The 57,671-nt window shown below is 33.3% G+C and carries 49 protein-coding genes and 1 pseudogene (1 of these 50 running past the window's edge); 9 read left to right on the top strand and 41 right to left on the bottom strand.

Going from position 1 to position 57,671, the window contains the following annotated elements:
- The 4 genes and pseudogenes from FLACHUCJ7_RS19450 to FLACHUCJ7_RS25460 form a co-directional block, all read right to left on the bottom strand.
- Positions 1-1,892, bottom strand: partial view of a TonB-dependent receptor gene (locus tag FLACHUCJ7_RS19450; RefSeq protein WP_180910117.1) — the 5' portion only. The gene continues 1,510 nt to the left of window position 1, outside the view; only the first 1,892 of its 3,402 coding nucleotides appear in the window; it begins with the start codon at positions 1,890-1,892; the stop codon falls past the left edge of the window.
- A gap of 172 nt (positions 1,893-2,064) precedes the next feature.
- Positions 2,065-3,108: a FecR family protein gene (locus FLACHUCJ7_RS19445; protein ID WP_180910116.1), complete on the bottom strand. Its 1,044-nt coding sequence runs from the start codon at positions 3,106-3,108 to the stop codon at positions 2,065-2,067.
- A gap of 227 nt (positions 3,109-3,335) precedes the next feature.
- Positions 3,336-3,926: an RNA polymerase sigma factor gene (locus tag FLACHUCJ7_RS19440; protein WP_078226482.1), complete on the bottom strand. Its 591-nt coding sequence runs from the start codon at positions 3,924-3,926 to the stop codon at positions 3,336-3,338.
- A gap of 239 nt (positions 3,927-4,165) precedes the next feature.
- Positions 4,166-4,341: pseudogene (locus FLACHUCJ7_RS25460) on the bottom strand (SDR family NAD(P)-dependent oxidoreductase); the annotation flags it as partial.
- 460 nt (positions 4,342-4,801) lie between these two features.
- On the opposite strand from FLACHUCJ7_RS25460, the gene FLACHUCJ7_RS19435 reads away from it, so the two are divergent.
- The 7 genes from FLACHUCJ7_RS19435 (at position 4,802) to FLACHUCJ7_RS19405 (ending at position 19,272) form a co-directional block, all read left to right on the top strand.
- The gene (locus FLACHUCJ7_RS19435; RefSeq protein WP_180910115.1) at positions 4,802-5,344 is read left to right on the top strand and encodes an RNA polymerase sigma factor; all 543 of its coding nucleotides are present in this window, start codon (positions 4,802-4,804) and stop codon (positions 5,342-5,344) included.
- Positions 5,345-5,430: 86 nt separating this feature from the next.
- Positions 5,431-6,483 (top strand): FecR family protein, encoded by a 1,053-nt coding sequence (locus FLACHUCJ7_RS19430; protein ID WP_180910114.1) that lies wholly within the window; start codon positions 5,431-5,433, stop codon positions 6,481-6,483.
- Positions 6,484-6,642: 159 nt separating this feature from the next.
- Positions 6,643-10,212 carry a SusC/RagA family TonB-linked outer membrane protein gene (locus FLACHUCJ7_RS19425; RefSeq protein ID WP_180910113.1) on the top strand — a complete coding sequence of 1,190 codons (3,570 nt, stop codon included), beginning with the start codon at positions 6,643-6,645 and terminating at the stop codon, positions 10,210-10,212.
- A gap of 17 nt (positions 10,213-10,229) precedes the next feature.
- Positions 10,230-11,588, top strand: a complete 1,359-nt coding sequence (locus FLACHUCJ7_RS19420; protein WP_180910112.1) for a RagB/SusD family nutrient uptake outer membrane protein — start codon at positions 10,230-10,232, stop codon at positions 11,586-11,588.
- 12 nt (positions 11,589-11,600) lie between these two features.
- Complete coding sequence (locus FLACHUCJ7_RS19415; protein ID WP_180910111.1) at positions 11,601-13,580, top strand: TlpA family protein disulfide reductase; 1,980 nt, start codon at positions 11,601-11,603, stop codon at positions 13,578-13,580.
- 21 nt (positions 13,581-13,601) lie between these two features.
- Entirely contained in the window at positions 13,602-16,196 is a 2,595-nt protein-coding gene (locus tag FLACHUCJ7_RS19410) for an alpha/beta hydrolase family protein (protein WP_180910110.1), read from the top strand.
- 259 nt (positions 16,197-16,455) lie between these two features.
- On the top strand, positions 16,456-19,272 hold the full coding sequence (locus tag FLACHUCJ7_RS19405; RefSeq protein ID WP_180910109.1) for a M16 family metallopeptidase: 2,817 nt from the start codon (positions 16,456-16,458) through the stop codon (positions 19,270-19,272).
- Positions 19,273-19,465: 193 nt separating this feature from the next.
- Here FLACHUCJ7_RS19405 and FLACHUCJ7_RS19400 read toward each other — a convergent pair whose 3' ends face one another.
- From FLACHUCJ7_RS19400 to FLACHUCJ7_RS19310, 19 genes are all read right to left on the bottom strand, one after another.
- Positions 19,466-20,086, bottom strand: coding sequence for a hypothetical protein (locus FLACHUCJ7_RS19400; protein WP_180910108.1), 621 nt, complete (start codon positions 20,084-20,086; stop codon positions 19,466-19,468).
- Positions 20,087-20,330: 244 nt separating this feature from the next.
- Positions 20,331-21,656 carry a serine hydrolase gene (locus tag FLACHUCJ7_RS19395; protein WP_230408878.1) on the bottom strand — a complete coding sequence of 442 codons (1,326 nt, stop codon included), beginning with the start codon at positions 21,654-21,656 and terminating at the stop codon, positions 20,331-20,333.
- Position 21,657: 1 nt separating this feature from the next.
- A complete protein-coding gene (locus FLACHUCJ7_RS19390) occupies positions 21,658-22,095 on the bottom strand; it encodes a MarR family winged helix-turn-helix transcriptional regulator (RefSeq protein ID WP_078226472.1) in 438 nt (145 codons plus the stop codon).
- Positions 22,096-22,427: 332 nt separating this feature from the next.
- Positions 22,428-22,748, bottom strand: coding sequence for a thioredoxin domain-containing protein (locus FLACHUCJ7_RS19385; protein ID WP_078226471.1), 321 nt, complete (start codon positions 22,746-22,748; stop codon positions 22,428-22,430).
- Between the two features lie 116 nt (positions 22,749-22,864).
- Positions 22,865-23,497 carry a response regulator gene (locus FLACHUCJ7_RS19380; protein WP_078226470.1) on the bottom strand — a complete coding sequence of 211 codons (633 nt, stop codon included), beginning with the start codon at positions 23,495-23,497 and terminating at the stop codon, positions 22,865-22,867.
- On the bottom strand, positions 23,494-25,149 hold the full coding sequence (locus FLACHUCJ7_RS19375) for a sensor histidine kinase (RefSeq protein ID WP_078226469.1): 1,656 nt from the start codon (positions 25,147-25,149) through the stop codon (positions 23,494-23,496). The genes FLACHUCJ7_RS19380 and FLACHUCJ7_RS19375 overlap by 4 nt, the downstream gene beginning before the upstream one ends.
- A 191-nt stretch (positions 25,150-25,340) precedes the next feature.
- On the bottom strand, positions 25,341-25,805 hold the full coding sequence (locus tag FLACHUCJ7_RS19370; RefSeq protein ID WP_180910107.1) for a hypothetical protein: 465 nt from the start codon (positions 25,803-25,805) through the stop codon (positions 25,341-25,343).
- Between the two features lie 90 nt (positions 25,806-25,895).
- The gene (locus FLACHUCJ7_RS19365) at positions 25,896-27,188 is read right to left on the bottom strand and encodes a PH domain-containing protein (protein WP_180910106.1); all 1,293 of its coding nucleotides are present in this window, start codon (positions 27,186-27,188) and stop codon (positions 25,896-25,898) included.
- Between the two features lie 386 nt (positions 27,189-27,574).
- On the bottom strand, positions 27,575-28,474 hold the full coding sequence (locus FLACHUCJ7_RS19360; RefSeq protein WP_180910105.1) for a hypothetical protein: 900 nt from the start codon (positions 28,472-28,474) through the stop codon (positions 27,575-27,577).
- Positions 28,475-28,851: 377 nt separating this feature from the next.
- Positions 28,852-29,445, bottom strand: a complete 594-nt coding sequence (locus FLACHUCJ7_RS19355; RefSeq protein WP_031457540.1) for a hypothetical protein — start codon at positions 29,443-29,445, stop codon at positions 28,852-28,854.
- Between the two features lie 700 nt (positions 29,446-30,145).
- Positions 30,146-30,709, bottom strand: a complete 564-nt coding sequence (locus FLACHUCJ7_RS19350; RefSeq protein WP_180910104.1) for a hypothetical protein — start codon at positions 30,707-30,709, stop codon at positions 30,146-30,148.
- A 160-nt stretch (positions 30,710-30,869) separates the two neighbouring features.
- The gene (locus FLACHUCJ7_RS19345) at positions 30,870-31,298 is read right to left on the bottom strand and encodes a hypothetical protein (RefSeq protein ID WP_180910103.1); all 429 of its coding nucleotides are present in this window, start codon (positions 31,296-31,298) and stop codon (positions 30,870-30,872) included.
- 126 nt (positions 31,299-31,424) lie between these two features.
- Positions 31,425-32,033, bottom strand: coding sequence for a hypothetical protein (locus FLACHUCJ7_RS19340; protein WP_180910102.1), 609 nt, complete (start codon positions 32,031-32,033; stop codon positions 31,425-31,427).
- 188 nt (positions 32,034-32,221) lie between these two features.
- Positions 32,222-32,698, bottom strand: a complete 477-nt coding sequence (locus tag FLACHUCJ7_RS19335; RefSeq protein WP_180910101.1) for a hypothetical protein — start codon at positions 32,696-32,698, stop codon at positions 32,222-32,224.
- 137 nt (positions 32,699-32,835) lie between these two features.
- Complete coding sequence (locus FLACHUCJ7_RS19330) at positions 32,836-33,594, bottom strand: hypothetical protein (RefSeq protein WP_180910100.1); 759 nt, start codon at positions 33,592-33,594, stop codon at positions 32,836-32,838.
- Positions 33,595-33,846: 252 nt separating this feature from the next.
- The gene (locus FLACHUCJ7_RS19325; RefSeq protein WP_180910099.1) at positions 33,847-35,619 is read right to left on the bottom strand and encodes a RagB/SusD family nutrient uptake outer membrane protein; all 1,773 of its coding nucleotides are present in this window, start codon (positions 35,617-35,619) and stop codon (positions 33,847-33,849) included.
- 5 nt (positions 35,620-35,624) lie between these two features.
- Positions 35,625-38,906 carry a SusC/RagA family TonB-linked outer membrane protein gene (locus FLACHUCJ7_RS19320; RefSeq protein WP_180910098.1) on the bottom strand — a complete coding sequence of 1,094 codons (3,282 nt, stop codon included), beginning with the start codon at positions 38,904-38,906 and terminating at the stop codon, positions 35,625-35,627.
- Between the two features lie 69 nt (positions 38,907-38,975).
- Positions 38,976-39,896: a FecR family protein gene (locus FLACHUCJ7_RS19315; RefSeq protein WP_180910097.1), complete on the bottom strand. Its 921-nt coding sequence runs from the start codon at positions 39,894-39,896 to the stop codon at positions 38,976-38,978.
- Positions 39,897-39,988: 92 nt separating this feature from the next.
- Positions 39,989-40,504, bottom strand: a complete 516-nt coding sequence (locus FLACHUCJ7_RS19310) for an RNA polymerase sigma-70 factor (protein ID WP_180910096.1) — start codon at positions 40,502-40,504, stop codon at positions 39,989-39,991.
- Positions 40,505-40,884: 380 nt separating this feature from the next.
- Between FLACHUCJ7_RS19310 and FLACHUCJ7_RS19305 the strand changes: the two genes are divergently transcribed.
- Positions 40,885-41,940 carry a phosphatidylinositol-specific phospholipase C1-like protein gene (locus tag FLACHUCJ7_RS19305; RefSeq protein ID WP_180910095.1) on the top strand — a complete coding sequence of 352 codons (1,056 nt, stop codon included), beginning with the start codon at positions 40,885-40,887 and terminating at the stop codon, positions 41,938-41,940.
- Between the two features lie 265 nt (positions 41,941-42,205).
- Here FLACHUCJ7_RS19305 and FLACHUCJ7_RS19300 read toward each other — a convergent pair whose 3' ends face one another.
- On the bottom strand, positions 42,206-44,152 hold the full coding sequence (locus FLACHUCJ7_RS19300) for a metallophosphoesterase family protein (protein ID WP_180910094.1): 1,947 nt from the start codon (positions 44,150-44,152) through the stop codon (positions 42,206-42,208).
- 318 nt (positions 44,153-44,470) lie between these two features.
- Here FLACHUCJ7_RS19300 and FLACHUCJ7_RS19295 point away from each other — a divergent pair, with 318 nt between their 5' ends.
- Positions 44,471-45,214, top strand: coding sequence for a carbonic anhydrase family protein (locus FLACHUCJ7_RS19295; protein ID WP_180910093.1), 744 nt, complete (start codon positions 44,471-44,473; stop codon positions 45,212-45,214).
- A gap of 468 nt (positions 45,215-45,682) precedes the next feature.
- On the opposite strand, the gene FLACHUCJ7_RS19290 is transcribed toward FLACHUCJ7_RS19295, so the two are convergent.
- The 17 genes from FLACHUCJ7_RS19290 to FLACHUCJ7_RS19210 form a co-directional block, all read right to left on the bottom strand.
- Complete coding sequence (locus FLACHUCJ7_RS19290; RefSeq protein WP_180910092.1) at positions 45,683-47,314, bottom strand: leucine-rich repeat domain-containing protein; 1,632 nt, start codon at positions 47,312-47,314, stop codon at positions 45,683-45,685.
- Entirely contained in the window at positions 47,295-47,522 is a 228-nt protein-coding gene (locus FLACHUCJ7_RS19285) for a hypothetical protein (protein ID WP_031457109.1), read from the bottom strand. The genes FLACHUCJ7_RS19290 and FLACHUCJ7_RS19285 overlap by 20 nt, the downstream gene beginning before the upstream one ends.
- A 2-nt stretch (positions 47,523-47,524) precedes the next feature.
- Positions 47,525-47,935 (bottom strand): hypothetical protein, encoded by a 411-nt coding sequence (locus tag FLACHUCJ7_RS19280; RefSeq protein ID WP_031457108.1) that lies wholly within the window; start codon positions 47,933-47,935, stop codon positions 47,525-47,527.
- 100 nt (positions 47,936-48,035) lie between these two features.
- Positions 48,036-48,227, bottom strand: coding sequence for a hypothetical protein (locus FLACHUCJ7_RS19275; RefSeq protein WP_031457107.1), 192 nt, complete (start codon positions 48,225-48,227; stop codon positions 48,036-48,038).
- 20 nt (positions 48,228-48,247) lie between these two features.
- Positions 48,248-49,924: a hypothetical protein gene (locus FLACHUCJ7_RS19270; protein WP_180910091.1), complete on the bottom strand. Its 1,677-nt coding sequence runs from the start codon at positions 49,922-49,924 to the stop codon at positions 48,248-48,250.
- 387 nt (positions 49,925-50,311) lie between these two features.
- Positions 50,312-50,503, bottom strand: coding sequence for a hypothetical protein (locus FLACHUCJ7_RS19265; RefSeq protein ID WP_180910090.1), 192 nt, complete (start codon positions 50,501-50,503; stop codon positions 50,312-50,314).
- 33 nt (positions 50,504-50,536) lie between these two features.
- Positions 50,537-51,877: a hypothetical protein gene (locus FLACHUCJ7_RS19260; protein WP_180910089.1), complete on the bottom strand. Its 1,341-nt coding sequence runs from the start codon at positions 51,875-51,877 to the stop codon at positions 50,537-50,539.
- Positions 51,878-51,926: 49 nt separating this feature from the next.
- Entirely contained in the window at positions 51,927-52,358 is a 432-nt protein-coding gene (locus tag FLACHUCJ7_RS19255) for a hypothetical protein (RefSeq protein WP_180910088.1), read from the bottom strand.
- Between the two features lie 3 nt (positions 52,359-52,361).
- Positions 52,362-53,138: a hypothetical protein gene (locus tag FLACHUCJ7_RS19250; protein ID WP_180910087.1), complete on the bottom strand. Its 777-nt coding sequence runs from the start codon at positions 53,136-53,138 to the stop codon at positions 52,362-52,364.
- Positions 53,135-53,596 carry a hypothetical protein gene (locus tag FLACHUCJ7_RS19245; protein ID WP_180910086.1) on the bottom strand — a complete coding sequence of 154 codons (462 nt, stop codon included), beginning with the start codon at positions 53,594-53,596 and terminating at the stop codon, positions 53,135-53,137. The genes FLACHUCJ7_RS19250 and FLACHUCJ7_RS19245 overlap by 4 nt, the downstream gene beginning before the upstream one ends.
- Complete coding sequence (locus tag FLACHUCJ7_RS19240) at positions 53,586-54,443, bottom strand: nucleotidyltransferase (RefSeq protein ID WP_180910085.1); 858 nt, start codon at positions 54,441-54,443, stop codon at positions 53,586-53,588. The genes FLACHUCJ7_RS19245 and FLACHUCJ7_RS19240 overlap by 11 nt, the downstream gene beginning before the upstream one ends.
- Position 54,444: 1 nt before the next feature.
- Positions 54,445-54,744 carry a hypothetical protein gene (locus tag FLACHUCJ7_RS19235; protein WP_180910084.1) on the bottom strand — a complete coding sequence of 100 codons (300 nt, stop codon included), beginning with the start codon at positions 54,742-54,744 and terminating at the stop codon, positions 54,445-54,447.
- On the bottom strand, positions 54,722-55,090 hold the full coding sequence (locus tag FLACHUCJ7_RS19230; protein ID WP_078226449.1) for a hypothetical protein: 369 nt from the start codon (positions 55,088-55,090) through the stop codon (positions 54,722-54,724). Before FLACHUCJ7_RS19230 ends, FLACHUCJ7_RS19235 begins: the two co-directional genes overlap by 23 nt.
- A complete protein-coding gene (locus FLACHUCJ7_RS19225) occupies positions 55,090-55,593 on the bottom strand; it encodes a hypothetical protein (RefSeq protein ID WP_180910083.1) in 504 nt (167 codons plus the stop codon). Before FLACHUCJ7_RS19225 ends, FLACHUCJ7_RS19230 begins: the two co-directional genes overlap by 1 nt.
- Complete coding sequence (locus FLACHUCJ7_RS19220; protein WP_180910082.1) at positions 55,593-56,558, bottom strand: late control protein; 966 nt, start codon at positions 56,556-56,558, stop codon at positions 55,593-55,595. The genes FLACHUCJ7_RS19225 and FLACHUCJ7_RS19220 overlap by 1 nt, the downstream gene beginning before the upstream one ends.
- A 17-nt stretch (positions 56,559-56,575) precedes the next feature.
- Complete coding sequence (locus FLACHUCJ7_RS19215) at positions 56,576-57,166, bottom strand: DUF6046 domain-containing protein (RefSeq protein WP_031457094.1); 591 nt, start codon at positions 57,164-57,166, stop codon at positions 56,576-56,578.
- Entirely contained in the window at positions 57,166-57,588 is a 423-nt protein-coding gene (locus tag FLACHUCJ7_RS19210) for a hypothetical protein (RefSeq protein WP_180910081.1), read from the bottom strand. The genes FLACHUCJ7_RS19215 and FLACHUCJ7_RS19210 overlap by 1 nt, the downstream gene beginning before the upstream one ends.
- Positions 57,589-57,671: the final 83 nt, after the last annotated feature.

Here is a 57,671-nt window from a genome sequence, read left to right as displayed (position 1 = left end):
TATCCATTTGCTTCATCATATGCGTGGTTACTGGCAGATGCAGGCATAAACTGCTTTGTAAGCATTTGAGCTCTTCCGTATCCCAAATCTGTTTTAAAAGAAAGCCCTTTAGCAATTTCATATTGAAGGGTTAAACTGGTGATTAAGTTAATTCCTTTATCATCAACTCTTTTCCCTAGAGCTGCAAGAGGGTTAATGTCACTAAAATAATCCGGAGACCAGTAATAACTGCCATCTGCATTATAAGTTGGGCGGTTTGGAGCAGTACCAACTGCATAAGTTGTAATATCAAAAAATGGAAGCTGATTATGATCTGTAGCGAAAAGGACAGATGCTCCTATTTTTAATTTCTTATTTAGTGTACTGTGATTTACATTAAAATTAGTAGAGAATTTATCGTAGGTGAAATCTCCGGGTACAACAGTAGTTTCTTTATGGTAAGCGGCACTTAAAAGAAAGTTTGTTTCATCATTTCCACCTCTTAGGGAACCTGAATAGTTATTGAAGTTTGCTGTACCGCCTATCAGTTTTTCCTGCCAGTTGGTGTATGCATTAGGATCCCAGTCTGTAATAGCAATACCGTTACTGTCTACATCTGCAACATCACCATTATTATCTAAGGCAGTTTGTAACATATTGAGGTAAGCAGGGGTATCTAATGTTTTTACCATGTGGGCTACTTCAGAAACCCCGGAGTTTGTCGTTATAGTAAATTCTGTTTTTCCTGCCTTTCCTTTTTTGGTTGTAATAAGTACAACACCATTCGCTCCTCTTGAACCGTAAATGGCCGTAGCATCAGCGTCTTTAAGAATTTCAATACTTTCTATATCATTTGGATTAAGAATGTTTAGTGGACTTGTTCTTTTTTGTGCTCCTCTGACCACTTGCATATTTGCCTCACTTCCATCTTTTTGTGCCTGCTCCTTTATATCATCGCCTATATAAGGAACTCCGTCTATAATATAAAAAGGAAGGTTGTCTCCATCAATAAAATTTCGACCACGTATACTAATATTCATATCGCTTCCTGCATATCCAGAAGTCTGCGTTACAAAAACCCCGGCAGTTCGTCCCTGTAATGATTGCAGGATGTTTGTTATGGGTTGTTTTTCTATATCTTCAGCCGTAATTTTAACTACAGATCCCGTGGTAGTTCTTTTTGTTGTTGTACCGTATCCAATAATAACAACTTCATCTAATTTGGCTAAATCAGGCTGTAATTTTATCACTATTGAATTTTGATCTTCAACAGTAATTTCTTGTGTTTTGTAGCCTAGATAAGTAACTTTAAGCGTGTGCTTTCCAGGTGGTAAATCAACATAAAATTGCCCATCAAAATCAGTTACACCGTGTTTATTACTTCCTACAAGTAAAACAGAAACACCAGGTAGTGGAAATCCCTTTTCATCCAAAACTTTTCCCGTAAGCGTACGGTCTTTTTCTGGCACATTATTTTTTCCGGATGAACCAATTTCTGTTTTAACCGTTTCTTTTTTATAAATGACCACATTTTTATCTACTTGCCTGTATCCTAGATTACTCCCTTCAAGCACACGATCCAAAATTTCACTTACTGCACGTTTTCCTCGGGATGTTGAAATCTTCGGAAAATTGGCAATCATCTGCGGCTGGTAGGCAAACAGTAATCCTGTTTTATTTTCAATAGTTTTAAATAAAGTTTTAATATCCTGATTATGAAGTTCAATATCAATAGATATGGTTTCTAAACTTTGACCACTCATTTCATTTGCAAATACCATAGGAGTACCGCAGGTGAGTAAAAAAATGTGAAATAAACTGATTCGCATGATCATAATGGTTTTTTTTGAAAGCCCGAACAAAGAGTTGTTCTTTTCCCTTTCAAACATGGTTGTTTTAAAGCGTAATTTCATAAATTTGCTTGTTTTTAATGGTTACTGGTTTAATTATTAAGAATCTGGGCCATCTGGTGTAGGAGCTGGATGGCTTTTTTATTTTATCTTATAGGGTTTGGTTTTAAGGTTACTATTTATTTTATTTAGCTTTCTAAAGTAGGAGGTTTAGTCAGCCTTTTTAAGTTTTTAATTATTCACAGCCTTTTCCGTCCAGAATGATAGTTCCGGATTTATTGTATCGGTACTCTGTTTCAATAACACTACTGATTACTTTTAAGACATGATCCAGATCTTCATCATTTAAGAAACTGGCTGTTATTCTGCAATTTTTAATCTTTTCATTTGCCAGTGAAATCTGTACTTTGTATTTATGAGAAATTAAAGTAATTGCTTCTTCCATATTAACATCATCCAGAATCAGGTAATTACTTTTCCACTCCGTCACGACAGCGGCACTAATATTATTTTGCTCAAAGCTCAGTGTATTTTTATTGACTTTAATCTGCTGGTTTGGAGTGATTATGCCATAAATTTTCTCATCATCTCCAACCTGAACCTTACCTCTTGCAACGGTAACCTCAATATTATCAGACGAATTATGTGTATTAATATTAAATGCCGTACCTAAAACTTTGGTCTGTACCTTTCCTGTATGCACGATAAAAGGCTTTTTTTCGTTTCGTTTAATATCAAAAAAGGCTTCTCCGGTAAGTGTAACTTCGCGGGTTTTGGTATTAAAAGAATCCTGTTTGTATTTTAAGGTACCGTTATCGTTCAGAAGTACGGTACTTCCGTCAGGCAAACGAATTAACTGTTTCCCGCTAAAATCTATTGAAGTATTTGCTGCAATTGCAGGCTGTCCTGTAACAGGGGTTGTTATTGCGGATTGGGGTTTAAAAAATAAGGTGTTACCAAGTGCTATTAAAGCTATAATACCGGCTGCTGCAAATAGGATGCGAACAGCTCTTTTTCTGGTTCTCTTTTGCGGTTCTAATCTAATTACTTCTCTGTTGCTATTTGGCTCAGACAAAATACATCTTAAAATATAAGCACTCTGCTCATCGCCCATAACTTCAGACCCGGTCTTTTCTTTAAGCATGATATGAATTTTTTCTTTAATGAAATCATCATATTTACCATGTCGAATAAGTTCCATCAGTTTTTGTTCTTCAGCTTCTGAGAGGTTCCTTTGCAAATAATTTTCAAATAATTCTTCAAATATTTTTTTCTGCATTCGATTTGTAATTAAATAAGTTAATAATAGGTCGTAAATGGTAAACCTGGGACAGTTTAAAATTTATTCAAAAGATCAATCTTTTGGGGGGGCAATTACCAATTAAATAATGATCTTTATTATAAAGACGATTCAAAAATGAGGAGGGAGTAGTCGAAAGTTAAAAAAATGTAAAAAAAATGCAAAAAAAAATCCGGGATGACTCAAAAAGAAATGCTTTTTAAGATTTAAGCCTTAAAAAACACAATGAATGTCATGAAGATATTAATGTAAGGAGAAATTTTGAGACGTACAAATTTTAAGGCCTGCGCCATGTGCTTTTTTACCGTTTCTGTAGAAATCCCCAGATCTTCACCAATTTTTTGATGGCTTAAACCTTCCAATTTAGCCATTTTATAGATTTTTTGCTGTTGAGGAGGAAGCTGTTCTACGATCTGATTCAGGATAATATTGTACTGATCGTCTTTTATAGCAGTATCTGTATCTTCTGAAGTTGTATTTTTATAATTAAGTTCAACCGGCAAAGAGGTTTCCCGTGCTATTTTTTTGATCATATCAAAAATATGATTGCGGGAAATAATAAAAAGATAATTTTCAAAATTGACTATATCAGCTAAATTATCCTGATTTTGCCAGATTTTTAAAAACACTTCCTGAACTACTTCTTCAGCCTGAATTGGTGATTTGGTGATTTTTAAAGCAGTACCGTAAACAATATGTTTATACTGGTTATATAGTTGTGTAAATGCCAGTTCACTTCCCTGAGATAACTCAAGAAGAAGTCTCTTTTGATCCAAACTGGAATTTGGTGACATCATTTATAATTTGTTTTGAATGGCAATATTATTAATTTTTTAAATAATTGTATCTTTTGAGTAAAAAAAAAGTAAAAAAATATCATTTTGCTATTTTTTTATAGGAATATTTTCGTGTTTTCTATAAAAACAGCAAGCGATTTATCAATGTATAAAATGTAATACTATAAATATTAAAAGATATGAATTTTAGTAGTTAGACGGTACAAGTATCAAAAAACAATTACTGTAACATTAATTTATTCAAAATCAGTAACGTCAAGCAAAATTACTGTTACGTTATTCAATAAAGTTAATTGTGTCTCTTTTTCAGGATTTCGCATTGTGGCAATTACCTGCCCTCTTTACTCTGAAATAATTTTGCTGCTGATTTTCCTAAACCAGATGAAGCTCCTGTAATAAAAATTATCTTTTGCATTTTTTTAATTGTTTAAAATTATAATACAAAGATGGGTTGAAACAAGAAGCTGCTTTTAGCCGTTTTGAACAATTAATTAGCTAAAATAAACATTTTACAGAAAAGTGTAAACTAACTGTATTAAGGATTAAAATAGCAGGATTTTATATTAAAATTCAGTCTGGTTTAGACAAAAAAGGATTTTTTAAATTTTATCGATAATCTCTTTGTAGTATTAAGATTATATGATAGAAAAACACCTCATTTTCTTTTTTTCTTTTTTTGTAAGTTTAATGGTTGTAGTATTTGATAAAAGAAAATTATTGAAGCCTATATTTATTAAAAAATCAAAACAATTATATTTTTTTCAGGTTTTGATAATTTTTTATCCTGATTGAAATAATTATGAAAAATTAATTGGAAATTTTTGAAATTCTTTAGTTTTGTACACAAAACAACTCTTAAAGCGTGAAAATCTTCAATGGGTAATGAAAAGAGAGATATTGATCTTTGGAGCCAAATTAAAAAAGGAGATGTTAACGCTTATCATGAATTATATGATCGGTACATCAATATGCTTTTTTCATTTGGAATGCAATACACTAATGATGATGCATTAGTGCAGGATTCCATACATGATATTTTTGTTGATCTTCATCGTTACCGAAATACTATTGCAGCAGACGTTGCAATTAAATCCTATTTGTTTAAATCTCTTCAAAATGATATTTTCAAAAAGCTAAAATCACAGACCAAAATCGTAAGGCTTGATATTGTGGCTGAAGGTGCTTATAAAACAGAATCTACAGAAGATGAACTTATCTTTAATGAAACTACTTTAAACAAACACGCTACTCTGGCAGTTGCTTTATCTTCACTTACCAAAAAACAGCGATATGCATTGCATCTTCGGTTTAGCGAAGATTTGTCTTATGAGGAAATTTCCTCTAGTTTAGAAATCACCCTTGAATCTTGTAGAACATTAATATACAGATCTTTAACAAAACTTCGGAGTAAACTTTAAAAAAACTTTAAAAAAACTTTATTTTTTTTGTCTATGTTTTTCCCTTTTGATTCTTATAGCTGTATAGAATTTAAAAGAAAAATATTTTGTACCCAAATTTCAAAATTTTACCAAAAGAAGATCAGGCAAATTTAAAAGCAAGAATTGCAGAAAGCATTGCTTTTGAAAAACAACGCATCAAAAGAAAAAGACTTCGTACGCTGTCCTGGAGTGTAGCGGCGGTATTTTGTATATGCCTTGGAATTACAGTTGTTTTTAAACAGCAACAAAAAGTAATGAGTCCGATAGAGCAATTTGCAAATACCACAGAAATAAATAGTTCTTTTGAGAAAAGCAATGAGGTCAAATTGATATTATCAAATCAGGAAGCTGTTAGTGTTGGTGATAGTACCACAATTGCTTATGATGCATCGGGAAATAAAATTAAGGTAAATAATAAGCAGATTAATCAAAAAAAAACACTGGAACCACAGTATAACACGGTAATGGTTCCGTACGGAAAACGAGCACAACTAAGTCTGGCAGACGGAACACAGGTTTGGCTTAATTCCGGTTCTAAATTAATTTACCCAACAGCTTTTGATGCTGCAAACAGAGAAGTTTTTCTGGAAGGAGAAGGAATTTTTGATGTAGCACATAATGCGGCAAAACCGTTTTTTGTAAGGGCAGCCAATAATTACAGCGTTCGCGTATTGGGAACCTTATTTAATGTAAGCTGTTACACTAAAGATTCAAAAGTTTCGACAGCTTTATTGCGCGGAAAAGTTCAGGTTGCTTATGCTAAAAAAGGGCTCTTAAGCAACGATACACTTCAGGCGGTTCTTAATCCGGGAATGATTGCTGCTTTGGATAAAAAAAGCCAGACAATCAAAACAAAAGTACAATATGTTGAGCAGTTGTTTTCATGGAGAAAAGGATACTATGAGTTCTCTAAAGAAAAACTGCCTGCGGTGCTTGATAAATTAACACGCTATTACAACGTAGATTTTGTGATGAATAAAGAGATAAGCCCGAAAGAAACCTATTCAGGTGCTTTTAAACTTAATGATGATTTAGATAAAGTGGTAAAAACATTAGAAGCTACCACAGGTTTTGATTTCGTATATGATGCCAAAACCAGAGAGATAACTATTAACTAAATACTAATGACTATAAATTATTGATGCCTATGATGTAAAATAAAACTCAAGAATAAAAGGAATATAACCAGTCAAAAAAAAACCAAAAGATGCTGGAACATCTCTTGGCTATGTCAACTTTAATTGCAAATGCAATTATTAAATAACTAAAACAAAATTATGAATAATAATCATGATATAGGCTTTCTATTGCCTAAAAAAATCATCAACCTTACTTTTATTTTATTTATGAGAGTATCCATTTTAGTTCTGTATTTAGGATTAACCACTATTTATGCCAATGGTGTCAAAGCACAAAATGAAATCTCTGTGAAAGTACAAGGTGCTTCATTGCAAACGCTTTTTACCACTATTCAGCAAAAGAGCGATTTTGTGTTTTTTTACAATGATGATTTAATGTCTTCAACTAAAAAGGTAAATATAAATCAATACGGTACAGTAGAGCAAATCTTAAACACTGCTTTATCGAATACAGGATTAACATACAGTATCATTGACAAACAGATAGTTATAAAAAAAAGTAAGCCCAAAACTTCGTTAGTTGAACTGGAGCCTTATGAACTCAAAGGAACGGTAACCGATAAAAAAGGAAATAAATTAATAGGTGTAAATGTTTCATTGGTAGGTACACAAATTTGGGATATTACCCGGGAAAAAGGAGACTATAGAATTGAAGTAATTGCTACAGATTCACTTAAATTTTCTTACTTAGGTTATAAGACCAAAACAATTGCTGTAAATAATAAAAAAGAGATAAATGTAGTTTTAGAACTTCAGGTCGAATTATTAAAAGATATAGTGGTTGTTGCATCAAACGGATATACTGATATCCCTAAAGAAAGAGTAACGGGTTCATTTGAAGTTATGAGTGCAAAAGAACTTGCCGATGTTCCTACTGTAGATCTTAACCAAAGAATCGAGGGAAAAATGGCAGGCGTAAAAGTTGATCCAAGAACAGGTACTATTTCGGTAAGAGGGACAAACAGTTATCTCGGTAGTGGCAAACCCTTAATTGTTATTGATGGTTTTCCGCAGTCTCAGGATGATTTTAGCTTTAGCAGAAGAGGTGTTTCAGGAGCTTCTATTTTAAGCTACCTTAATCCGGAAGATGTAGAGAGTATTACGGTTTTAAAAGATGCCGCTGCTGCTGCTATCTGGGGATCTCGTGCAGCCGATGGAGTAATTGTAGTGGTCACCAAAAAAGGAAAGAAAGGTGATCCAATAATCAATTTTAATGCCACCACTACAATAGGTGAAAAAATGGATTTGGGAAAATTGCGTGTCATGAACACAGCCCAATATATTGATTATGAAAAAGATTTGGTTAATGGTGGGTTTGTGGTTGATAATATAAGCGATTGGCAGGCCAAAAACCCGAGTGCTGCACAGGAAATCATGTTTCAGCAAAAAAGAGGAACTATTTCTATTTCAGAAAGAGAACGTTTATTAAATCAATTGGGACAAAACGACAATCTGGGTCAGATTAATAAATATTTATTAAGAAATTCATCCACCAGACTATACGATTTATCTGTTTCTGGCGGAAGTGATAAAAGTACTTATTATTTGTCTTTAGGATATAATAAAGATGAAGCAGCGATGAGAGGTAACGAGTCTCAATCGTACAGCATAACGCTCAATAATTCTTTTCAGCTTAAAAGCTTTTTAAAATTAAATACTGGGATAAACTACGTTTCTTCAAAATTTCAAACCAATACCACTGCCAATGAAGCATTATCAAACGTATCCAATTTTGCGCTGCGCCCGTATGATATGATTGCTGATGAAAACGGAGATGGTATAGATCGTTATATTATTTTTAGACCTGAAGTTGCAAAAGGATTTGAAGCAAAAGGATATTTGCCGTGGACTTATAATTATCTGGATGAATTAAATTATTCTAATGTAGTAACAAAAGGGGCAAACATAAGGTTGAATGCCAGTTTAACGGCGACAGTAAACAGCTGGTTGAATTTTGAAGCTTCAGGGATGTACACTACCATTGGAAACAAAACAAAGTCATTGAGTGAATTAGACAGTTACTATGCAAGAAACATGATTAATGAGGCAACTTCTGTAAGTACAGCAGGAAAATTAGTCTATGGCGTACCTGTAGGATCTTATTTGTACACAACAACTACTTCAAATGCCTCGCAAAGTATGCGTATGCAGATGAATATCAATAAGAACTTTAATGAGAATAATGCCCTGCACTTTTTAGCAGGTTCAGAAGTTAGAGAAGAGCGCAGAGAAGGATCAAGCCAAAGGTATTATGGCTATAATATGGATACTAACTCATCAACTTCCGTAAATCCTACGACTTATTATACCACTATTTATGGCTGGCAAAATATTATTGGAACTTCTGATAACAGCATCAATAAATATAGAGAACGTTACTTGTCTTATTACGGCTTAGGATCTTACGATTTTATGAGCAGATATCATATATCAGGAAGTGTACGTTTTGATGACTTTAATTTACTGGGAGCTTCCAGAAAAAACAGAGCATTACCATTATGGTCTGTTGGAGGTAAATGGGATATCAATAAAGAATTTTTCTTAAAAGAAGTAAGCTGGTTAAACAATTTATCTGCCAGAGTTACTTATGGAAAAGCAGGAAGTACTCCACCGGGTGGTTTTGGAAGTAAAAGTGCTGTAATTTCTGTTGGATCTGTTGATTTTAACACACAATTACCAACTGCTTCTATTTCAGCACCGGAAAATCCTGAGATTAAATGGGAAACAACACAGACAATTAATTTTGCTTTAGATTATGCCGTTTTCAATAACCGTCTTCGCGGAAGTGCTGATTTGTATTATAAAAAAACCAATGATATATTAACGAGTTTGCCTTTTAATCCAACATCGGGCTGGTCGTATTTAAATTACAACACAGCTTCACTTAAAGGGCATGGTATTGATTTAAATATTTCAGGACTTATCATAAACTCAGGCTTCAAATGGAATAGTGGTTTCACTTTTGCCTATAACACAAATGAAGTAACAGACTCCCGTTTTATAGCTACAACTACAAATCAATATTTGTCTGGAGTAACAACGAAGGGTAATCCAATAGGGTATCTTTATGCTTACAAATGGGCAGGTTTAGATGCTAATGGTCAGTCTACGGTTTATAAAAAAGATGGTACAATCATAAATTCAACTCAGGGAATTTCAATGATTAATAAAGACGACCTTAAATATATGGGAAGAACTATTGCACCTTATTTTGGCGGATTTATGAATGATTTCTCGTATAAGAATTTCAGACTTGGTGTTCAGATAACATACTACGCAGGACATGTATTTAGAAATACCGTGTTGCAAAATTATCCTACTTATGCAGGCGTACAATATGGTGCAGTTGCAAAAGACGAATTGATTGCCGATCGCTGGAGACAAGCCGGAGACGAAGTGCTTACAAATGTTCCTGGATTAAGCAATATTAGTTTTAACAGTTTAAATCGTTTTCAAAACGCAGACATCAATGTACTTCCCGCTGATAATATTAGATTACAGCAGATTTCATTGGGCTATAATGTGCCTGCGGAATGGTTACAAAAAACTTTTATAAAATCATTGAATTTCAATTTTGCTGCAAGAAATTTAGGGCTATTATGGGTTAAAAATGATGAGGGTATTGATCCTCAGTATTTATCAAATAATAACTATAACACACTGGCTCCGCAACGTAATTATTCTTTACAATTTAATTGTAGCTTTTAATTTTAAAAAACAGATTTATGAAATTACTAAAATTCACACTATATATTTTCCTGCCAGTACTTTTATTAAACTCTTGTAGAGATTATGTTGAAGTAGAACCGGTTGGAAACAACAGAGTTTTAAAATATACTTCTGATTACAGAGGTCTGGCTAATAGCTATAACGATATAACTTCTTCAGGCGGAATTTATCTTCTTGCCAACGCAGATGTAGAATTTCCTACAACTTATCAAAATGGTGTTACTACCATTTGGGGAAACAGCTATACCTGGCAGGAAAGAATATATGATCCTTCTCAGAGTGATGCAGACTGGAATGGCTTGTATAAGGCTATTTATTACAGCAATGTTATTTTAGACGGAGTAATGAGCAGCCAGGATGGATTAGAATCAGAGAAAAAAGAAATCTATGCTGAGGCTTTTGTAAACAGGGCATTTGCTTATTTACAACTGGTAAATACATACGGTCCACAATTTGATCCGGCTTCAGATAATGCTGAAAAAGCAGTTCCGTTATTGTTAAAACCGGAATTGTTTTCTTCTTTGGACAGAAGCACTGTTGGGCAGGTTTATGATCAGATTATTTCAGATCTAAAAAGTGCTCTGGCCAATGATATTCAGGATACGCCGGAGTTCAATGTACTCCCCTCAAAAAGAGCTGTGTATGCTTTATTGGCCAGAACTTATCTGTATATGGGTTCTTACCAGCTGAGTCTTGATAATGCAGAAAAAGCTTTAGCAATGCAAAATGGTTTAATCGATTTAAAAACATTTGCTTCTGGATATAGTTATCCTGTTTTGATTCAGAATCCGGAGGTTATATTTTCAAAAACATTATTAACGTCTTACAACAGAGCTCCTTTGTCAAATGATTTATTAAATAGTTTTTCAAGCAATGACTTACGTTATGATTATTATACAATTGCTGGTAATATAGGTATTTATCCTACTTATACAGGAAGAGGATTTGGAATTGCTACTTACAGCTTTACTAACGGAATAAATGTAGGCGTATCGGTTCCTGAAATGTATCTAATTGCTGCTGAATGTTATGCCAGATTAGGGCAGACACAAAAAGCAGTAGATAATCTGAATATTTTAAGAGCTAAGCGATACAAAGCTGCTACAGCTTATGAGGTTTCTGCAACAACATCCAAAGAAGCATTAGATTTAGCTTTGACAGAAAGACAAAAAGAATTCATTGGCCGCGGGTTCCGTTGGTTTGATCAGCGAAGATTGAACCTTGATCCGGCTTTCAGAAAAACATACACTCGAGTTTTTAAAACTGTTACTTATACTCTTGAACCTAATAGTGATGGATATGTATTCCCGATTAACCAAAATTACATCGATTTAAACCCGGAACTGGGTAAATAAAAAACACGAAAAATGTTCAAAAAAATATCAAATATCAAATTACTGGTATTGGCTTTTTGTGCCTTTACCCTACAGGTTACAAGTCAGGAAACAACGTTGAGATTAACCGGAATGCCAGATATCCCCATTCCGGGATCAACTTTAAATATGACCTATAATGCAAAAGGCGGACCGCTGGAAAATGTAAAAGAAATCAATGGTTATACCTATGTTTTTAATGATTACAGATGGGAAATAGAAGACCTGAAATTGAAAAGAAACGGTGCTGTATGGAATGTAGAATATACAGTTCCTAAAAACTGCGCTTTTATGGCCTTCAAATTTTACGGCAATACAGACAACGGCGTGGTAACAGATACCGGGCAAGATACAGGCTATCTTCTGGTTGTGTTTAAAGAACCAAAAGTAAAAATGCCCGGAGCAGATCTGGCCTGGGCGACTTTTAGAAACAAAGATTTCAACAGTCAGTTTAGCAATTATTTTAAAGATTTTACCATCGGAGGAGATGCAACAGAATATTGGCTGAAAAAAGAAGTGGCAGATCAGGGGCAAAACTTTCCCAAATTTATTGATACCTACATTAAGGTATTAAAAGTTCAGAAACCGGAAAAATTTGATGAATTAGGACACCGGTTCTTAGGAGATTTTACTAAAAAAATGAATGGACTTCCAGAAGAGGTTTTTGTAAAAGTTCATGATTTATATTTATACGATCTTAAGGATAAAGCAAAAGGAGATTCGCTTGAAACCGTAATTCAAAAACAATTTCCAAAAGGTGCTTTCATGCGTTTTAAAGCTTTTCAAAAAATTACTCCAATTGCTGATGCAGCTGAAAGAAATAAAGCTGCACTTCAGTTTTTAGAAGATTTTCCGAACAATCCAACCGTACCTGAATCACAGAATTACCTGTATAATAACATTTCTAAAATGTTGTTTGGTTATTATTTTGAAACAAAAGATTATCAATCCGTTTTAAAGTTAATTCCAACAATGAATTTTGCCTCAATAAACGACTGTTATCATCAGAATATTTCTAAGGTGCTGTATACTAAATCTGTTGAGCCTGCGATTGTAGAAACTATGGCCGTGCCAATGATCAGGCTGATGCAGGAAAAAGTAAATGATTTGTCGTATATGCAGGGAATTTACTGGTCACCAAATCAGGCAACAGAGAATGCAAAAACACAGCTTGAGAATGAATTAGTAATTCAGATTCGTATGTACGATATTTTGAAAAAGTATAAAGAAGTTTTAGAAACTTTTGAATTGCTGCCATTTCAAAAACGTTATGAAAAAGCAAGTATCAACGACATTCACGTAAGAGCTTTAGAGGCATTAAACAAACCCATAATTGAGGTTTTAAAAAATGCTGCAAGAGCGAATACTTTATCGGAAGGAGCAACGGCTAAATTAAAAGAAGCCTATTTAAAAGACGGAAAAAAAGAAGCTGATTTTTCGGGGTATTTAGAGCAGCTGAAAAAAGAAAGCAATTCAGACGAAAACATCACGCTGATGAATCCGGTTCCTGCACCCGCAATTAAAGTGCAGACGGCAGACGGAAAAACAAAACAACTCGCTTTAGACAGCGGAAAAATTATTGTAATCGATTTTTGGGCAACATGGTGCGGGCCTTGCAAACAGGCATTTCCGGCAATGCAGCAATTGGTCAACAACTTTAAACAAGATAAACAAGTTGAGATTTATTTTATAAGCACTCAGGAAACCAAAGAAGGCTATAAAAAAGAAGCTTTGGCGTATTTAAAATCAAAAGGCTTAAAACTGGATACTTATTTTGATTTAGTTAAAAAAGGAGGCGGAACCAATAACGAATCTTTCTCCAATTATGCAGCGATATTTAAATCAAGCGGTATTCCCAGAAAAGTGGTAATCAAAAATGGCCAGATTCGTTTTACATCAGAAGGATATTCTGGAAATCCGGGGCAGCTTATCGATGAACTGACAAACGTTATCAATACGTTGAAAAAAGAATAATTCCCCTTGAAATCAAACAATATGAAAAAAATAGTTTTACTATGTACACTCACTTTGAGTGTACATAGTTTATCTGCACAGAAAAAAGTGGTTGGCGAAACGGCTTACGATCAATGGAAAAGGATAAACAGCAAATCGTTGTCCTATAACGGAAAATGGATGTCGTACAGCACTGTTTTTCAGGATGAGCAAAAAGAAAGTCCAAAACAAATTATTATTCAGGAAGCACCTAAAGGAAAACGTTTCGTAATGAATACTATCAGTGATTTAAAATTCATTGGGAAAAAAGACTGGATTCAGTACCATTCGAATGACAGTATAATTTTGCATAACTTAAAATCAGGAATTAAAAAACTGTGGAAAAGCAAACATTACACCAACGCTCTTGACGGAACCGATCTTTTGTATTACACACGTCCTGAAACTCAAAAAGGGCAGTTTTTTCTGCAGCGTCTTGTATGTTACAATTTAGAAAGCAACGACAGTACTTTTGTAAATAACATGAAATCGTTTCGATTTTTGAAAAACAAATCAATCGTATATGTGCAGATAGAGAACGATAAAGTATTTTTAAAACAAGGAGCACCCGGAGGTAAACAACAAACCGTTTATACAGGAAAAGCTGCTGATTTTGGCGATTTTCAATTGAATGCTAATGAAGATGGCGGAACTTTTACACTGAAAGGCACCAACAATACCGATTTTAACCTGGTTTATTATTTCAATTTGAAGAACAATTCTGTTAAGGAATTATTCAACTATAATGATATTACGTTAAACGATTCCGGATATTCTATCTCAAAAACAGCTTATGGATTAAACGAAAACAGCAATTTTATAGAGCTTCAGGTAAATTCAAACAAACGTCCAGAAAACACTCAAATTCCGAAATCAGGAGTTGAAATCTGGAAAACGAATCAGGGTGCAATGGAGCGCAGACAAGAATTGCTTAGAGGTTCTAAAACACTGCCTGGCGAACCAAAATTCCTGTATGATATTAAAAATAAAAAAGTCATAAAAACAGCTTCATCTGGCGAATTTGACCAAGTGATGGCACCTGAATCGGGTAATTTTAAAGGTGTTTTTGCTAATGACAAAAATCCGTATACAGTCGAAGTAGACTGGACTTTTAACGAGCGTAATGATATATACTGGATAGACGCTTCAACAGGCGAAAAAACAAAAATACTAACTGGAGTTTTTGGAAACCCATCCTGGAATCCACAGGGAAGTTTTGCCGTTTATTATGATGAAAATCAAAAAGCATGGACCGTTTTTGATCCTGCATCGCTACAGTTTAAAAATTGCAGTGCACAGGTTCCGTTTCCGGTTTCTGATGATAATGTAGATATGAAATCTGCAAACACAGCATTTGGAATTGCCGGCTGGTTAAACAACGGAAACACATTAGTAATATACGACCAGTTTGATCTTTGGGCCATAGATTTGTTAAACCAAAAAGCTCCCTATTCTTTAACAAAAGGTTTTGGAAGAAAAAATAACATAGAACTGCGCTATAGTGAAAGTGGTTTTATAGGTGATTTAGACCAGAAAAAAACATTCTTTTTAATAGGTTTTGATGAGCTGCATAAGTCAAAAGGAGTCTATAAATTTGCCAATAATACCGTTACAAAAGTAGCAGCAGATGTGAATTATAATACGGAAATTGAATCTGTTTCGGGAGATAATTCAAGTGTATTATTTGTAAAAGAAAGTTACGCCCTATTTCCGAATTTATGGTGGGCAACAGCAAGTTTTGGTTCACAGCAAAAAATTACAGATGTAAATCCGCAGCAAAAAGAATATGCCTGGGGAACTTCAAAATTAATAACCTGGACTACTTTTAACGGAAAAGAAAACCAGGGAAATTTATATCTTCCCGAGAATTATGATCCTAAAAAAACGTACCCTGTTATTGTTCATTTTTACGAAAAACATACCGAAGAACTTAATGCCTATCAATCACCGGAATTCAGTAGTTCCAATATCAATATTCCAACCTATCTCAGCAGAGGCTATATCGTTTTCCAGCCAGATGTGCATTACCAATATGGAAATCCGGGAAACAGTGTCTACAATGATGTTGTCAGCGGTGTAGAATATTTAATTTCTAACGGAATTACCGAAAAAGGGAAAATTGGTATTCAGGGACATAGTTTTGGAGGTTACGAAACTTCATTTTTAATTACAAAAACAGATCTTTTTAGCTGTGCCATTATAGGTTCCGGCGTGAGTAATTTTACGGCCAATTATCCTGTTATGAGATCAAACGGTATTTCGACCATGTTCAAATACGAAGCAGATCAATATAGAATGGGAAGTTCTCTGTATGATAATTTAGATGGGTATATTAAAAATTCGCCTTTGTTCTCAGTAAAAAACATTAAAACACCGGCGTTGATCTTTCATAATGATAATGACCGTGCAGTGCCTTATCAGGAAGGACAATCTTTGTTTTTTGCACTTCGCCGTTTAGGAAAACCAGGATGGCTGGTGAACTACAAAAAAGAAGGACACACTTTAGACGATGCAGCAAACAAAAAAGACTGGACCGGCAAAATGCAGCAGTATTTTGATTATTACTTAAAAGGCGAAAACCAACCAGACTGGATGTAATATAGCTAGTAAAACGGTATCGATATTAGACGCTGATTTTACTGATTCGCTATTGCTAAAACACTGATAAACAAAGATTAAAATATATTAAAAATTCGTATTAATCCGTGTTTTCGCAAGGTAAATCCGTTTCATCTGTTTAATTCAACAATTTTCAAAACTGTCATTATAAGGTTTCTTATGAAGCCTTATAATAAACAGTAGTAACTTCTTATACCATTTTCAAAAAAATCAATCAAAAAAAAACAAAACTATCAACATGAAAACAAAGATATTTTTAGTGCATTTTATGATACTGGGTTTAGCCCAGGTATCGGCACAATTTAAAACTACGATTCCGTTGCGGAAAGATGTAGTTCATGGCACTTTAAACAACGGGATGCAATATTTTATCCTGCATAACGAATGGCCAAAAGAACGTGCCGATTTTTATTTTGTTCAGAATGTCGGTGCAATTTTAGAAGACGACAATCAAAACGGGCTGGCACATTTTCTGGAACACATGGCTTTTAACGGAACCGAGCATTTTAAAGGAAAAGGCATTATTGATATGCTGGCAAAACATGGTGTCACTTTTGGACGTGATATTAACGCTTATACCGCACACGACGAAACGGTGTACAACCTCAGCAATGTACCGGTAAAAAATCCTGTTTTATTAGATTCCTGTTTATACGTTTTACACGACTGGTCGGGTTATTTATCTTTAAAAGATGCTGAAATCGATGCCGAAAGAGGTGTAATTCACGAAGAGTGGCGCACCAGACGAAATGCCGATTTAAGAATCGGTTCTCAGCTGGAACCGGTCATTTACAACGGTTCAAAATATTCAAAAAGAGATGTTTTAGGGAATATGGACCTGATTGATAATTTCAAATACAAACAATTACGGGATTATTATAAAAAATGGTATCTGCCCAACCATCAGGCGATAATTATTGTGGGAGATATTGATCCGTTAAAAATGGAACAGCAGGTAAAAGCCATTATGGGTTCTATACCAAAACCGTCTAATCCGGCAGAACGTACTTACGAAAGTATTCCTGACAATGATGTTCTTTTATACAAACTTGCCATTGATAAAGAAGCACAGAAAACCTCAATTTCGCTTAATTTTAAAAAGACAAAACCCGTTGTTCAGGATTTAGCCGCTTTTGAAAATAATATTGCCGAAAACCTGGCTTTGCAAATGATGAACAATCGTTTTAGAGAATATACGGTAAACAATGAAACGGCGTTGTTGTCTGCAGGTGTAAGCCATTCCAGTTTAACAAGATTGACTTCTTTTTTCACTTTAACGGTAAACCCCAAAAACGGAAGATTATTAGAAGCCTTTCAACAAGCGTATACAGAATATGAGCGCGCCATTCAAAACGGATTTACAAAAGAAGAATTAGACCGCGTAAAAGAAAATTTGCGTTCCGGTTATGAAAATCAGTTAAAAAACAAAGATAAAATTGGTAACGAAAACTGGGCTTCGCAATTGCAGGGGTACTTTTTAGAAGCTTCGCCGGTAATGAGTATGGAAGATGAATTTGAAGTGGTAAAAGCGACTTTATCAAAACTTGATATCGCTCAGATTAATTCTGTTTTCCGTACGCTTCCAACAGAAAAAAATCAAATTTTAACCGTTTCCGGACCTGAAAAAGAAAATGTAAAATATCCATCAGAAACAGATTATACCACGGTTATTAAAAATGAAAAAACAGAAAAGTTAGCACCTTACACCGAAACTCTAAATAATGTTGCTTTGGTTAGTGATAAACTTACTGCTAAGTCTATTGCAAAGAAATTTGACATTAAAGGCATAAAAGAAGCCAAGGGTTACATTTTAGAAAACGGGGCAAAAGTGATTCTTTACCCAACAACTTTAGCGCAGGATCAGATTCTGTTCTCCGCTTTTAGCCCAGGCGGGAGTTCTTTACTTTCAGAAAAAGATTTGCCCTCTGCGCAAATTGCAACGGTTTTAGCTAAAAATTCAGGTTTAGGAGATTTTAAGGTAACAGACCTTCAAAAACAACTTGCCGGAAAAACGGTAAAAATAAGCCCCTATATCGCTGAACATTACGAAGGATTTAGTGGAAGCGCTGTGCAAAAAGATTTCGAAACACTATTACAATTGACCTACTTATACTTTAAAAAGCCAAGATTTGAACAGCAGGCGTATAAAAGAATTATAGATTATTACAGCAATGCGCTTGAGAATGTAAACGAAAATAATAACAAACTGTTTGGTGATACTATAGCAATGCTGGACAGTAATCACAGTGCGAGAACGTTTCTTTTGAGTAAAGAAAACCTTGGGGAATTAAACTTTGATACGGCATCCAAAATCTATCAGGAACGCATCTCAAATGCCTCAGACTTTACATTTGTTTTTGTTGGAAATATTGCGCAGACAGACCTGGAGGTTATAAATAAATATATTGGAAATTTATCCGGAAACCACACTCACGAAAAATTTACAGATCATAAAATTGGTATGGCAGCAGGAACAGCCAAAGAAAAACTGGTACGTGAAATGAGTGTTCCTAAAGCAAGTATTTATGTGCATTATGAGAATAAAAACGTAACCTATTCAGATAAAAATCAGATTATGGCTTATGTATTATCGCAATTGCTAAACAAACGCTATTTAGAAAAAATCAGGGAAGATGAAGGAGGAAGTTATGGCGTACAAACGCAGAGTTCGCTATCTAAAGATCCGACTCCGGTTTTTTCATTACGTGTAAGTTTCGACTGTAATCCTGAAAAGGACAGTAAACTATTGCAAATCGTGTATAATGAATTGGATGCTATTACAAAAATTGATGCTAACGTAAAAGATTTATCCGATATCAAAGAAGATTTGATCAAAAGCAATCAGCAGAATATTAAATCCAATTCTTATTGGATGAGTACTATTACAGGTCAGGTCCAATTTGGTGATAAATTTGTCAGCAGTGATGATTATGTCAAAATTATTAAAAGCATATCGTCACAGGATATGAAAAAATATGCTGGTGAAGTACTGCCAAAAGCAAACAAAGTAGAAGTTGTCATGCAGCCCAAAACTGAACAGTCTGCTAACAAATAACATGCATCAGTTATTCATTCAGAACGGCAATTCTTTACTTTAATTTTAATAGTCTCTAAAGAAAAACGCAGTTTTTTAAAATTTTGAATTAGTAATAAAATTTGTAGACTAAAAAGAGCTGTTTTGCCGGACAGCTCTTTTGAATTTACAGCCTTTAAAATAGAAACATTGATGTTTGTACTCTTTATTATTCCTAACGGCTAATGATTTTGTTTAATTCCCAGTTTTTAACCAAATAGTAATTCCAGATTCCTTTTTGTATCGTTATCTTAAGTTCATAATCTTTTGGATCACGCTGATAATTTTCACGATTCATTTCAGTACTAACGCTAAAAACTTCAGTATGATTTTTAAAAATACAACTTACATGTGGATTTTTTTTAGTGTAAAATCCTGTTACCTTACAATAGACTATTTCTGTATGATTTTTTTCTGCTTCATAATTATTTATGCAATTCCATATTACACTTGTAATTTGACCAAAACTTAAATAGGAGACTACAATTCCCTGTAACAAGTAGAACCCAATCACATATAGTTTTAAATGTATTTCTTTAAAACTTAAATATTTTCTAATTAAAAAATTCCATCTGTAAATTCCGAAAAACAGCATTCCAATACTTACAGGCAATAAGAATATGTAGATTTTATATCTGTAATCGTGTCCAATCGTTTTACTTTCGATAAACGCTAAATTTATAACACAAAAAATCAAAGCAAAAATTAAAAGAGAATAATGTTTTCGTTCTGTTTTTTTTTCTTTGTTTTTGATTTTCCTCTTTTCTATTTTCTTTTGGTTTCGTTGATTTCTCAAAAAAGTGTAATTAATTATTTTTAAAAGGAACTTGCTTATCGGGTTTTCGAAAATATCCGCTAACTTTTGGGTATCAGTTAAGAAAATAAGAACTGACAACGTCTGAACTACTAAAAAATGTAAAAAAGAATGTATTTTTTTTGAAAACCCGGATCTAATGATATTTCTCTTTTGTCTGTCAATGGAAAGCTAAAAGTAATAAGGTCAAAATTTGAATTATACTTTTTCTCCTATGTAGCGCCTGCTAATTATTTCTTTTGACAGTTTCTTTTACGCCTCCTTTTGTAAAAACTACAGCATTGCAAATACCTGATTTATCCTCAATAAATTCAATTGTTCTATCGTTATTGTCTGCTCTGAAAAACTTTGTTTCAGACTCAGGCAATAGTTCCATTTCTACACTATTATAGTAAAGTCTGCCGTCAATTTTTACTATTTCAAAGTTACCATACTTACCGACATATTTATCATAAACTGTAGTATCTATTTTAGTTTGATAATGTTTGTATGGAAGTTCTACCTCTTTTTGCAAGGCAATCGCTGAAAGCCCGTAGGCTATAATGTATGAAAATGACTCGTTATTTGAAAGTACCGTCACAAAAATTTTGTCATCTGTAAACCGGTTAAAGGAAGTCATGGTACCAAAAAAACCTCCGTCATGGGCAATCAGCTGATGTCCGTGATTATAAAATGGATTAATTATAAAACCGTATCCCCAATTTTCAGAGCTATAAGGGGTAAACATTAGTTTCTTCATTTCTGTTGATAAGATAGTCGTTCCGTATAGTGCCTTGTCCCATAAAGCCAAATCTTCTACGGTAGAATAAATACCGTCATGTCCAATGTTAATTTTCCAATTGATATATGGATTGTGCATAAACCCCTTTTCTGTTCGACAATAAATTTTCGCTTTTTTCAAGATGATCGAATCATTATTACTAACACCTGTATTTTTCATTCCTGCTTTTTCAAAAATGTTTTTTCTTAAAAAAACTTCGTACTTCTCCCCTGAAACCTTTTCTATTATTTTGGCTAATAAATAATAGCCTATATTGCTGTATGCAGTTTTAGTTCCCGGTGAAAATTCGTAAGGTATTTTTTTTATTTGAGAATAGGCAGAATCAACACTCATAGTACTTAATGCTATTTCTTTGAAACCTAAAGCAAGTCCTGATGAATGCGATAACAACATATGAATCGTAACACTATCAGCTTTTGGGTAGTCCGGAAAAAATTTACTTAAATGATCATTAAGTGACAATTTTCTATTCTCTACTAACTGAAGAATAGCTGTAGCTGTAAATTGTTTGGTTACCGAAGCCAGCTGGAATTTAGTATCTATGGTGTTTTTAATATTCCACTCGTAGTCTGCCAAACCATACGCTTTTTTTAATAAAACAGAACCATTTTTTGTAACAAGCACTGTTCCGCTAAAATCATTTACTTTTACCTGTGCTTCCATATATTTTGCAAGACTCTCTGATATATTTTTTTGCCCAAAAATAAATACAGGGAAAAACATAAATAGTATAATTTGTGCCGCCTTAGATATTTGATAAATTTTTGTCATTTTATTTTTTACAATTTGAGATTATTTTAGTTAGTAACTTGTCAAGCAATGCAATTTCATCTTTTGATAATCCTTCAAGAGCATCTTCTCTGTTTTTATGTATAACGGGTGTTAATAGTTCAATTGTTTTTTTTCCTTTTTCAGTTATTTCAAGATTGAATTTTCTTCTGTCTGATTCGTTTATTTGTCTTGTCAGATAATCCTTTTTCACCATTAATTCGATAATTCGGGTAATTGATGCGCTATCCTTAAAAATTAATTCTGCAATTTCTTTTTGAGAATAAGTCGCATTTTTATCAAGTATTATGAGCAGCAGACACTGGTCAACAGTAATATCAATTACTATTTGACTTATGTTTTTCTGTGCAATTTTTCTATATTCTTTAATTGTTTGCTCAATTGTATAAAGAACGGTTCCTGTTGGATTATTTTTTTTCATTTCAAATTATTTGACACAAATATAATTGATATATCAATTATACGATTTAATTTTTTAGGTTATTTTTTATTTAGAAAAAAGAGAGGCAATATAATGGCTTTTATCTGCAATGTGATGACTGCTTAATTGTACAATAGCTCGCTCAGCAAATTATCCAAGGTTTTAGAGCTTAATAGAATATGTCTGCACGAATAGAATTACTACCAAAAAGGCAAACAAAAAATAGGCTGTCCGAAAATTACTTTTCGAACAGCCTATTAGTTTCTAATCTAGGTTGAATCAAATTTTAGACACTGGAAACCGATATTCCAGCTGATTCAGTTCCTGAGACATTATCCTTTTTTACTCCACGGACCATGGTTTTTGTATGCTGGTCCGGTTAACTTTTGTTTTTCTGAACCGCCTATTTTCACTTCAACCAGATCTTCTTTTGGAGTGTTTACCGGTTGCGCATTTTTAAATGCTGGTCCCTGAAGTGATTGTTTATTGTTTTCTGAATATATTTTAGTCGGCACTGTTTCGTGCTTCCAAAATTTATAATTTTTATAAGCCGGACCTTTTAAATCACTCTTTTTCAAAACCGTAGGTTCTTCTTGTGCAAATCCACTAAAAGAAACTAATAAAACTCCTAAAATAAATACTATATTTTTCATGACTGTTACTTTTTATTGTTTCTTCAAATTTACAATCAGTAACAGCCTTTTAGGATTATGTGAATCTACCCTATTTGCATCCGTATTTATACGGATACTGGTATTCTTAATTTTCGTTATACTAAATTCATTTTTGCAGCTTTTTTAATGAGTTCGGCGGTATTTTTTACTTCCAACTTTTTTAAAATATTGGCCCGATGGGTTTCTATTGTGCGTGAACTCACAAATAATTTAGCCGCAATTTCTTTAGTTGTTAACCCCTTAGCAATTAATCCTAAAACTTCGGTTTCCTTATTCGACAAAACATTTTCACTGATGCTTTGTGTTGACATAAAGTTGATCATTTTTTCAGAAATTTCAGCACTGAAATATTTTTTCTCATTACTAACGGTTCTTATTGCAAGGATTAATTCGGCTTCATCCGTATTTTTTAACAGGTATCCATAAGCTCCCGTTTTAGCGCATTTTGCGATGTAATTACCATCATTGTGCATAGAAATCACAATAGGTTTTATAGTCGAAGCGGTGTTTTTTAATTCTTTTAAAACCTGAAAACCATCCATATTGGGCATTGTAATATCCAGCAATACAATATCAGCCTCAAACTGGCTGTTTATAAGCTCCATAAACTCAACGCCATCAGCTACGCTTTTAACTATTTTTATATCGTCATGCTTTCTTAGGAGCTCAGCAAGTCCTTTTCGAAAAAGTTCATGATCATCTGCTATTATTAATTTGATTTCGTTCATAATTCTACAGGTAATTCGATTTCAAAAGTTGTATTGCCGGAAGCTGCATTGATTGTAATGGTACCATTGCAAATTTCTACACGTTCTTTGATGTTAATAATTCCTAACCCTAATTTAACAGTGGTAATATCAAACCCAATTCCATCATCAAAATAAAAAAGAGAAATAAATTCATCAAATTCTGAAAGTGTAATCCGGATATTTTTTGCATTAGCATGTTTTAATGAGTTATTAATTAGCTCCTGGCTTATTCTAAAAAGATTAATCGCCTGATGGCTGGTAATATTAGAACTTTCCTGCTGGGTTAAATCTTCGTATTCAATCCTTACGGTTGTCGATTTTTTCAGGCTTTCAATAAAGTTGGTTAAGGTAACCCCAATTCCAAAATCATCAATTGAAGCCGGCATTAAGGCATTTGACATCAATCTGATTTCAGAAATGGTATCATCCACTATTTTCTTCATTTCTGCTTTCTTCAATTCATTTTTGACCCTGTTTTCAATGTAGTGCTTCAAAGAAGTTAAATAAGGCCCTACTCCATCATGAAGCTCTCGCGAAAGCCTGCGCCTTTCATCTTCCATACCGTTTACCAACATCCGTTTGGATAGTATTCTGGTATTTTCTTCCTTATTTCTAAACTCTATAAGCTTATCTCTCATTGCCAAAAGGCTTTTTCCCAGCAAATCATTAGAACTTTTAGGTTGAAAATTAGTATGTAAATTCATTTTTCCAATATCATCGGAGAATTTTACAGCCCCCTGCAAAGAAGCTTTTAAATTTGCCAGAGCATCAAACATTTCCTTTATTTCCTTAGAATTTTTTATAAATTCATTGGTTTGGTTATAATCTCCTTGTGCCATAATCCGGAGACTTTTTTGCATGTTTTTAATTGGGTTAGTAATAAATCTTGTCAGAAAAAGAGAAAGCATGACACCCAGTAAAAAAATACCGAGAGTTATACCTAAAAGTCTTTGTTTCAATTCTTTTAAGGGGAGCGTAACCTCATCAACATCTATTTCAGACAGAATAACCATCTTTAATTTTCCAACTACTATTGGGCTGTACACGCTATATACATCAATGCCCCTGTAATCCTCAAAAACCCCTCTCCCATTCATCCCTTTAAAAGCATTGGTCACCCCTTTTGTTTTAACCAATATGGTGTAAGGGGTTTTATTAGGGTAAAAACGAGATTGAGAACGCATTCGGAAATCGGCACCCACAAGATAGGACTCTCCACTGTCCCCCATTCCGGTTCGTTCAAGGAGTATTTGTTTTATTTTGTTGTAGTCTAAAACTTTAACAATAGTCCCCCTTTTCGAATTTGAGATAAAACCTATTGTCGTTTTTTTAGCCACATGGTACGCTGTAAAATCGTGAATTCCATTGCTGTTTTTAATACTATCCGGAAGTTTTAATACTGTAGTATCAATGTTCTGGCTGTACAATTCGGATGCATCAAATCGCTCCCATTCTGATTTTAATACATGTTCAATCTGGTTTTGCTTGAGTGTTTTAATAGAATTTAACTGCAGTAAAATACGATCGTTTAAAACGTTTGAAAACTGCTTATATGAAGAAAAAGACAATAAAGCAATTACCAACGCAATTAAGCTATTAATTATAATTAGTATTAATGTTTTGATGTTCATTAAAATCTATTTTTTTTAATTTATGTAAATATACAAATGCTAAATTTAGATTTAATGAAATATCGTGGTCAGTTTACGAAGGCATTTCTATTAAAAGTCAGGAGAATTTTTGACACTTTTATGGATTGTAATATGATTTTAAAATTACAAAGTCTGAAGAAGACTTTACTGAGCCGGATATTGTTTCCTAATTAATCCCCAACTACTTTATCGTATCTTTTTTTACCTATTTTATCAAATTCCTTTTGGGTAAATCCATATTTAGACTTGTAATGTTGCGGATTAAGTTCAAAAAATATTAAATCGTTAAGTGAGGATATTCCTTTTAGGCAAGCGCCGTTATTTGTGTATACAGCTTCATAATCTTTTTGAAACTTATAATACATCTCTTTTATTTTTGGATAATTTTTTTCCTTCAATCCAATAAAAGAATAATATCTTATATTCACATTTTCATTTTCGGTTAAATAAAGCAAGTCCTCTATTGTTGCAACTTTTAGTAAGTTTTTAAAATCGTCGTTCCCTTGTGGCCAACTTGTATTTATTGAGGTCTCTTTACTCAAAATGTCTACTGCACTTTTCACTTTTGAGTCAAGTGTGTGTCCACAGGAAATCAAAATTGATATTATGCAAAATGCTAAAATATATTTTTTCATAAATTATTTTTTATTATCAAAACTATTTATCGCATTTGTCTAAAAGTCAAACTAATTCTACCATTTTCCTGTAGCAGTACTTGCCGTTTTTTATAATCCAATAAAGGTTTCGTTATTTTCAATTTCTTTCATCGCAGAATTTTTGAGTTCGTTTTCATCAAAAAAGTTTCTTATAGCACTTGACATCCCCATAACAAATAATTCTAATTCCTTTTCGTTGATTTTCATTAAGAAATTTTCATTATTAAGTATGAATTCGATTCCGTCACTAAAAACATTAAACTTTAGTAATTCTGAAAATAGTATTTCAAAGTTTTTACTTCCCGACAAAAATACAATTCTAAAATTGGTTAAGTATATAGTTCCTCTATGCGTAATTGTAATTTCCTCTTCGATTGGAACAGAACGTCCGTAACTAACATTATATTCCATGTCTTTAAAGACTGGAACAGAAATGCTACGAGTTCTGTGTGAGTAACCTTTGTTAACAGTTTTACGTTCTAATAATTTTGCTTCCAGAGCGAAGTAACATTCTTCTGAGTTCCTTAGAGTTATTGGCGGATTTGGGATTATGGTAAAAATTCCATTGTTTAAATTCCATAAAAGTTTTGCATATGCTAATTCATCTAAACTTTTTTTTGGGAAAATAGTTGAAATTTGGTCTTTTTCAATTTTTAAATTCTTAAGTATTTCGTTTAATTCCGTTTCTTCTGTTGGTGAAAGTCTTTTGTCTGATAACTTTTCGTTTAATGCCGTTTTTAATAAGGAAGCTGCAACATTCAGTCTTATACTTTCCACTTTTTCTTTTGGCATATTCAAATATTCAGCAAGTATAAAGATTTCACTTTTTTCTTCGTCAGTTAATATTTTGTCGTCATAAGATTTTTTGATTAAACTTTCAACAGCTTTATCGCAAAATAGTTTTCTAATGTTTGAAACATCGATTAAGTTTAAATTAAAATTTGAAACAATATCTTCTAAATGGCTTATTTCTTTTTCAGAAATATGTAAATCTAACAATGTGTTTTGGAGTGCTCTTTTATAAATTTCTTTACCAATATTATATTTCTTTTTGTCGTTGATTGGTTTTGAACTTTTGGCAATTTCCTGATTAACTTTAGCTATTAAATTTTCTTTATCGTCAAAATTTAAAGAATTAATTATTTTGTTTGAGGTGCCAAAACTTTGCAAAAAAGCTAAAAACTCATCTGAACTTTCAGGGTTTTTATTAAACAATTTGTTTGTAACTATTGGTAAACATAATACCCCAATTATCATTATAATAAGTGCATTTATATAGTCTCCCCCAATTATTCCACCAAATGAAGCAAATATAAGAGTTACTCCAATAATCCATCTTATCATGTTTAAAATAATTTTCAATACTTTCATTTTTTATTTTATAATTGTTTAGAATTAATGATTTTAAGGCTTTTTAGGGAAATTTACCAGTAAAAATAACACTCGCTAATTTACCCAAATTTAGGTGTATATACGAAAGATTTATTTTGTATTATTTCTCAAATATAATTTATTTATAATTAAAGTTTATCTACTAAAATTCTAAAAACACTCTTTCGCACTGTTGTCTTTATGAAATCTAAAGCCCTAGCCCATATTGAAGCTATATCCTTTTAGGACGGGCTTTAGCACAAAGGATACAGCGGGCGTTCCATTTAAAAGTCAGGATACCTTTGATACTTTTACGATTGTAATATGCCTTTAAATTTATGCAAAATCAGAAGAAGACTTTGCGCAGCGGTGAGTCTTTAATTCTCACTTAATATTTCAATTACATTTCCTTTCAAATCTAATTTTGCAGAAACTATGTTAATTACTGTTCCACCATAAATGTTTTTTGCACGAAATTTAGTAATAACTAAAATATGGTCGCCTTTGTCCGAATGTGTTGTGACTATATGTTTATAACTATCCGGGTCATTCATATTGTATTTAATATATCTTTCTAAAGCTGTATTTTTACCGTTATAAGGACTAAATAGTTTATCAATATTCTCTTTTCGGTTTTTATTGAATTCTTCTTCAGCTTTTGCTTCTGCAATCTCTTTCTCTTTTTCCTCTTTTTCCTGAATTTCTTTGATAATTTTTGCTCTTTCCGGTAAATAAGTTTTAACTAAACTGATGAAAGTTTTGTTCAGCGTTTTTTGAGTTAGATAAGATTTAGAAAGTTTTTCATTTTCTAATTGCGTAAGTTCTTCATTTGTCATTTTTGCCAAAATCTCTTTTGCAAAATTCACATCTTTAGATTTTTCGATTTCTTTTTCTAATTCAGTTGCTTTATTTTCTTTCTTTCTATATTTAGATTTTACATCGTTAATTAATTTTAGCGCTTCGTTAATTTTTCCTTCGTCAATTTTTTTTGAAGCATTTTCAACGATTAAATCATAATTAGATTCTTTCGATGTTTCACTAATTGAAGCTGTGTAACCAATTAGCATGATTCCAACAATTACCACAATCCATTTTACTCCACTTGAAAGATTTAATTTAGTTTTGTCTGTAAAACTTTTATAGGTTTTTGGTATTAAAAATAACCCTAATAATATTGGAACAATTGACATAGATGGCTCTTGAGATAAACCAACAATTCCAAAAATTAATAATAAAATTCCAAAAAACCATTTCAAGATTGCCTTAATAATTGTCATAAATTGTTTTGTTTTAAAATTTATCGTTTGTTTTAAATAGTTCTTTTTCCACAATTTCGGCATGGCTTACTACTAACGTTCTACGGCTAGACCCATTAGTGGTAAATTTAATAAAAATATCTTACGGAAGAAAGAGTTTAGGAAAACCGATACGTTTCTGGCGGAGCATTTAATATCTATTCTGCCAAAAGAAATGTTAAAACAATAACGCTATTAAATTCTCTAAATGCTTACTTTAGATGTAATGAAATATCGCAGTCAGTTTACCGAAGTATTCCCGTTAAAGTCAGGAGACTTTTGACACTTTTACGGATTGTAACACGATTTTAAAATTACGCAAAGTATAAAGGAGACTTTGCGTAGCGGGGAGTAGCGGGTTAATCTCTAAATTTAACTTCTATCTTTTTATTAAAAACTCTGTTGTCAGATGTTTTACATTCAAATTCTACTTCATATACTTCGTTAATAAAGACTCCTTCATTTATAAAATCTGAATTAAACTCTATAATTTTATTATTAACTGAATTAATATCAGTAGTATTAAATATTGAATTAGTATTATTAAAAATCGATATTTGATCTTTAATTTCTTTGATCTCAAATAAATTTTGATTTGCGCTTATTACTTGATTTCTGAATGTAAAATCTTTATTAAACTTCAGTGAAAAAGTATTTTCTAAAATTGAATTATTATAGATTGTTTCTGGCAATGATGTCGCATAGCATTTTTCAGCTAAACCTAAATTAAGACTTGCAACAGTTACAATTTTTTCTGTTACGGCAAAGACAATTTCATTTTTAAAAACTGATGTGTCGACATAAGAATTATATTGGTGATTTTCTTTCCTTTCTTTTATTGTAACACTTCTAAATTCTATATCATTAATTATTACGTGCTCAGGTGGTGTACAACCAAAATCCAGAATAATAAGTAAAAGATAAATTCCTGTAATTTTAAATATTTTTTTCATTTTATTTAGTTTCAATTTATTGCGTAGAATGTCTTACAGCGTGTCTGAAAAAAGACTTTTCGTAGCGTGGCTATTCATAATGTAAACCAACTTTATATTTTAACCTTTTTTCGTTTTTAATCTTATATTTCACTTCAACAACAGCTCTTGATGTGCATACTTCATCTGATACTAATTTGTAAATTAAGATTAGACTATCCTTTCTAATATCTATATTTCCGTCATATTCCCCACAAGCATTTGCATTAATTATTTTTGTAATTTCAATAGTTTTGCCAATGTATTTCGGTTCAAATTTTGAGTTTAGTACAGCTTCATACTTATTATAATTTTCTTCATCTATTTCGGCTATAAATTTAGAATTAAAGGAAACTAAATCTTTGCTTTTTTCGCTTTTTTTTCTTCACATCCGAAGAAGCAATTCATAATAATTAGACCAACTAATATTCTCATTTTAATTTATTTAGTTTTTTTTTATTTTCTATTTTTAGTCATGCAAAACTGACGCATAATGTTCTGCGACTACAGCGGGCACATCCAAAGCATCCCGTTAAAAGTCAGGAGACTTTTGACAGTTTTAGGAATTGCAAACATGATTTTTTAAATTAGGCAAAGTCGCTTTAAAACAAGTAGCAGATATACAAAAAGATCGTTACATTATTACCAAAACCCGCTTGCACAAAATGATGTTAGCGGCGGTTTATTTTCTTTTCAACAAGCTTTCCAATATACTGTAGTCACCTTTTTGTCCAAAATTATCAGTAATAGCACTTGTACCAGTGATTTGACTAGCTCCACATCCAAAACATATTTTTGCGGTTCCAACAACAACATCGTTTTTTTTAAAAATTAAAATATCGCGATATACATAAATACAGCCTGTAGCGGTTGGATTTTCAACCGACTTTTCAATAAAAATACTGTCAATCCCTTTAAACTTTGATTTTGGTATTTTTGTTTTTACGTATCCAATTTCATTAAGTTTATCAACAAACTTTAAGTCTAAGCTATCTTTAGGAATTCTATCCAATATAACTCCCATTTTGAATGAGTCAATCTCGGTTTTAGATTGATTATCATATAATTCACTTAATTTGTCTTCATCGTAATTGTTGAAATAGTGGTCTATTTCATCGTACTCGAAAAACTTCTTACCAATAATCTTTTTTGGATTAGCTTGACTAACGTTTTGAGATTCTTGTTTTCTCTTAGTTTCACAGGAGAATACTAAAATTATAATTAAAGATAGAAGGATGTTTTTCATAAAATTCTGATTAATAGTAGCCAACATTTTGTTAATACAGGGGGGGGTAAGACTAAATTAATCTCATTCTTAGAATTACAAATTAAAACAAAACCATCTTTCCATTAAGCCAATTATCCAAATTCGTTGTGGTAGTTGTAATATGCAGTAGATTATTTTTTCAAACTTTATTAAAGAGTTTTCCGAAAATACTTTTCAAAACTAAAAATAATAATCCCAAAATTACCATCACTAAAAAAAACACAGGACAAAATTTCACTTCAACTTCCTCTTCATTAAACACTCCCATTGCAATAAATATTACCGTAAAAAATACACCAAAAATAATGCTGTTAACTATATTTAGCTTAAACTTGTTTTTGTTTCTCTTCAAAATCCAATCACCCACAATTATTTGATAGAAACTTGAAATTAATATGATGCCAAAGGTAAATATTAAATATACGATATTACTAACTTCATATCTTTCACAAGCTTCTAATTCTGAATCAATTGCTAACTTTTCAGTGATAAAAAAGTATGACATGAAAATTAATGTCCCAATTGTAATTGGTAAAATAGTTTCTAAGAAGGTTTTAAATGTTTTCATTTTTAGCAGGAAATTGTTTATCTATTGCTGGAACGTCTTGCCGCTTAGCTACATTGAGGATTCAAGGTAGATTAAACTTTCTATAAAGCCTAATCGCGCCATATTACAAAACGGCGGTAGCTGTTGTTATTTTCTGTTTTGCATTCTATAATTTAAGTTTTGGTTTCTGAAAAATGCTTCCAAATTTCGCCAATCTTCATAGGTAACTAAAAAATATTTTTTATTAATATTTAAGTCTTCACTATAACTATAATGATCACACCCAAAGCATAAGTCAATATATGACCACTTCTTTTTCCTATAAATGAATATGGTATGATGTGGCTCAAAACAATAATTACCGTCATATAAAATGTCATTTTTTTGTTTCGAAATAACTTCAATTAGCTCTTGCTTTAATTTTGAGTCAAGTTCAATTTTCTCTCTTATTATACTCTTATTAGGTTTTCCATTTTTAAGTAGAGGCTTTACTATAGCTCTTTTTTCTTCTAGTTTTTTAAATCTCCTTTTAATTTTTTTCCTAATTCTTTTACTTGGGTTCTCAATTTTAAGTAAAGTTGTCAATGTAGTTTTTCCATTTCCTTCTTCTTCCCTTATAAAATAAAAATCCTCGTGACTAGCTAATACAATTTTTTCTGCTTTTTTTATAGAATTTATTAAACTATCATTTGCAATTTGGGAAAAACTTAAGAGAGAATTTAAGAATACAATAAGAGTAATTATTTTTTTTATCATAAGAATGATTGTGCGTTTATTTCAAAGTTCTTATACAATAACAGCTAACGTTCTCGAGCTACAAGCAGTTTGGGATTAAGGAAGCCAAATCTTAGGATAGACACAAATTTATCTAATACAAGACCAACCTTAAATTAAGCCAAATACCCAAATTGCTTGTAGCTTGTCTTTGCCGGTGTTTTTATTTTTCAGTTTTGTGTTTCTATTTTTTTTAGACTTTTCAAAATAATGATTGGCTTAAATAATACTTTTTCACAAGCGTAACAATTTTCAATTCTGTATTGTTCAAACTCACCAAACTTTGTTTTGTAAAATTCAAATCCACTTTTCTCAATTTCGAATTCCGCATAACAGTAAGCGAATGGTAAATCTAATGGAGTATGAAACCAATCTATTCTTGATTTTTCATAAAATTTGAAGTTCCCATTTTTGTCCGTTTTGGCAATTTCAGTTCTTAAATCTCTTGATTCATTTGAGCCAATTTCTTTATCAATATAATACTCTTTTTCAATTCTGTAAACTATTGCATTAATAACGGGTTTATTATTTTCGTCAATTACTTTTCCTTCAACATTTGCCTCATAGATTACTTTCTGAGGATGAATGAAAATTCCAATTATTAAAATTAGAAGAATTAAAAAGAAAATTTTGGTTGATTTTTTCATTTTTGGTGTCGTTTAGGGAAAAAACGGCTAACACTCTGTTACTACCTTTAGATTTGCATAATCATATCAAATACAAAACTATCTTTCCATTAAGCCAATTGCCCAAATCCGTTGTAGCTGTCGGTAATAATTCTTTTTTATTTTATTCTACTTTTTAAATCACACTCTTTTTCAATATTTTGTTTTTTTTGAGAATTTGCAAATTCTTCGCTTGATAATTCTTTTGCTGTAAGTTTTTTATATTCAGTTATCTGACAATCACAAAATTTGTTTAAATCATTTGTTTTTGCATATCTACTATTTTTAAGATTACTTAAAATATCCTTTTTTACAGTTTCTTCTATTTTACTTGTCCAATTCATTTTCGTATTAGAATCAAAACACTCTTCCAAATTTAATGTACTCAATTTATTTTCTGATTTTAATGAAATTAGAATTTCATCAATTTTACCAGATTTTAATTCATCAATATGTTTTTCTGATATGTTTTTATCATTTGCAAGTTTTGTTACTATACAAATGCAATACAATCTTCTTTGATTTTCATCAGGAATCATTCTTTTCGAACCACTCATCATTTCTGCAATATCAATATTAATTCTATTTATTGTGATGATTTCAGGATTTTCTTTGTAAGTCGCCAAATTCACAAAAGCTAAAATTAAAAATGCACCAAAACAAATTGCAAAATACTTGATAAATTGAAATGAACGAATTTTTAATTTATCTTTTGATATTCCACTACCAATTATCCAAGTGCAAAAAAATATAACTAAAAAACAGCCAATTAAAATTCCTGGAGAAGTAAAAGTTAAAAGTTCATGACTTGCACTTACATATTCAGAACCTGCACCGAATAATAAAAATACACCAATAACTATTTTTAAAATTTTCATATTTCGTATTATTTTTTCAAATATAATTTATTTATAATTAAAAACTTATCTGCTAAATTTCTAAAATACTCTTTTATAATATTGGTTCTATGAAACCTAAAAGCCCTAGCCCAGATGGAAGCGGCATCCTTTTGTGCCGGGGTTCGGCACAAAAGATATAGTGGACAGCTGGAACCAGCTCCTGATTAAAAAACAAAAGCCTGTCTCTCTCGAAACAGGCATTTTGTCAAAAAAATAAACTAACACAACTTCTTACTTATATCCTTCGTTTTGTTCCAGATCTTTTGCATCGATCACGGTTTGCGGAATCGGGAAAAATCTTCTGTATGGCTCTGTGGCTGGTTTTGCAGTTCCCGGCAAATCAAATTTTCCGAAACGAAGGCTTTGTGGTCTTCTTTGCAGTTCCCAGTACAATTCGAAACCTAATTCTTTATACAATTGTGCTGCGTCTAAAGCGGCAGTAAGTGCTTTTCCGGGAGCATTTGCAAACAATGATTCTCTGTGTCTGCTGGTACGCAATGTGTTTAAATCGCTCATTGCTAAACCTGTGCTCCCTTTTCTGAAATAAGCCTCGGCTCTCATGGCATACACTCCGCCTAAACGGAACAACGAAATATCAACATTACTGTTACCGTTTCCTCCTTCGGGATCAAATTCATATTTAAAAATACGGGCTCCCTGATTGATTTCGTTTTGGGCAAAAACAGATTCTAATGGTTTTGTAAACGTTAATGTTGGTGTAAAATCCATTCTCGTAGTAGTACTTTTTTCCATATACAAAGGAGATACTTTGATACGGTTCCCTACCATTTCAAGAGATGCCGATGTCAATAATTTTGGTCCATACTGAGGTCCTGCCTGAATACCTCTGTTAAAGTGAAACCAAGGCAGGTTTTTATCATTGTTAGGCACAAGATCTGTTGCTGGAACGCTTACATCTGTACCATCATTCATAAACCAGGTACCGTCTGCATATTGGTAATGCTGGTGAAACCTTGGGTCATCATGATTTCCATCCCAGGTGGCATAAAATTCAGGAGTTGTACAGGCAGCATTTGTTCCTCTGTTTGCTGCAGAAGTTCTCTGGTTACGTTCCATACATACATAAGCGAAACTGTTTGATCCGTTGCGGATGTAATCTATTTTTTGTGAAATAGCAAAAATTAACTCTTTCCCCTTATCATTGTCTCTTGCAAAATTTTTGAAATAATCACTCTCTAAAGAAAATTTACCTGAGTCAATTAGCAATGAAGTGTAATAAATAACACGATCCATATCGGTTCCTGAACCTGATACGGCTGCTTCACTAAAATTGAAGTTTGAAGTTGCATTATAACGGTCTTTAAAAACGGCACGATTTAAATACATGGTACTCAAAAAAGCGTAAGCTGCCTGTTTTGTAAATCTTCCGTGGTGTGTGCTTTTTGTTCCTATATCAGCCAAATCAGGAATCAAAGCTTCAACTTCGGTAATTAATTGATCGATCTGAGTGTCTGCTTTAAAAACCTGCAAAGGTGCTTTGAAAACCATCGGATCTTTGTATGGCGCCTGTCCGTACAAATCCAGCGTGTGGTAAGTATAAAATGCTAAAAGTGCCTTGGCTTCAGCCAAAAACATTGCTTTGTCTGCAATAGTACTTTCTTCAATAGCTTTAATTGCAGTAAGGGAACGTGTAATTCCGTTGGTCAGCAAATTCCAGTTATCCACAACGATAGCGTTATTAGAAGTCCATGTAAATTCGTGCATGTCTCTCCATTTTCCACCGTCTCCCCAATCACTTCCGCGGGTTGGTAAAATAGCCTCGTCTGTTGTGTATTCCTGTAATGAAAAAACACCTCCGTGATCTGTAAATGTTCTGTCTCCCAATCGGTCATAAGCCGCAGCAAGTGCACCGGCAGGATCTGAGGCTTCACCTCCCAATACTTCATCAAGTACAACTTCATCAAGATCTGTACAGCTGGCAAAGAGAAAAATAAAAGAAAATAGCGTTATAATTTTTAAACTGAATATCGTTTTTGTCTTCATGATCATTATAATTTTAAAGTTGCACCAAAACTGAAAGTTCTGGAAGTTGGGTAACTAGCGTAATCGATACCGATAGACTGGTTTCCACCATTTGATTTTGGTGTATTCACTAAAGGGTCATATCCTGAATAATTTGTAATCGTAAGCAGGTTCTGACCTGTTACATAAAGCGTTAACCCGTTTATCCAGGTTGCGTTTTTAAGGTTGAAATCATACCCTAAACGAGCTGTATTTAATCTGATAAAATCTGATTTTTCAAGGAAAAGCGATGATAAAATCGGAGAGTTTGCAGAGTTTGCACCAGAGTCATAATATTGTGTCGCCACGTTTCTGTCTGAAGCAAGGTTATTGATGTTTAAAGCATTCAAACCTGTATTATTCAATAAATAACCTCCTGTCTGACCAATGATAGAGAATGAAAAACTGAATTTTTTGTATTTCATATCACTGTTAAGTCCGTAGTAAAAAGTAGGCAGTGCCCCTTCAAAAATAACGCGGTCGCTGTTATCAATTTTTCCGTCACCGTTTTGGTCTTCAAAAATATCATTTCCGTTAGCGTCAAAACCAATATGCTTTCTCATGTAAAATGATCCTGCAGCATAGCCGTTTTTGTAGATATTCGCATTTACACCCGATTGTCCAGGTCCTGAAACTGTTCCGGTTAAGATTTCTGAAACCGGTAAGTCTTCAATTTTATTTTTTAATGTTGCGCCGTTTACATCAACATTCCATGTAAAATCCTTTGTATTGATTATTTTTGAACCCAACATGATCTCGATACCTTTGTTGATGATTTTACCATCTTTAATATTTGTCCAGATTGTTGTAGTGGGGCTTAATACCGGTGCAGGAACATTTAGGATAGCGTCTGTTGTTGTTTTGTTGAAATAGTCAACTGTACCGTACAATTTATCGTTCCATAAATTAAAATCTGCTCCTACGTTAAACTGTGTAACAACTTCCCATTTTAAATCAGGATTGGCTGTTCTTACTACAGAAATTCCGTTTACCAGATTCAAATCGTCATACAAATAATATCCGTCTGCTCCGGATAATGAGTAGCTTGCTTTTGTCAGTTTGTTCTCTACTTCCTGGTTTCCTGTTTGTCCCCAGCTTGCTCTAAGTTTTAAGTTGTTTACAGCAGTAGCATTTTCAAGGAAACTTTCTTTAAAAATATTCCAGCCTAAAGCAAATGAAGGAAAGTAACCGTATTTATTGTTTTCTCCAAAACGAGTTGAACCATCTGCTCTCATCGAAGCGGTCAACAGGTATTTATCATTAAACGTATAATTTAACCTGCCAAAGTAAGACTGCAATTCGTTTTCCTGTGCATAACCTGTTATGACCGGTTTTTGTCCTTTAATGCCGGGATTGATTGATGGTTTTACTCCTACTCCTTTTTCATTAATGTTTTCGATAGTAAAATTGGTTCCTGATCGCTCAAATTTCTGATAAGAGAAACCTCCCAAAGCTTCGATTTTATGTTTGTCTAAATTTAGGTTGTACGTCAGATAATGTTCGATTAAAGAGTTTTTAGAATCCAGATTGTTCTGTACATACCTTCCTGTCGGGTTTAAATCGGTGGTGTTTGGATAAATGGTCGTATTTCTTTCAGATGTAGAACGGTCAATACCTACGTTTAATTTATATTCTAATCCGTTGATAATTCTAAAAGAAGTTTCTAAGTTTCCTAAAACTCTCAAAGTACGTGTTTCATCCTCGTAAATGCTTAACAAATAAGCAGGATTGTAGTGCGCATTCATATTAAAATTGGTGTACTTTCCATCAGCATCATAAACCGATCTTGTTGGGTTTGCCATCAGAGTATGTACAATCAATTGCCCGTTAGATCCACCGTCATCACTGGTTGGAACACCGTTATCCTTAGTTTCACTTGCTGTAAGGTTCAATTTTAATTTTAAACGTTTGTTGTCTAAAAATGATTCTGAAGCATTAATCCTTCCCGAAAGACGTTTGAAATTACTGTTACGGATAATCCCCTCCTGATCCATATGTGCTATCGAAGCATAATAATTTCCTGATTCTGTTTGCTTTGCAAAAGAAAGTGCGTTGTTTGTTGTAATAGCTGTTCTGTAAATTACGTCCTGCCAGTCTGTGTTTCCGCCGTGATCAAAAGCAGGGTCTTTAATCGCTTTTCTATATTGATCTGCACTTAAAACGTCCAGTTTATTAGCCACTTTTGCAACTCCTAAATACGAATCAAAAGTCATTGTTCCCTCGCCTTTTGCTCCTTTTTTAGTCGTCACAAGAATAACACCGTTAGAACCTCTTGCACCGTAAATAGCGGCTGCCGAAGCATCTTTTAAAACAGTAATCGATTCAATATCGCTTGTATTCAAAAAGTTCAATGGATTTTTTGCAGAAGACGCTCCAAAACCAACATTAGTTCCTGTAGGGCTCACATCGTCATTTGATAATGGCAGACCGTCTACTACAAACAAAGGTGTACTACCGCTTCTGATAGATCCTACTCCTCTAATTGTTACGTTTACTCCTGCTCCCGGCTCACCGCTTGCATTTACAACACGTACACCCGCAACTTTTCCCTGAATTAAGTTATCTACTGAAACATTTACACCTTGTTTAAAATTGGCTGCCTCTAATTGTGTTACGGCTCCGGTTACATCTTTTTTAGACTGTTTTCCGTAACCCACAACCAAAACTTCGCTTAACTCTGATGTATTTGGTTCTAACTGAATCGTCATAAAGCTTTTTTGAACCGCAACGGTTTTCATTTTATAGCCTAAGTACGAAACCTCAAGATTTCGGTCTTCTTCAACCGTAATTTCGAATTCTCCGTCAAAATTACTTACCGAAGCATTTTTGGTTGTAGCTTCTACAATGCTTACACCAGGCATTGGTACTCCGTTTTCGTCAACGATTTTTCCTTTTACCTTTATCTTATCTGCGGCTTCGTTCTTTTTTACAGCAACAGTTTTCTGAATCAGCACTAATTTTCCGTTGATGTTGTAATTGAAATTTGCTTTTTTAGAAAGGTCATTCAAAATCACAGTTACAGATTCATTCGTATCACTTACCGTATAGACCTTATTATCAGCGATAATTGCCTGTCCGTAACTGAATTTGTAGTCCGTTTGCTTGCTTAATTTTGAAAAAATAGAAACCAGCGTCGCCTTTTCTATTTTATTATCTACATTTGATTTTTTGTAATTGACTTTACAGTAACCGTTTTGAACGGAAAGCAATGTCAGGACCACAAAGAAAAGTCCTTTTAGAAAATTTAAATTGATTCGTTTAAAATACATGATTTAAGTTATTGGTTTTCGATACTTAATTATTAATCGCAGTTGTTCTCAGCAACTACTTTTTTGTTTTTAATTCATTTTTACTATTTGGCCATAAACTTTAAATTTTAGGTTGGTGATGTAATTTATCTGCTCCAGAACATTCTCTAATGTTGCGTCTTTTTTGATGAATACCGTTAATGGCATAGTTAATACCTGTTCGTTTTTTAACTGAAATGAAACGCCGTATTTATATTGTAAAATAGTGATAACCTGCTGAAGTTTAGTCTGGTCCAGTGTAAGATCTGTAGCATACCAATTGACCAAAAAGGACTTCTCTGCCACTTGTCTGGTCAGGTTTTGCGATTCGAACAAAGCCGCTTCATTCGGAATCAGATCAACACTTTGTCCTTTTGAACTCACATTTACTTTTCCGGTTACAACGATTACTTCGCATTTCGTTTTTGACATTTGTATGTGAAACGAAGTCCCCAAAACTCTTGTTTTGATTTCGCCCGATGTGATAATAAAAGGATGCTTTTTGTCTTTGGCAATTTCAAAAAATGCATTTCCTTTTAATAGTGAAACGTTTCGTTCTTCGCCAGAAAATTTTTCAGGATACTGAAATAATGAGTTTGCTGCCAGATAAATTTTCGAGCCATCACTTAACTGGATAGATTTGGGGATATCTGATGTTTTAAATGTCAATTGCTTCTCTGAAACAATTTCAGGTTTATAGAAAAATCCTAAACCAACAAGAAAAAGAATACTGGCAGCTGCCATATATTTAAAATAAGGTCTGAAGGTTCTTTTTCTGATTCGAAATTGAATTCCTTCATATATATTTTGAGAAACTTCATCAGGATTGCCCATTGAAGTTTCGTTCCATTTTGAATTTTGATAGTGGTTAAAAGCAAAATCATCCAACAGATTTCCTTCTGCTTCCGAAGTTTTGTTTCGGGAACTTTTATCGATAAGATATGCTAAACTATGTTTGATTCTTTTTCTCATAATACTTACTTGTTACCTGTAAGTACTGAATCTTTAAAATCGTACTATCCGGAAATATTATGAAAACATCAACAGAAAGTTATCTTAAAAAATTAACGAAAAATAATGAATGGAGCCAGCCACGCCAAATCTTTTAAACCTTCACGCAATTGTTTTACAGCTGATGAAATTTGGTTTTTTACAGTTTGTTTCGAGATTCCGAGTTCATCAGCAATCTGTTCTATTGACATATCCTGAAATTTATACATCAATAAAACTTCTTTTCTTTTTTCAGGAAGCTGCTCTAATAAAGAGTAAAGTAAATCCATTACTTCGGGATCTATAGACGAAAAGTTATCAAGGATGTAATCTTCAAATTGATCTTCCATAATGGTCTTGTCGAAACGATTATTCTGGTAATGTTTGAAAATCTGATTTTTGACTGCCCGAAACAAATAAGGTTCAATTGCATTAATGCTCAAATCATCTTTTCGTTCCCATAAATCAATAAAAACATCCTGAACAATGTTCTGCGCCAAGTCTTTATCCTGAGTCATTGTATACGAAAAGGAGGTGAGTTTTTTCCAGTAATCAGTATACGTTTTTTCAAAAATTTCAGGGTTTTTCATTGGTATTTGTAGTGGTATTTGTTGATGTAAAATAAGGAAATGTCCCTTCAATACTTTTTGTCTGAAGGTTAAGTTTTAATTAAATAAAAACCTCTTTTGATGAAGAAATACTACTATTTTGAATCAAAAATGATAATCGATTGCTGATTTCTTTTTTTTTATCTAACACAAAAATAGAATTCAGACTTTAATTTAGTGAGCTTTAAAAAAGGATAAAAATCATGTAAATCAATGTCATCCTGAGCGGAGTCGAAGGGCTTTTAAGTTCAGAAAAGGCTTCGACTCCGCTCAGCCTGACACCCAACCTTCGTACTGCCTCTAAAAATTTTAAATTATTTATCATATTCCCTTATCTTTATTAATACTTATTATTTTAAATTATGAAACGAATTCTGTTTACATTTTTAATTACCACAGCAGTAGCCTACACTTCTACTGCACAAAGCGACGATTTAAAAATCAATCAGCTACAGGTTATTGGTTCGCACAACAGTTACCGCCACGCCATCGAAACCGATTTGTACAATTTCATTCAGGCAAAAGATACTTTACGTTCGCTAAAAGGTTTGCAATACACTCATATTAGCCTCACAGACCAATTAAACAAAGGTTTGCGTAATCTTGAAATTGATGTTCAGGGTGATTCTCAAGGCGGGAAATATGCACATCCAAAAGGTTTGGATCTTGCAAAATCTAAAGAAGCTTATGACCCAAATGGGGAAATGAAAAAACCGGGTTTTAAAGTTTTTCATATGATCGATATCGATTTTAGAACCTCTTGTTACACGCTTCAAAATTGCCTTGCCGAATTAAAAAAATGGTCTGATGCCAATCCGGATCATGTTCCTGTTTTCATTACGCTGGAACCAAAAGATGATGACAGTTTTTTAGGCACAAAAGCAGAGAAATTTACGCCCGGGTTATTTGACGCTTTAGACAAAGAACTTCGTAAAGGCTTAGGAAATAAGTTAATCACACCGGACATGGTGCGTGGAAAATACAAAACCCTTGAAGAAGCGGTTTTAAATAACAACTGGCCAACACTTAAAAAAGCAAAAGGTAAATTTTTATTTATTCTGGATAATAACGGAGCCAAAAGAGATTTGTATGCTTTAAATCATCCGTCACTAAAAGGCAGAGCGGTTTTCATCAACGCTGAACCCGGAAAACCGGAAGCCGCAACTTTATTCAGAAACAATCCTGAAGATTCAACAATTACAGATTTAGTTAAAAAAGGATACATTATCAGAACCAGAGCAGATGCTGATACCAAAGAAGCCCGTGCAAATGATTACACACATTTTGAAACAGCCAAAAAATCAGGCGCACAAATCATTACAACAGATTATTATTTGCCAAGTACGTTCTTTGATTCTTCTTATCAAATTAAATATGATGACGGGACGTATGTTAGAAGTAATCCGGTGAATAAATAATTGTTTCAGGTTTCAGGTTATTGTTAGACTTGAAACCTAAAACAAATTTAGCCCAAAATATGTCATTTCGAGGAACGAGAAATCACATTAGAAGCTCGACAAAGATTGGCGATATACTTTGCGGAGTTACTTGTGTGATTTCTCGTTCCTCGAAATGACAACTTTATATTTCAAGCTTGGAATTATTTTAGGCAGATCTTTATTTGATTTATCTAATTAAAAATCTGCCGAATCTGCCGAATCTGCCGAATCTGCGTAAAAAAAATCACCTCTCTTTACGGTTAACAACCCCACTCTTCAAATTCACTGTAAAATGATCTGCCGGAATTTCGCGCATGAATTTATTGAAGATGATTAAAAACAAACGCAATTGCTTCTGTAAAGGTTTTTCAATTGCATTATGGTCTTTATAATTTTCAAAATACAATTGGGATAACAATTTGTATTGTCTGGCTCTCGCCTCTCCAACATCTGCCAAAGCCAGTTCATCTGCACTTCTGAAACGATAAAAATCGACTAAAAAGTCGTAACCGTTCCAGTTGAAATCTGTTTTTTTTAGTTGATTTTCAGTTACGAATTTATCTGTTTTGATTTGAGCTTCTGCCCATTCTTTTTTGAGGACTTCTTTATTTTTCAGAATAAAATCAAAATCTTTATCAGTCTGAATATTCGCCAGAACCAATAAATCTTTACCGGAAACATTCAGGAAAAAATCTTTAAACGCAAAAGGCCAGTCATCTTTTAGAAAACGCAGCCGTACTAATTCTTTTAAATGAAAATCGGTAAAATCATGATAACTTTTGGTTTTCAGAATATCGATATTCCAAATGTCTTTGGTATTTTGACTTTCCAAAAACTGATATTCCATTTTATATAAATCGAAAAGTTCATCATAACGCTGAACATTATCTATTGTGATGGTTTGAATATCGACCAGATTGTCTTTTTTGATTGTCAGCAATTTATATGCCGGAATATATGCAGCCAATGAAGGTGTCTGAATATTGACCAGAGTATTTCCCTTTGCCGAAGTCCGGATTCCGGTGTCGTTGATGTGCATGTGACCGCCAAAATGAATCTTCAGTCCGGCATCAGCAAAAACCTGCGCCACTTCTTCAACCGGAACACGGTTCAATTGCCATTTGTTTGGTCCTAAAAGCTCCTTTATTTCTGAAGAAGCATCATCGTTAAAATCAATCATCGGAAAATGACTGAAAGCAATCAGTGTTTTGCCCTGTTCTTTGGCTTGCGCCGAAATAGCTGCGACCCATTTTATCAGATGTTTTTTGTTCGAAAGCACGTTATTATAACCCGTACTCGCTTCAGAATAACTTTTAGAATCCTTTGGATCAGCATCGTTTTTCTTTGGTATATACACATTTCCGTCAATTGCCATCAGCCAAAGCCCTTCCACAGGTTCAACCACATAACTCACATCCGGAACTTCGTAGCCCGCTGCCACACTGTAAACCCTGTTTGATAATTCAGCTGCTTTTTCAGCCTTTTTGTAATTATAATTTTTGCTGGTATAAGCCGCAAAAGGTGTTGACCAGAATTTGTATTTTTTATCGGGATAAAAACCAAAATGTTTTAATCTGTCTGTAATTCCTAAATAACCCATTTTAGCAATATCGGCAGTAACCACTACAGGCTGTTCGATAGTTAAATTCGGCTTATACAATCCGTCTTTGCTGTAAATGGGTTGACTTTTACCCTCTTTTCCTAAAAAATCTTCTTTACCGGATTCCTGAGCAAAAGGTCCAACAGGATCATGATTTCCGGTTGTGATAAAAAATTCAATATTATATTTTTTTCGGTACTGGTCGAGAATTTTTTCCAAACCACGTACGTGAATGGGCTGCCCATCATCTGTATAATCACCCGGAAGTGCTACGTATTTTATATTTCGCTTTACAATATCTTCTAAAGCTGCAATGAAAGCAAAATAGTTTTCATTAAAAATTCGGGTCGAATGCAGCTGTGAAGCCATTGTTCTGGCTAAAGTATATTTACCGGTTTTAGGATTTAAAACCCCTTGATATTCATTATCTGATAATTTTCCGAATAAATCCTGCAAGTGCACATCTGATAGAAAAGCTATCTGAACTCCGTTAAGTGAATTTTGTTTTTGGGCTGAAATTGGAAAGTTGAAAAAAACGAAAAACAGAACAGATAAACAGTTTTTATATGAAGAAGTAATTTTTAGAGTCATAGATTCAGCTTTCAATGGAATTTTTAAAGAGTATGCAATTCTATTGATTAAAATCCAAAATACGTTTATCCTATTGTTACCGAATGATAATTTTTATGGCTTATAATTATTTCTTACTGCAGAAAACCTCTTACATCCTGTCTTAAGTGAGTTAGCAAGATAACAAAAGTGTAAACAATTGATATTAAAATAGTTATTTTAAAAAAATACTGATTTTAAATTAACAATTACTCTAAAATATAACACAAACATTATATATTTGTAAATTCAGTAACATGATTATTCTTACATTAATTTTAACTTTTAATCACACCAAAAATGAAAAGAAAAATTCACGCAGTTTATGCAGCCTTAGTGGCAATACTAGTACTTTTTTCCTGTAATGGCTCAGGAAAAGAAAAAGACTGTCCACAAATTACTCCTGTACCAACTCCCTTAAGAGAGCGGGTTTTAACTGCAAAAGAGCAAGCTGCTTTAACACCGGATGCAGTTATCAAAAGCCTGAAAGAAGGCAACAAACGATTTTCAACCAATAATGTTACAGCCAGGGATCATTCTGCAATGGTACGAAATGCTGCTCCTGGACAATTCCCTAAAGCGGTAATTCTTTCCTGCCTCGATAGTAGAATTCCGGTAGAAGATGTTTTTGACAGAGGTATTGGTGATCTTTTTGTAGGACGCGTGGCCGGAAATTTTGCCAATACCGATTTATTGGGAAGTATGGAATTTGGGTGTAAACTTATGGGTGCAAAAGTAATTCTTGTGTTAGGACATGAATCCTGTGGCGCCATTACAGCTACTATTGACGATGCTAAACTAGGCAACATAACTGCAATGTTAACCAACATAAAACCGGCAGTGACTGCATCACAAAACTTTAAAGGAGAAAAAACTTCAAAAAATAAAGAATACGTAGCCTATGTTTCAAAAAATAATGTAATCAATACTATAAAAACTATCAGAGAAAGAAGCCCTATTTTGAAAGGACTGGAAGATAATGGTCAGATTAAAATAATTGGAGGTTATTATGATATGCATACCGGAACGGTAACATTTTTATAGTATTAAGTTTTGAAAAAATAAAGAAAAAACCTGCAAACTTAAATATTTACAGGTTTGTTTTTTATTAGGATTTTGAAAAATCTGTATGTTCTTTTTGCGCCTCCTCTTTAATATAACTATACGGTTTTATAGTTAATTTTTATAATCGGAAAAACAAGAAGTACATAAAAACAGAGCCAAAAGTATCCAAAAAAAGTCAATACAAATTGTATGCTTTATTAATTTACTTTAACATTATCTAATACTTATAAGGATTATATCAATATAACTAGCATTATAATTAACTGTAGCGTTCATAGTTTATGGTATAAGCACCTATGAAATGGATTACTCTCCTGATAATTTATACATATAGCAAAGCCACCATTAGAAGACTTTTTGTCTTTCAATGGTGGCTTTGTGCTAAATTACAAGAAAGTATTAAATTGTTGGAGGGCTTTTTTAATTCCTACCCTCCAAGGAATTCAATTAAGCGTTTATAGCCCATGATTTAGCAATTAAAGCGGTATATGTTGCCGTACCTATCATTGGGTCTGTTGTCGAAGCCCCCTGCATATATCCGCCATTAGGAACATTTGCGACCCAATCAGCCCCAGCCCAGCCCGTCGAAGTAATACCTGTAGCTGATAAACCTAAATAATTTAAAGCGTTCATTGGACTTTCAGGATTAAACTCTGTTAATAATGGGTTTTGGTATAAGCTTATTTGCTCTACTGTGCTTAAATCACAATCAGGATTAAATGTTGTTAACTCCGTACATCGCCCTAGATGAAGCTGTTTTATATTATAAATACCATTTACAGGGTTGAATTCTGTTAATTTTGTTCCGTTAAGATTCAAATGATTTAACGCCGTTGGCAATGGTTGTGTTGGAGAAAATTCTGTTAGAAGTGTGTCTGCTAAAACCAACATACCAACTGTTGCCGGTAATGCGTTAGTCGGATTAAATTCAGCTAAAGGATTACCTGATAAATCTAGACCGTACAAACCTGAAGGCAACAAATATGTAGGGTCAAAATTCTCTATATTATTATTAGCTAAATTCAAAGTCTGTGTCGAATTAGGCAGTTCACTGTTAAAAACAGTCAGTACATTTCCAGATATTTGAATAGAAGCAAACCCTTCAGGGAATATCATTGCAGGAAATTCCGTAATGTTGTTGTTGTTTAGCTCCAAGACAAATAATAATGGAGGCACATGTGTCAATTCAAAAGCCGTAAGTGCATTATTACTAAGTATTATTCTCTCAACTGAATCAGGTAAAAGAGGGTCAAAAGCAGTTAACGAATTATAAGACAAATTCAAATGATTAAGCTTAGGCATTGATGTTGTTGGGTTGTAAGTAGAAATATTGTTTTTTTCTAAGAACAAATTATATAATTCAGGAAAGCCGTTTACAGGGTTCCAGTAAGTTACATTATTTTCATTTAAATTAATAGTTTGCAGTTGAGGTAATTGTTCAACCGGATTAAAATCAGACAAACTATTCTTTTTAAGGTCTAATGCAGTTAAATTACTAAGTTCACTGGTTGGGTTAAATACTGTCAGGTTGTTATTCTCTAAGAATAAGCTAATAACATTCTCACAACCTTTGAAATCAATAGCTGAAAGATTCATTCCGCTTAAATTAAGATAACCTGCTATAGGTGAGCTTGTATTTAACCTAACGATACTTTCAACAGAATCAATTGTTACAGATTCAAAAAGTACAGAATTCCCGTTGTTTGTTAAATAATCATTCCAATTAGAAACATTTCCAATGTCTGAAATACCAAAATTTGAAGCAATATTTTCTAACGTATCGCTAAATTGTAGTTTAAGAAAAGCTGTTGGTTCTGGAATGTTTACAACCTGAGAAATATATGCTGATTCTGAATCCCCAGAGATAGGCTTTCTATAAAAATCTCCAACTGTAAGCCCTGCCGCAAGAGCTTCACCGTTGTTATTATATTCGCCTTTGATTTCGATACCACCACCAAGATCAGTAGAGGCAATTTCTTTTACATTTCCGTCAGAATCTCTAACCAACACTTTATCTTCTATCGTGCCAGGGTCAACTTCTTGAAAGTTTAAATGTGTTTTAAATATCTGTTTTGCCATAATTAAAAGTTACTTCTGAAATTTCTGTTGTGTCTGTTTGCTCAGATTTAATTGTCTTGCTAAATCTGAATATTCCGTCAATAAATGATAATGTTACTTGCTCATTTTCATTTTCGGAGTTGGTAATTGTAAGGCAATCTTTTTTTAGAATTTGCCTCAATTGTTTAAGTTGCTTTTTAAGCTTCTTAATTTTCTTTTTGCTTGACATATTTAAAATTCTAATTGACTGTATATTTCGTATCCATCCAGTAAATTATCGTCACCTCCTACATAAATACCCTCTATTTTTGTATTTTCGACAATCCCGATACAATAATCCCCGACTTCTTTTATTTCATTATTTTCATTTCCAGGTGCTTTAAAAACAACCATTTCGTCTGACGGAATTATTCTAGCTTTTTTTATTGCTTCCGGGTGTGCATCTGCGGCTTCTAAATGATTATCAAACGCTTCTTTATCGGCTTTTTCACTCAATAGTTCCGTAAATCCCTCAATAGATGCAGGGGGTATCAAATCATATTTATGAAAATAGGAATCCTGCCACGCCCAAAACTGTTCCTGGGGAGGTTTTAGCCCATTTAAAAACCAGTTTTTTAATATATTTTTTTCTGTAATTGCCATAATTATTATTTTTCAAATTGCGATAGAATTGATTTCACTTACTGACCTGCTCTCGCTATTGGATGGCTTTTTTTTATTCCTGTCTCCACTGGAAAATCTTTTACTTTTCTTCTTTCGAAAACAAAGGCGTAACGCTTGGCAGTACGGCCGATAATACTAACCCAGCCAGTTTAATTCTGTTAATTGTTATTAATGAGAACCCTACACCTTGTAAAAGGTCAAGTTTTGTGTCAATAAAGCCTGTTAAGACAATTAAAATACTTGCGATTACGGCGATTTTTTGTTTATTCATACTTTAAAATTATTTAAGTTTTAAGGAACGACTGTAACTGGATATTGAACCCAACCTGTTGATGTTTTTTCATAAGTCAAAGCACCACCTGAAATAGACATACAATGGACTCTTAAACCAATACTACCATTTGGGTAAGCCGTATTTAAATCTGACTGTGATAAAGTTGTTGTTGTCAGATTGGTTTTAGCTAAATCATCAGTCGTAGCAAAAACGTAACTTCCTGATGGTTTTTCAGGAAATTTATAAGTACCAAGACCATTGGTATCTCTGTCAAATAATAGTGTATTTCTTTTATCTCCGTTCCAAGAACCAAACTCTAATCTATCTATAAATAACGAAAGCAAGCTTTCTCCGTTATTTATTACTGAAACATTGCTACCGCTAATCTGAGTACTATTATTATTACCATTATCATTTATAGTTAATATACTATTATCGGCAACACTACCAGCATCTAATACTTGTTGTAATGTAGGCACCTGTAAATCAATATCATCTAAGGTTGCCAAAGTGTAAGTTCCGGAAGGTTTAGCTGGAAAATTAAAAAGTTTATTATAACCTCCCCCTATATTTCTTATACCATCTTTATAGATAGTCACATTGTTATTTCCGGTATTATCTCCTACGTAAAATTGGCCACCCCCTCCCGAGGTACTGCCTGGCGATATAGAAATACTACCTACAGGAGAATTCATATTAAAATAAGTGCTTCCAGTGTATGTGGTATTCATCTGTATAAGTGCATTAGTAGTTGAATTACCTGTGTCAATAACTTGTTGCAAATTCTGAGAGCCTCCAGAAATATCATCCAGTGTTGCTAATACATGAATACCAGATGACTTAGCCGGATATCTTAATGTCGAAATTGAAGTTGGTTCTTCAAACTCTATGGTTGTAGAAGTTAAATTAGTGTTTGCATATTTTAAATTTAGTTTCCCATCAAGTATTTTTACTTCACTATTAATAGCATCATTTGCCCCAAATAAGAATGCATTACTATTTCCTACATACAAATCAGAGTATTTCATTGAAGTATCATTGGATGATCTAATTCTTGAATATTTTGAATTATTATTAAATCCCTCTAAAAACCTTACAAAAGAATTTCCGGCTGTTGCTTGATTACCAGCTGTGATTACTTGTTCTAGTGTTGGAGAATCTCCACCACCGGTGATGTCTATATTTCCAAATTCATCAGCATATTGTCCATTGATTGAAGTTACAAATGTCGAGTTGAAATTTTCCAAAACAGGTGTTGGCAACCCTAAATTAAGGTTTTTTCCATCTTTGGTGTAACGAATACCACCATTTGAATAACTTGTATCTCCACTACCATCATATTTATAAATCCTGAAAAAACCATCTTGATGTGAAGTATATTGTAATGGGCTAAGCAGCCTAAAACCATCTTGAAATATACCATCAGTTCTATTAATCCAAATAGGAGTATTTTCAACTATATAACCATTGTTTAAAATTTCTTGCAAAGTTTGTGCACTGCCACCACCAAACTCACTTCTTGGAACATATTTTAAAATTTTATCAGCCCCACGAACGATTACACTATCAGCCTTTGAAGTACTAGCCGGCACTGAATTTAATTCTAACGGCTTAGCAAAATAAGTCGTCGAAATTGTCTGAGCCGATAAATTGAATGTGACGGCCAGCACTAAAAATAAAAGTAGTTTTTTCATATTTTTTTGTCAATTAGTATTGTTTTGAGAGTTTGATTTGTAACCTTTTCAATTTTTAAATCTCCATTTTTCAAACTGATTAGCGCTTTCAACAGATGTAGGCAGTATCAAATTATATTTATGAAATATGACTTAATACTGCCGCGCCCAGAACTGTTCTTACGGATGTTTTAGACCGTTAAAAACCAGTTTTTTAATATATTTTTTCTGTGTTTGTTTTTAGATTGCGATAGAATTGATTTCACTCACTGATCTCCTTTCGGATTATAGTCTCAGTACCTACACGATATTTACATCACAAAGTATCATCAACATTCAGATCTTCTGTAAATGCCGTTAATTGTTGGAGGACTTTTTTTACTTCCTGCCTCCTTAGGAATCTTTAAATTACTTTTCTGTCTTAGAAAGTGAAGACGTGATACCCGGCAATAATGCTGACAACAACAAACCACCCAATTTGATTCTGTTGATTGTGATTAAAGAGAAACCAACCTCTTGTAAAAGGTCAAATTTTGTATCGATAAAGCCTGTTAAGACGATTAAAAAACTTACTATTACAGCGATTTTTTGTTTATTCATATTTATTAAGTATTTGATTATGGATTACAAAAATTAGTGAGCAACCCATTCTGTGCCGTTAAAGAAAACAGGACAAATAATATTTCCACCACCAACAATTGGAGTCAGGTATGCAGGAGATGTTGCATCCAATACTGTTGCATAAGCAGTATTAGATGGAGTTGGTAAATTTTCGACAATAAACTCACCTAATGATGCTATTCCTGTTATTAAGGTTTTATCAGATTGGATAATTAAAGGGCTTGTATTACCTCTGTTTTGTAATTGTATACCACTTGGATTCATTGATAAGCCTCCATAACTTCCTGCATTTAAATCAATTCCACCAGAAGTATTTTGTATATAAAAAGGAGAAGAGGATACCGCCGTAAGAGTTGAATATTGTTTGCCTAAATTCAATCTACCGTTACCACCGCCTTCAAAATTTATATACCCTGTATCTGAGTTATTATTAGAACTTATATACATGCCATTACTATCACCAAAATAAAACCCATTACTGTGAGAATAAATTAGACCAGTTCTAATATCTCCATTTTGAATAGCAGAGTAATCATTATAAAATTCAATTACTTGAGAAATTTTAGGTATTCCCACAAAATTAGTAGTACTTTGATTTATTTCTCCATTAAAAGTCACCTTGGGAGCCCATAAGGTTAGACCCGAATTATCTATATTAATAACTCCGTTACTTCCAGTTATACTTAGGTTGTCAATATTACTTGCAGCAGAGCCTTCATCTAATAACTCTTGTAAATTTTGAGAACTACCACCGTCTGTAGAAATTTCTATATTTCCAGTAGAGTCTGCTCTATTACCATTTATAGAAGTTATTAAATAATAGTCATTATCGCTAATCGGGGCGGGAAAATGCATATTACTATTGCATACTGGTGTATCTATAGTTACTTTAGTCCTAAAAGCAGAATTATCAGTACGTTGTTCCAAACTAAGTATACCTTCATTAAAAGATATAAATGATTTCTTCGTATCATAACCACTACCTAAATATAAGTTATTCTTACTCATACCAAACTCACCATATCTTTGACCATCGAATGATCCTGCCCAGAAATCTATATGATTATTATCTTCTCCGAATATTTCTACATAATTACAATCAGATCCTTCACACCATTCAGCGTAAGCATCTTTATTTAGAACATCTTGTAAGGTAGATGAACCACCAAACTCACTGCGAGGAACATATTTTATAATTTTATCAGCTCCACGAACTAAAACACTATCAGCCTTTGTAGTACTAGCCGGGACAGAATTCAATTCTAACGGCTTAGCAAAATAAGTCGTCGAAATTGTCTGGGCTGATAAATTGAATGTGACAGCCAGCACTAAAAATAAAAGTAGTTTTTTCATATTTTTTTGTCAATTAGTATTGTTTCCTAAGTTTGACTTGTTTGAGTATTTATTCATAAGATGATTTTAGCATTTCGTCACCACCATTCCAGTTTCCACTAACCAAAGAACCTTCAATCCATCCCACGCAATAATCACCTATAGCTTTTACTTTTTGATCTCCTTCAGGACTTGTTTTAAATACCTGTACCTGACCATATGGAATAATTCGGCTTAATTCTATCAGCTCGTAATGCGCATTTAAATCTTCTACATGTGCATTAAAATCTTCTAGATGCGTATTAAAATTTTGTAGATGCGAGTCAAAAGCCTCCTTATCGGCTTTGCTATTCAATAATTCCGAAAGTCCTTCAATAGCTGTAGGTGGTATTACATCATACTTGTGAAAATAGGACTCCTGCCACGCCCAAAATTGTTCTTGAGGAGGTTTTAAACCGTTTAAAAACCAGTTTTTTAATATATTCTTTTCAGTAACTGCCATGATTTATTTTTTCCAGATTGCTATATAATTGATTTTAGAAGTTTCTCTACTCTCTGAATTATTGCAAGTAACCCTAATTCTGTCAGTTCTTAATTCATAATGACACCACATGGTATCGTCTACATTTACATCTCCGGCAAATGCTATTTTCGCAATGCTAGGCATAAATGCTTTTAAATTAGCCATCACAAATCCATCGGGAGGTAAAATGTCAGCATAGTTTTTACTGAAATCATACTCATTAATTCCAGTTTGTCTGTTAGTAGTTGTTAAAGTTCCGGTCTGGTAAAATTCCTGTAGGTTTTTCTGAGCACCTGTTTCGATTGTAAGCATTTTGGTGTAAACAAGTGCAAACGCATCTGCCAAAGCATCAAAAGAAGTCTGATCAGCTTTTCCTAATAATCCGGCAAGAATATCTTTCGTTGCAAACCCTCTTTTAAAGTCAGCCCAGTCTATTGAGTCAACTCCACTGCCAAAAGTCACATAACGTGTTTTTACAACCGGGTAAGAATTATTGTTTTTATAAACCAAATTTGTTGCATCTTCTTTAATGATGACTTTAGTTTGCACCACTCCGCCACGAAATTCAAACACTTCACCATTTACATAAACAACTCCGTTGCTAACATTTGATCCTGTCAATTCACAACCGGAAATAATTGTTTTTTCGCCCACGATATTTCCTAAAGCGTTGAAGATAGAATAAGCTGTTTGCATTCTATCAAGCGAAGTTTGATTTAACGGATAACCATTAAGTAGCGTAAAATCCTGCTTATTCATATTGTAATTATTTTATAAATTTTTCCAGCCAGCGTGTAAAATTCGAGTATGGCTGTAATCTTGTTTATTTTGTTCATAATCTCGTTTGGTACGTATACCACAAAGTCAACCATTTCACCACCTTCTGTAAAGTCTAAATCAAGCCACACAGTGTCCAGGTAATAGTCTAAATTTTCAACAGGTGTATAAATATAGTTTTCGCTTAGTTGCGGCACGTCCTGAATGTAAATCCGTCTTAATTCGGGATCGCAATTGTCGTTCAATGCACCTCGTAAATAACAGCGCTGGCCATTATAATCCAATTTCTTCAAATTAGTTTCTCTCATTCGTAACCAGCTATAATGTAAACTTGCTATCGGTGAAACCAAAGCCCTTACATAACCAAATAATACCGGCTTACGCAAAAAGGTGGGCAAGAGTAACAACACCAATTTATCCCAATCTACTTTATACCACATAAGTCACATTATCAAAATTAAGCACCTTAAAATAGCCACTATCGGGAACTGTTTTTACAGTAATAGGCTGTGGAGTTCCATACACTCCGTTGCTGTCCATAATTTGGGTTTCGGCATTGACAATGTTTGGAATTTTCACACCTTCTACAAGCTGTAACTTATCAACCAAATGCGCCAGAACCAACTCACCATTAAAAGGCAGCTCTTTCATGTACTCCAAAATTGCATCTTCAACAGGATAAACACCACCACCATCAGATAATATTCGCATTCCGTTTTCATCTAAAACCAACGGATCACGGAATATTTGAATATTTAAAATCAAAATATCCGGCTCTTTGTTTATCACAATGTATTTTACCCCACAGTCGGTAATTTCTTCGATGTAAGCATCAAAAGCCGCTTTTTGGGGTATAGTGATTGGTGCCAAAACTCCGGCTGATTCTGAGGCAATTTTTATCAAAAGCTGACCTCCGTTTTTTGTAACAGCACTGTATTTTATGATTTTTGAATTTTCAACAATGTCAGGATCAAAGCCTGTATTATCGTATTTATCAGTATCAGCAATCAAATCAAAGTCAGTACCCAAGTCAAAACCGTATTGAAATGCTAAAGCCTTTGAACGATACCAGGACGGACGATGAGGGAATTTTTGTTCTATGATGTCTTCTACTTCTTTTTTGTGGGTGTCAAACAAGGTTTCAAGAAACCAATGTTTGTATGAAATTATAAATACCCACAATCTATAAATAGCGACTTTACTTGGTGAATTTAATGCAGTCAAATTCTCATTAGCTGCAATTGCATCAAACATTTCTTTTTGTATAGCTTCTATTGTTCTTGCCATTTTATCCTACTATAAAATTTGAATTTATTACCATTGTACCAATTCCAACTTCTGGTATAATATTTTCGCTATTCAAGCCATTGAAACCTGTAGCAATTATTAGATTTTTGTTATTGAAATAATCAACTTTAACTGTATCCAGCAAATCACTTTCCAGAACCTCAATAATTTCACCCGGTGTTGGATCATCGGTTATTGAAAGTCCATTTTTAAAAGCAATAGTAAAGGCACTAATTGGTGTCCCTATGTTCTGAATTGCTATATCAAAAAAAGATTGATTATGTAAGATTTGCTTTTGCATTGTCTTTAAGTATTCGGTTTTCTCGCTTTAATTCGATTATTTCCTGTTGTTGTAGTTTAATCTTTCTGTCTTTTAGTTTTAGTTCCTCTTCCAGTAATGAAATTTTCCGATTCATCAGATTTTCAAATTCTATGTATCGGGTTTCATATCTGTTTTTGAGATCATCAAGAATTTCTTTATAATGTCCTGATAACCTAATATCATTTTCTATGGCAGTTGTTTCGGCATTTTCTTTTGCCTGCAATACATCAACTTGATATTTTGACCTTGTAAAAAGAAATGTAAAAAGACCGGTACCGCCAATAGCAGCCAGAATTGAAGAAATAAAAACTAAAATATCATTCATTAAACGTCATTTAAAAACTCATTAAATCTATTTTTTACAGCCGTAAACTGTGCTGCATTTACTAATGTTGTTGTATTACCTGCACCTCCTGTAGTTGTAACCAAAAAACTCATGTTCTCTACAGCGGTTAATAAATCGGAAACCAAACCTTTGAGGGTTTCATTTTCCTTTTTCAATAAAAAGCCCGCTTCAGTAATTTTAAACTGAACCGTTTTAATTTGAAGATCTAAACTTTCTATCTCTGAGTAAGATTCAACATATAATCTTTTGATATCCTCTTTTATTGGACTAACCAGAACAGAACTGCCAACAGTGGGGAACAAGAAAAATTTATTTTTATTTCCATCAATTACCGACGATAATTGAACATCTGTGTATTTTATTTGATCATCTGATACCACACAGGTTCCTTGTTTTTTATCAACCGAAATTACATTTACCGGAAATGTATCAACATCCCGCTGCATAAGTTTTCTAAATGCATCTTGTATCTTTTTATCCATTACAAACGCTTACCAATTGTTACTGTTCTTCTTGCTCCACCAGTTCCAAACGATGTGACTACTTTTTTAATAAAATAATCTCCCTCACGTTTAGGGTGCTCACTGTCAATAAATTTTGCTTTCATACCTCTTGTCGCAAATGGAATTAAGAAGCTTTTTACATCGCCATCAAAACCATCATACTTTAGCTTTTCAAGTTCAGCGTTTGCCATTTCTTCAAGTTTTTTCATGTCTGAAATGACAGACGTATGATACTCTCTTTGTTCACCGTCCGGATCTCCAACTTCAACACTTTGACGTTTGTTTTCTTTATCGATGTATGTATATTTAATTTTAATTTTTCTGTCTTCCTTGCTTTTAAATTCAAGGTTATTTTCGACAACATTAAAATTTAGATTATAGACGGCAGTTTCTCCTATGTTGGTGAGTTGCTCCAAACCGCAATACAGTTTACCTTCATCCGTAATAAAAACAGACATCAACAAATCTTTTTTAAGACTTTCTAAAACTTGCGCTCCATTAGCATATGTTATGATCCATTTGTTTAATTCAACATAATCAACAGGTTCTGCCAATTGAACCGGAGTATCTTTTACAACTTCCTCAAGAATTTCTTTCATCGTTGTTTTCTCCCATGTTTTGGTAATACTTTTTCGTCTTAACAACCAAATTGCATCTTCACAATGTATTTCAAGCGGTATCTTAGGATTAATCTTTTTTACATAGCCTGTAAATTCAACACCTGAATACTTACTCTCATAGCCTAATGTAATCTTTACCGGATCACCGACCTTGATTGCGTTTTCAGTATATTTTTGCTCGCCATTTTGTTTTACTTTAAATCGTGCCGGTAGTTTAATGATGGCTGTGTCTGCCATATCTTCGACCGATTTTGTAATTACAATTTCATTTACAGCATTAAATATAAAATCGCCTATTTCAACCTTTGCTTCGAGTATAAACATATTCCAACAGATTAATTTTAGTTTGGGGTTGTTGATTTCTTTTCATTTAAATCGGCAAAAAAATCAGTATCAGAAATCGCCTTAATGCTATATTTTTGTATGCCTGATTCGCCTATCATTTCATCAAACTGGATATCTTCAATTACTAGGCGTCTAATGCCGAATAGCTCAAAAAAGGCATTTTCTTCAATCTCAAGAGCATCATTTATATTAACCAGCTCATTTAATGATTTAACCTGATCTGAAGGATATATTTCAGGATCATCCTTGTCAACGCAAACCCCTTTAATTGATATCACATAATCATCAGTATTTATATACTCTTTGACCGTTCCTTTTTTATACTTTCCAACCGTTACAGTTTTTACAATTGTTTTGGTAAGTCCTATTGAAACTAACGGTTCATTGGGTAACACAAATATTTGTCCTTTATAAGACAACTTTAGCTGCATGAAATATTTTGCTCCTAAAAGCTGATTTGAGTTTATAGCACTCAAATCAGGCAAACCATATTTTTTTTTGTTCATTTTCCACCATTCGGGAAAATGTGGGCCGGTATAATCCAACGCAGCCCTTACAAGTACTTCTTTAATATTAAATTGTGCCATTAGTCCGTTTGCATTTGATTTACACTGTTGACAGCTCTTAAGATCATTTCCTGAACTTTTTCTCCTAAGTTTTCGATTCCTTTTTCGGTGCTTTCAACAAAGATTTTAGTATCGTCCTGAAGCTTTTGAATATTGATTGTTAAGTGAGTCATTTTAGAACCTCCGGATACAATTGAATCAGATTGGCCCTTGATATCCTCGCCTTTGATATTCTTGCTTTTGTCAGCTCCGGCAGTAAGTCCTTTTTTCTTATTTAAATAATCGTCATAAGCTCCTGTCTCACCATCTTTTTTTGCTTTGGCATTACTAAACCTGTCTTTTAATTCCTGGAAATCTCTTTTAATTCCGTCGCTATCAACTTTAATTCCTACCTGGCTAAATTCCTCTTTAGCTTTAGCACCACTATTGGAAAAACCGGTCAATTTGACCACCTAATTCCGGAGTAAATTGACCACCCGTTCCGGAGCAAACTGACCACCTAATTCCGGAGCAAATTGACCACCAA

Origin of the sequence: Flavobacterium salmonis (genome assembly GCF_903819435.1) — a bacterium.
Classification (GTDB): Bacteria; Bacteroidota; Bacteroidia; order Flavobacteriales; family Flavobacteriaceae; genus Flavobacterium; species Flavobacterium chungangense.
Note: the sequence above shows the minus strand (reverse complement) of the source record. Positions and strands in the feature narration are given on the sequence as shown.

Excerpts from the sequence above, each read along its gene's own strand:
- FLACHUCJ7_RS19445 (WP_180910116.1), bottom strand. The coding sequence starts at position 3,108 with ATGCAGAAAAAAATATTTGAAGAATTATTTGAAAATTATTTGCAAAGG.
- FLACHUCJ7_RS19440 (WP_078226482.1), bottom strand. The coding sequence starts at position 3,926 with ATGATGTCACCAAATTCCAGTTTGGATCAAAAGAGACTTCTTCTTGAG.
- FLACHUCJ7_RS19435 (WP_180910115.1), top strand. The coding sequence starts at position 4,802 with ATGGGTAATGAAAAGAGAGATATTGATCTTTGGAGCCAAATTAAAAAA.
- FLACHUCJ7_RS19425 (WP_180910113.1), top strand. The coding sequence starts at position 6,643 with ATGAATAATAATCATGATATAGGCTTTCTATTGCCTAAAAAAATCATC.
- FLACHUCJ7_RS19420 (WP_180910112.1), top strand. The coding sequence starts at position 10,230 with ATGAAATTACTAAAATTCACACTATATATTTTCCTGCCAGTACTTTTA.
- FLACHUCJ7_RS19415 (WP_180910111.1), top strand. The coding sequence starts at position 11,601 with ATGTTCAAAAAAATATCAAATATCAAATTACTGGTATTGGCTTTTTGT.
- FLACHUCJ7_RS19410 (WP_180910110.1), top strand. The coding sequence starts at position 13,602 with ATGAAAAAAATAGTTTTACTATGTACACTCACTTTGAGTGTACATAGT.
- FLACHUCJ7_RS19405 (WP_180910109.1), top strand. The coding sequence starts at position 16,456 with ATGAAAACAAAGATATTTTTAGTGCATTTTATGATACTGGGTTTAGCC.
- FLACHUCJ7_RS19395 (WP_230408878.1), bottom strand. The coding sequence starts at position 21,656 with ATGACAAAAATTTATCAAATATCTAAGGCGGCACAAATTATACTATTT.
- FLACHUCJ7_RS19390 (WP_078226472.1), bottom strand. The coding sequence starts at position 22,095 with ATGAAAAAAAATAATCCAACAGGAACCGTTCTTTATACAATTGAGCAA.
- FLACHUCJ7_RS19385 (WP_078226471.1), bottom strand. The coding sequence starts at position 22,748 with ATGAAAAATATAGTATTTATTTTAGGAGTTTTATTAGTTTCTTTTAGT.
- FLACHUCJ7_RS19380 (WP_078226470.1), bottom strand. The coding sequence starts at position 23,497 with ATGAACGAAATCAAATTAATAATAGCAGATGATCATGAACTTTTTCGA.
- FLACHUCJ7_RS19375 (WP_078226469.1), bottom strand. The coding sequence starts at position 25,149 with ATGAACATCAAAACATTAATACTAATTATAATTAATAGCTTAATTGCG.
- FLACHUCJ7_RS19370 (WP_180910107.1), bottom strand. The coding sequence starts at position 25,805 with ATGAAAAAATATATTTTAGCATTTTGCATAATATCAATTTTGATTTCC.
- FLACHUCJ7_RS19360 (WP_180910105.1), bottom strand. The coding sequence starts at position 28,474 with ATGACAATTATTAAGGCAATCTTGAAATGGTTTTTTGGAATTTTATTA.
- FLACHUCJ7_RS19355 (WP_031457540.1), bottom strand. The coding sequence starts at position 29,445 with ATGAAAAAAATATTTAAAATTACAGGAATTTATCTTTTACTTATTATT.
- FLACHUCJ7_RS19350 (WP_180910104.1), bottom strand. The coding sequence starts at position 30,709 with ATGAAAAACATCCTTCTATCTTTAATTATAATTTTAGTATTCTCCTGT.
- FLACHUCJ7_RS19345 (WP_180910103.1), bottom strand. The coding sequence starts at position 31,298 with ATGAAAACATTTAAAACCTTCTTAGAAACTATTTTACCAATTACAATT.
- FLACHUCJ7_RS19340 (WP_180910102.1), bottom strand. The coding sequence starts at position 32,033 with ATGATAAAAAAAATAATTACTCTTATTGTATTCTTAAATTCTCTCTTA.
- FLACHUCJ7_RS19335 (WP_180910101.1), bottom strand. The coding sequence starts at position 32,698 with ATGAAAAAATCAACCAAAATTTTCTTTTTAATTCTTCTAATTTTAATA.
- FLACHUCJ7_RS19330 (WP_180910100.1), bottom strand. The coding sequence starts at position 33,594 with ATGAAAATTTTAAAAATAGTTATTGGTGTATTTTTATTATTCGGTGCA.
- FLACHUCJ7_RS19325 (WP_180910099.1), bottom strand. The coding sequence starts at position 35,619 with ATGAAGACAAAAACGATATTCAGTTTAAAAATTATAACGCTATTTTCT.
- FLACHUCJ7_RS19320 (WP_180910098.1), bottom strand. The coding sequence starts at position 38,906 with ATGTATTTTAAACGAATCAATTTAAATTTTCTAAAAGGACTTTTCTTT.
- FLACHUCJ7_RS19315 (WP_180910097.1), bottom strand. The coding sequence starts at position 39,896 with ATGAGAAAAAGAATCAAACATAGTTTAGCATATCTTATCGATAAAAGT.
- FLACHUCJ7_RS19310 (WP_180910096.1), bottom strand. The coding sequence starts at position 40,504 with ATGAAAAACCCTGAAATTTTTGAAAAAACGTATACTGATTACTGGAAA.
- FLACHUCJ7_RS19305 (WP_180910095.1), top strand. The coding sequence starts at position 40,885 with ATGAAACGAATTCTGTTTACATTTTTAATTACCACAGCAGTAGCCTAC.
- FLACHUCJ7_RS19300 (WP_180910094.1), bottom strand. The coding sequence starts at position 44,152 with ATGACTCTAAAAATTACTTCTTCATATAAAAACTGTTTATCTGTTCTG.
- FLACHUCJ7_RS19295 (WP_180910093.1), top strand. The coding sequence starts at position 44,471 with ATGAAAAGAAAAATTCACGCAGTTTATGCAGCCTTAGTGGCAATACTA.
- FLACHUCJ7_RS19290 (WP_180910092.1), bottom strand. The coding sequence starts at position 47,314 with ATGGCAAAACAGATATTTAAAACACATTTAAACTTTCAAGAAGTTGAC.
- FLACHUCJ7_RS19285 (WP_031457109.1), bottom strand. The coding sequence starts at position 47,522 with ATGTCAAGCAAAAAGAAAATTAAGAAGCTTAAAAAGCAACTTAAACAA.
- FLACHUCJ7_RS19280 (WP_031457108.1), bottom strand. The coding sequence starts at position 47,935 with ATGGCAATTACAGAAAAAAATATATTAAAAAACTGGTTTTTAAATGGG.
- FLACHUCJ7_RS19275 (WP_031457107.1), bottom strand. The coding sequence starts at position 48,227 with ATGAATAAACAAAAAATCGCCGTAATCGCAAGTATTTTAATTGTCTTA.
- FLACHUCJ7_RS19270 (WP_180910091.1), bottom strand. The coding sequence starts at position 49,924 with ATGAAAAAACTACTTTTATTTTTAGTGCTGGCCGTCACATTCAATTTA.
- FLACHUCJ7_RS19265 (WP_180910090.1), bottom strand. The coding sequence starts at position 50,503 with ATGAATAAACAAAAAATCGCTGTAATAGTAAGTTTTTTAATCGTCTTA.
- FLACHUCJ7_RS19260 (WP_180910089.1), bottom strand. The coding sequence starts at position 51,877 with ATGAAAAAACTACTTTTATTTTTAGTGCTGGCTGTCACATTCAATTTA.
- FLACHUCJ7_RS19255 (WP_180910088.1), bottom strand. The coding sequence starts at position 52,358 with ATGGCAGTTACTGAAAAGAATATATTAAAAAACTGGTTTTTAAACGGT.
- FLACHUCJ7_RS19250 (WP_180910087.1), bottom strand. The coding sequence starts at position 53,138 with ATGAATAAGCAGGATTTTACGCTACTTAATGGTTATCCGTTAAATCAA.
- FLACHUCJ7_RS19245 (WP_180910086.1), bottom strand. The coding sequence starts at position 53,596 with ATGTGGTATAAAGTAGATTGGGATAAATTGGTGTTGTTACTCTTGCCC.
- FLACHUCJ7_RS19240 (WP_180910085.1), bottom strand. The coding sequence starts at position 54,443 with ATGGCAAGAACAATAGAAGCTATACAAAAAGAAATGTTTGATGCAATT.
- FLACHUCJ7_RS19235 (WP_180910084.1), bottom strand. The coding sequence starts at position 54,744 with ATGCAAAAGCAAATCTTACATAATCAATCTTTTTTTGATATAGCAATT.
- FLACHUCJ7_RS19230 (WP_078226449.1), bottom strand. The coding sequence starts at position 55,090 with ATGAATGATATTTTAGTTTTTATTTCTTCAATTCTGGCTGCTATTGGC.
- FLACHUCJ7_RS19225 (WP_180910083.1), bottom strand. The coding sequence starts at position 55,593 with ATGGATAAAAAGATACAAGATGCATTTAGAAAACTTATGCAGCGGGAT.
- FLACHUCJ7_RS19220 (WP_180910082.1), bottom strand. The coding sequence starts at position 56,558 with ATGTTTATACTCGAAGCAAAGGTTGAAATAGGCGATTTTATATTTAAT.
- FLACHUCJ7_RS19215 (WP_031457094.1), bottom strand. The coding sequence starts at position 57,166 with ATGGCACAATTTAATATTAAAGAAGTACTTGTAAGGGCTGCGTTGGAT.